Origin of the sequence: Algibacter sp. (genome assembly GCF_029245835.1) — a bacterium.
GTDB lineage: Bacteria > Bacteroidota > Bacteroidia > Flavobacteriales > Flavobacteriaceae > Algibacter_B.
On sequence record NZ_JAQWOO010000015.1, the window covers coordinates 1 to 57,671 of the forward strand.

The window sequence follows — 57,671 nt, forward strand, 5'->3', positions numbered from 1 at the left end:
ACAAAATAAATCTGTAATTTTAGAGTAACAAAACATAGATAGGTTTTTAGATTAATAAATTGAATTTCAGTACTTTAATTTACTAAAAATCTATCTTTTTTACTATTAAAACTTATCTAAATATTAATCGAACTCAGGTTATTTGAATGTGTCTGCAGAAGCTGTAACCAGAAAATTTAAAATAGAAACTTCTACTGCAAAAAAATTAGAAGAAAAAATTATAAATTTACAATTACATGTTGAAAACTTAAATGTTTTTATAGATACTGATGTTGCTATAATTTCTGGTTTAGCTTACGATCAAGCCACAAGAGAAAAAGTCGTTTTAGTAGTTGGAAATTCAAATGGTATTGCAACTGTTCATGACTATTTAACGGTTGAAAATCAAGAACCTGTTGCGCAATTTTATACAGTAAGGAGTGGTGATACTCTAGGGAAAATTGCAGAAGTATATTACGGTAATGCTATGAACTACTCTTTTATATTTGATGCAAATAAGCCCATGCTTAATCACCCAAATAAAATATATCCTGGACAAGTACTAAGAATTCCCGCCTAATATTAAAGTATGAGATACCAATTGATAGCTAATTATGTTATGATTGAAACAAACTGTAGGCGGTTTCTTTTTTTATGTGACTCATTTATTTTAATTGTGTCTAAAAAGTATTAACCCTTAAAATAAATTATACAATGGGATTATTTTCATTTATTAAAAATGCAGGAGCCAAAGTATTTGGTATAGGAAAAACAGATGCTGAAGAAGCTGCCGAGGCTGCTGCTAGAAAATTAAAACAAGAAGAAACTGCCTCAAGAAAACTGGAAGAAACAATTACCGATTTACAACTTCAAGTTGAAGGTCTTAACGTTTTTATAAGTGATGATACCGCTACTATTACAGGTTTAGCTTATAACCAAGCGACTAGAGAAAAAGTAGTTTTAGTGGTTGGAAACTCAAATGGTATAGCAACTGTTGATGATCAAATGACTGTTGAACATGAAGAGCCAGTAGCACAATTTCATACGGTTGTAAGCGGTGATACTTTAGGAAAAATTGCAAAAACATATTATGGAAACGCTATGAAATACCCTGTTATTTTTGAAGCGAACAAACCCATGCTTACTCACCCTGATAAAATATATCCTGGGCAAGTATTAAGAATCCCAACTTTAGATTAGAACATTAGAGACCTAATTAATAGCTGATTTATGTTATGCTAGAAGCCAGCTTGAAAAAGTTGGCTTTTTTTTAAAAATGCAAGTTTCAATTACCTATAAAAATTCATCTCATCCAAGTACTCCCAAACATTTTTTGGTAGCATAGGCTCAACGTTTTTACTTTCTTTTATAGCATTACGAATAAAGGTAGAAGAGAGTTGCATGATAGGTGCATTTACAAGATGTATTTTTTTGTGACTATCAAATTGAGTTTCAACATTGCTATCTGAAATCCGAGGATATACATAAATATGATGATTTTCAAGAATAACCTTATAGTTTTTCCACTTATGGAAACTCTTTAAATTATCCTCACCCATAATTAAAGCAAACTCATGGTTTGGGTGTTTTTCTTGCAAATGCACTAGTGTATTTACCGTGTAATTAGGTTGTGGCAAGTTAAACTCGATATCGCTAGCCTTTAGTTTGGCATACTCTTTTGTAGCGAGATATACCATTTCTAAACGCTGATAATTATCAAGTAAACTACTTTTCTTTTTAAAAGGATTATGAGGTGTTACAACAAACCAAATTTGGTCTAAATCGCTGTATTCTACCATGTGATTTGCAATAATAAGATGACCTATATGTATAGGATTAAAAGAACCAAAGTACAAACCAATTTTCATTTTGAAACACTAGGTATTTATGAAGTTTCTAATTTTTTGCTCTGCTTCAATAAGCGCATTTTCTAAATCATCATTAACAATTATAGTGTCAAATAAAGGCGCTGTTGCTAATTCTGCTGAAGCTTTTGCAACGCGCATATTTATTTTGTCTTCGCTCTCAGTTTTACGCTTTTTTAAACGAATTTTTAATTCGTCAATACTTGGTGGCTTTACAAAAATGGCTAATGTTTCTTCTGGAAACTTTCTTTTTATTCTAAGTCCACCAGAAACATCAATATCAAAAATAACATTTTTTCCTTTTGCCCAAATACGTTCAACTTCAGTTTTTAAAGTACCATAAAAATTATCGCGGTAAACCTCTTCCCATTCTAAAAATTCATCACTTTTAATTTTGTTTTTAAAGGCTTCAGCAGAAAGAAAATAATAGTCTTTTCCATGTATTTCTTCACCTCGTTTAGCTCTTGAGGTAGCAGAAATTGAAAATTCTAAGTTTAAATTATCAACGCCTAATAAATGTCTCACTATAGTTGTTTTTCCAGAACCTGAAGGTGCTGAAAACACAATAAGTTTACCTTGTTTATTCTTGCTTTTTTCTTCTAACACAAATACTAACTTTTTTTTGACTGAATACTGCGACTGCAAACTGAACTAAAGTACATTCAATAATTGTTCCTTAATTTTTTCCAGTTCGTCTTTCATTTGAACAACTAGTTGTTGCATAGGCGCATAGTTGCTTTTAGAACCTATAGTGTTTATTTCTCTACCCATTTCTTGACTAATAAACCCTAGTTTTTTTCCATTAGAATCTTTTGAATTTATGGATTCTGAAAAATAATTTAAGTGGTTTTTTAAGCGTACCTTTTCTTCAGTAATATCAAATTTTTCAATATAATAAACCAGTTCTTGCTCAAATCTGTTTTCGTCGTATTTCTCTCTTAATTCTTGAACCCCCTTTAGTAAACGTTCGCGAACCCCTTCAACACGTTCAGGATCTATGGCAATAACTTGATTAAGCAATTCATTAATAGAAACAATGCGGTTATTAAAATCTATTTCAAGAACTTTACCTTCGTTTAATCTGTAGCTATTCAAGTCTTCAATAGCATGGTGTATTTCAGCTTCTATAGCCTTCCATTCATTTTCATCAATCTCTTCTCTAACTGTATTTAATGCATCTGGAAAACGAACAGCCATTTTAAGCAAATCCATGTCATCACCATCAACCACTTGTTTTAACTGTTCAATGTATTGTTTAACAACAGGTGTATTTATTTGTGTTGATGTGTCTTCTGCAGTAGCTTCAACGTAAATAGAAAAATCAACTTTTCCACGAACTAATTTATCCGCTAAAATTTTTCTTATTGCTAATTCTTTTTCCCTGTATATAGAAGGCATTCTAGCATTTAAATCTAAATTTTTACTGTTTAAAGATTTAAGTTCTATAGTTATTTTTTTTGTTGGCAATTGCAAAACAGATTTTCCGTAACCTGTCATTGAATATATCATAAATGCGAGTATTAAGTTTTGCAAAGGTAATTAAAAGCTAAAGATAGAAAAGTGATAGCTTATGTTAAAAAAAATACTTTAAAATATAATATTTGGTTTATAGAACAATTAATAAATACATTTACAGTCATAAATTTTTCAATATTAAAATGAATAAATTAAAGAAAATAAGTATCGTTATTGGATGTTGTGTTATTATTTTGTCATGTAAGGAAACGAAAGCTGAAGTTGTAATTGAAAGCCAAAATAATGATGAACGTATTAGTAGGAAAGCAACAGATAGTCTTATTTCTAAACCGCCAGAAGGCATGGTTTGGATTCCTGGAGGTTCCTTTTTACAAGGGGCTGTACCACAAGATAAAACAGCAATGGGTCATGAAAAGCCACAGCATCCTGTTTCTGTTGATGGCTTTTTTATGGATATAACAGAGGTAACTAACGCTAAATTTAGAAAATTTGTTGAAGAAACAAATTATGTAACTATTGCTGAACGAGAAATTGATTGGGAAACCATGAAAAGCCAATTACCAGAAGGCACTCCGAAACCACATGATAGTATTTTACAACCAGGATCTTTAATGTTTAAAAAAACAAAATCTTCTGTTCCTAATTTATATGATTTTTCACAGTGGTGGCGTTGGGCAATTGGTGTAAATTGGAGGCATCCTAGCGGACCTGATAGTAATATTGAAGGAAAAGATAATCATCCTGTTGTTCATGTTAGTTTTGAGGATGCTGAAGCCTATTGCAATTGGGCAGGTAGGCGTTTGCCAACAGAAGCAGAATGGGAATATGCTGCTAGAGGAAAGAAGACGAGTACTATTTATTTTTGGGGTGATGATAGATCTGAACTTTCTAAAATGGTAAATAGTTGGGAAGGTGAATTTCCTGTAAATAATACTTTAGAGGATGGTTTTGAAAGAACAGCTCCTGTAAAAGCCTATTCACCGAATGATTTTGGATTGTATGATATGGCAGGTAATGTTTGGGAGTTTGTGTCTGACTGGTATAGCATCAAGTATTATGAGGAATTAGCAGTAAAAAAAGTAGAGGTTATTAATCCTCAAGGACCTGAAAGCCCATACAATCCAAATCAACCGTATTCACAAGAAAAAGTAATTAAAGGCGGGTCGTTTTTATGTAGCGACTCCTATTGTGCGAGTTATAGAGTGTCATCTAGAATGGGAACAAGTATGGATTCATCTTCAGAGCATGTTGGATTTAGAACAGTTGCTACTCGTGGTATGTTAGTAAAATAGTTCCAGTAAATTAGTAACAAAAAAGGCTTTAACAGAATCGTTAAAGCCTTTTGTACACAACGTACTCCAATTATCGAACTTTTTCTTGAAAGACCTTGAAAAGCTTAGAGAGTTTTCAGAAACCTATAAAAAACATAATTTATTGAGCTTGTAGAACCCCTTTATATGAGCTATTTCAAATATTAGAATTTAGATTTATCTTAATTAAATTATATTTGGATTATGATAAAGTTACTTATATTATTTTTTATTCCAATTCTTTGTTTTGGGCAGGTTTGTTTAGAGACAGATATCAATAAAAAATTTAAACATATTAACGAAAATAATTTTTTAGATGTTGCAGCTTCAGGACTAATAATTAATGCTGGATGGGATAAAAACAAAACAATTAATTGGTTAAAAGAATTGTCAAATAACAATTCAAAATTTTATATACCTATCGATAAAAAAGGCTTGTTAAACTGGAACTCTAATTTAATAATAACATCAGGTGATGATATATTTGATGATTTAAATGATAAAGTTGGAAAGGCTGCCTGCAAAATTAATTCCGAAATCACGGATAGTAATATTTTAGTATTAAATTGTAATTTCAAATTGGTTAAGCGGTCTAACTTACAGTATTTGGAAATCACAACCAAAGCAAAAACTCTTTGGAATAATCAACTATCATACTCAAAGCAATTTTTAATTAAATGTAATGGCAGGAAATTTTTTATGACACTAAAAACAGTCGATAGTACTATAAATCTTGATGAAATATTACATATAAACTGATTGCATTTTGCCCTATAAAACTGCTAATCTTAACTATAATTAATTTTCAAATACTTCCACCCACTCCACTTAACTTAAAAAAACATTTATTAAATTCAGAAAATCAATAAGTACATTTAAATTTTATTAATATGAAAAAGCTTTTCATTATAATATTGCCCATTTTAATTTCGTGTAACAGTTTATCAGATGAAGATGAGTCTGCACTTGTATATTCTTACTTATTTGTAGATAAAATAGTAAAAAATAATGAGTGTTTTTCAATCGAATTTTTTAATGAAAGGCAAAAACAATGGGATTATAAAACTAAAACTGCTTATTCAAGCGCTGATAAAAAATCATATCAAATTAAAAATGCAAAAAATATTCGAAAACTAAACGAATTTATGTTTTATAGTTATTACAAGCAGTCAATCTGTCATTTTGAAAAGTGGAAAGACGAATTTGTTAATCAAAATAATACCGAAAAAGCGTATCACTTAAGTCTCGCTAAAGAATTTTTGAATAACGCATCAGAAATATATAACAATGACAGAAAATTTCTTGAATGTGAAAATTGTGAATTATTATTATTTTGGATTAGTCAAATTAAAAATTTTCAAAATGATTTAAAAGACTTTAAAGGAGATATATCAGACTATTCTAAAGCTATTGACCTAAACCCTGATTTTAGTAAGGCACGTCTAATAGCTGACTTTTTAGAGTTAGGGGAACTTTTTGCCAACGATGCCGATGCTTATTACAGCAGAGGTAATTCAAGAGATGATTTAAAAGACTTCAACGGTGCTATTAGTGATTATAATAAAGCAATAGAGCTTAACCCTAATTCGGCCAAAGCTTATTATAGCAGAGGTAATTCAAAATATGATTTAAAAGACTACAACGGTGCTATATCAGACTACACTAAAGTAATAGAGTTAAACCCTAATTCGGCCAATGCTTATTACAACAGAGGTGTTTCAAAAAGTGATTTAAAAGACTTTAACGGAGCCATATCAGACTATACTAAAGTGATAGAGCTTATCCCCAATGATGCTTTGGCATATTACAACAGAAGTGTTTGTAAAGAGTTGTTAGAAGATTTAAATGGTGCTTGTGAAGACGCAAAAAAAGCTATTAGCTTGGGAAGTAAAAATTCACTGAAATGGGTTTCTGAAAATTGCAACTAAACCCTAGGCATATCTTCTTCAGATAGTTTAAGTAAAAACTAAATATGGACAAAAGTATCGAACCCCATAGTTTAAATAAGGATTTGGATTTATATATCAGAAAATCAATTAGTTACAAGTACTAAAAAAAGAAAAAGGAGACAACTTTTCAGATGTCTCCCATTTAGTACTCAAGGTGGGAATCGAACCCACACTCCCGAAAGAACTGGATTTTGAATCCAGCGCGTCTACCAATTCCGCCACTTGAGCCTTAATTGAATAGCAAAAATATAGTTTTTTTTAATATTACCCATAAAAATACCATCCAATATACTTTTCAGGTTAAAATAAATGTCTAAATTTGCACCTCGTTAAAAACTACGTAGTGTTTGCACACTCTAAAACAAGAAGTTAACTATGCCAAATGTTATAACAGAAGCGAAGATTTTTGCATGTACGCAAAGTAAAGTGCTGGGTGAAAAAATTGCTAAAGCTTTTGATTTAGAACTCGGAAATGTTATTACCTCTACATATAGTGATGGTGAGTTTCAGCCTTCATATGAAGAATCAATTCGTGGAAGAAGAATATTTATAATTGGATCAACCCATCCAGAGCCAAGGAATTTAATGGAAATGCTATTGATGATTGATGCTGCTAAACGCGCTTCGGCAAGACATATTACAGCAGTTATGCCATATTTTGGTTGGGCAAGGCAGGATAGAAAAGATAAACCAAGAGTTCCAATTGCTGCAAAATTAGTTGCAAAAATGTTAGAGACTGCTGGTGCTACAAGAATTATCACAATGGATTTGCATGCAGACCAAATTCAAGGATTTTTCGAGAAACCTGTAGACCATTTATATGCTTCAATCATATTTTTACCTTATTTAAAAAGCTTAAACCTACCTAATTTAACAATTGCATCGCCAGATATGGGTGGATCTAAAAGGGCTTATGCGTATTCAAAAGCTTTAGAGAGTGATGTTGTAATTTGCTATAAGCAACGTGCTAAAGCCAATGTTATATCTCATATGGAATTAATTGGAGATGTTAGTGGTAAAAATGTTGTTTTAGTTGATGATATGGTAGATACAGCAGGAACATTAACTAAAGCTGCAGATTTAATGATGGAAAGAGGCGCACTAAGCGTTAGAGCTATTTGTACACATCCTATTTTATCTGGAAATGCCTATGAAAAATTAGAAAAGTCTAAACTTGAAGAACTAATTGTTACAGATTCTATTCCACTAACTAAGAAAAGTGATAAAATTAGAGTTTTAGGTTGTGCAGATTTATTCGCAGAAGTAATGAGTAAAGTACATAACAATCAATCTATTAGTTCAAAATTTGTAATGTAAAATTTTCCGCGAAAGCGAAATAAAATAATAATACAATTAAATAACAATAAATAATAATTATGAAATCAATTACAATCAACGGATCTCAAAGAGAAAGCGTGGGCAAAAAGTCAACAAAAGCCTTACGTAATGCTGGTCAGGTTCCTTGCGTACTATACGGAGGAGACAAGCCAGTGCATTTCTCTGCACCAGAATTAGCTTTCTCTAAACTAGTATACACGCCAAATGCGCATACAGTTGTTATTGAGCTTGAAAATGGAGTAACTTTAAACGCAGTACTTCAAGACATACAATTTCACCCAGTAACAGACAGAATCTTACACGTAGATTTCTATCAGTTATTTGAAGATAAAGAAATTGCCTTAAACATTCCAGTAAGACTTGTAGGAAACTCAAAAGGTGTTAAAAACGGTGGTGTTTTAAGAAGAAATAACAGAAAACTTCGTATTAAAGCACTTCCTGCAAATTTACCAGATTTTATAGAGATAGATATTACACCTCTTAAAATTGGAGATAAAGTTTCTGTTGGAGAATTACCAAGCGAAGATTACACATTTTTACATACAGATAATATAGTTGTTTGTCAAGTTAAAACATCTAGAACAGCTGTTGAAGACGAAGAAGATGAAGACGAAGAAATTGAAGCAGGAGATGTTCCAACAACAGAAACTGAAGACGTCGCTGCAGAAAAAGAATAAATTATTCTTAAAACATAGTATCAAAGCATTCCAACTTTATTGGGATGCTTTTTTTTATTTTCATAAATTAAGGGAACTAATAATTTTTCCGTTACCCGAAGAGTCGGGCTATGAGTTACAAGTCTCCGCAACTCCTGCGTCGGGCTGTGTGTGGGCTCCCCTCTACTAACCTAACCGGGGTCAGTACGCATTTGGCAGTATTCAGTCTGCAGTTTGTAATATTTAAAATAGATTCAATTCAAATTCCGTTTCTCAACAAAAAAACGTTTCATTAAGGCAGATGCCTCATCAGCCAAAATACCCCCAGAAATCGTTGTCTTAGGATGCAACTTTGTTTTCAAATTAATACAACCACGCTCCATATCTCTGGCACCATAAACAATTTTAGAAATCTGACTCCAATACAAAGCTCCAGCGCACATTTGGCAAGGCTCAAGCGTTACATACAAGGTGCATTTTTGAAGATACTTCCCGCCTAAAAAGTTAGCTGCGGCCGTAATAGCTTGCATTTCGGCATGTGCCGTAACATCAGTTAAAGTTTCAGTGAGGTTGTGTCCACGTGCAATTATTCTATTATCAACAGCAATAACAGCACCTACAGGAATTTCACCTTTTTCAAAAGCAGCTTCAGCTTCCTGTAGTGCTTTCTTCATAAAATAAGTATCGTCAAAAGGTTCTATCATGATAGCAAAAATACAAATTCATTCTTGTACTTTTGCTTCGTGCAAAAAAGTCTATTACAAAATATAAACTCACCCGAAGAACTCCGTCTTTTAAAACAAAAAGACCTAGAGCAACTCGCACAAGAACTCCGAGAATTCATCATTAATATTGTTGCTACCAAAGAAGGGCATTTAGGAGCCAGTTTAGGTGTTGTAGAATTAACCATAGCATTACACTATGTATTTAACACACCTGCAGATCAATTAATTTGGGATGTTGGTCATCAAGCATACGGACATAAAATTTTAACAGGGCGACAAAAGAACTTTCATACCAATCGCCAACATGGGGGTTTAAGTGGTTTTCCTAATCGTGAAGAAAGTGAGTACGACACATTTGGTGTTGGGCATTCCTCCACATCCATTTCAGCAGCATTAGGAATGGCCATTGCTTCACATTTAAAAGGCGAAAACAAACAGCATATTGCTGTAATTGGTGATGCATCCATTGCTAGCGGGATGGCTTTTGAAGGTTTAAATCATGCCGGTGTTACTGATGCTAATTTATTGGTTATTTTAAATGACAACGCTATAGGCATTGATCCAAGTGTTGGTGCATTAAAGCAATATTTAACCAATGTAAAAAAGGGCACTCAAAAGCAAGACAATATTTTTGAAGCTTTAAATTTTGATTACTCTGGACCTATAGATGGCCATGATATACATACCGTTATTTCAGAATTAGAACGTTTAAAAACCGTAAAAGGCCCAAAACTTTTACATGTTATAACCACAAAGGGTAAAGGCTTAAAACAAGCTGAAACAAACCAAGTAAAATATCATGCTCCAGGAAAATTTGATGCTAAAACTGGTAATTTACCAGTCAAATCAAAAACAGTCCAACCACCAAAATATCAAGATGTTTTTGGATACACCATTGTTGAATTAGCTAAACAAAATAAAAACATTGTAGGTATTACACCTGCAATGCCAACAGGAAGTTCATTAAAGTATATGATGACTGAAATTCCAAATCGTGCTTTTGATGTGGGGATTGCCGAACAACACGCTGTAACTATGGCGGCAGGTATGGCTACTCAAGGCTTAATTCCGTTTTGTAATATTTATTCTACGTTTTTGCAACGCGCTTACGACCAGATTATTCATGATGTAGCGCTACAAAAACTACCTGTTATTTTTTGTTTAGATCGTTCTGGTTTAGTTGGGGAAGATGGTGCGACACACCATGGTGTTTTCGATTTAAGCTATTTAAGATGTATTCCGAACCTCATCATATTTGCACCCAGAAACGAGATGGAGTTACGCAACATCATGTACACAGCGCAATTAGGTTTAAAGCAACCTATCGCAATTCGTTACCCAAGAGGACGAGGAATTACTATAGAGTGGAAACAGCCCTTTTCTAAAATTGAGATTGGTAAAGGTGTTGCGCTTAAAAAAGGAAAAAAACTTGCTGTTTTAAGTATAGGAACTATTTCTAAAAATATTACTAAAGCTATTAAAAATTTAGACGTTTCGCATTACGATATGCGTTTTGTAAAGCCCCTGGATGAAAACTTACTTCATGCTATTTTTAAAACTCATCACACTATTGTTACTGTTGAAGACCATGCTATTAAAGGTGGATTTGGAAGTGCTATTTTAGAATTTGCTTCTGAAAATAGTTATAAAAACACTATTAAAAATTTGGGGATTCCTGATGCTTTTATTGAGCATGGTAGTGTAAATGAACTTCTAGAAGCTGTTGGTTTGGATGTTGAGAGTTTGATTAAGGTTTTTAGTGATTTTTTATAAGAATACATGAATAAATATGCTTAACCTCACGTCCCGATAGCCTTCAGGAGTGCTATTCTGCCGGCAAGCAGACACCCTAATACTATTCTTTAAACCAACTGGAATATTTAATGTAGGCTTCTGAAATTCTATTTATTTCTCCTGAGAGAAGCTCTTTGCTGATATTTTTAACTTTTTTTGCTGGTACACCAGCATAAATACTTCCTGACTCTACTTTAGTATTTTGAGTTATCACTGCCCCAGCAGCAATAATACTATTGCTTTGCACAACAGCTCCATCCATAATTATACTTCCCATGCCTACCAAAACATTATCGTGAATAGTACAACCATGGACCAGTGCATTATGCCCAATGGAAACATTATTACCAATCGTTGTACCTGCCTTTTGATATGTACCATGAATAACAGCACCATCTTGTATATTTACCTTATTACCTATTTTAATGAAGTTTACATCACCACGAACTACGGCGCTAAACCAAACACTACATTGATTTCCCATAGTAACTTCTCCAACTATGGTTGCGTTTTCGGCAATGAAACAATCATCTGGTATATTCGGTAATTTTCCTCTTACTTGTTTTATTACTGGCATAATTATGACTGTTTTTTGTGTTTTCATTACACTAAAGATTTAGTGTATCGCCATTTCAGGGCGCGACAAATATTTAAACAATGAGAATCCCACTATAAAGTGGGGTTTATATTTAAATATTTTAAAATAATAGTCTTAAAATTAATTAACAGCAGGACAATTACAAGCGTATTTCTCTCGGCTACAATTAAAGTTATATCCTAATGTTATTTGATGAAAACCACCACTTGTAAATACAACATCATTCATTTGATATGTGTAAGTATAGGCAAACATAAAGTCGTTATAATTAACTCCTAAAACAGGTGTAATTTGTTGTAGTTTTTGGCTACTAATAGCATTTGAAGTTGTTAAAAATTCAGCGCCATCTAAACTCTGCCTATAAGACAAGCCTCCCCAGAGTTTACCAAAATCCATTTGCTTATAAACTTTCCCGTTAATATCTATTGCAGATTCTTTTGTTAAATCTCTATATTGAAACATCAAAGAAGGCTCATAACTCCAATCACTACCAAATTTACTAAACACATTTCCAACGGAAACTAAAAAACGTCTTAAATTACTTGTTATCTGGGTATCTCTATTAACACCAGCATTTTCTAAAACATTTTTAACTGTTGCGTGAGCATAAAAATCAAGAAAATGGTATGAAAACCCTAAGTCCACATTAAAATTGGTTTCATTTTGAACTATACCATTAATAATTGGATCTGGGATAGGTGCCCCATTTAAAAAAGTGGTTTCATCTAATTGGTACTGAACAAAACCAGCACTTAAGCCAAAAGATAGCATATTTAAATCAGCCTCACTTCTTGAAAACATTAAATGATGTGCATACGTAAAATAGGCCCCTTTTTGTGAATGATACCCATTTTTATCGGCATAAAGTATTCCTCCAATACCTGATTGAGAATCACCAATCCTACCATTTAAACTCATTGTTAAAAGTTTTGGTGCATCATCTTGCCCAAACCATTGTTGTCGACCAGTGATTCTAATTTTCGCACAATTAGCAACACCCGCCATAGATGGATGGATTAAATAATAATTATCTGTTAGATAATCTGTATATATAGGCAAACCCTCTTGCGAAGTAACTATGTTAGCAAACATAACAGTAATTGCTACTATAATAATATTTTTTAATTTCATAAACTTTATAACCAAGTAGATTTAGTTTAATACAAACGTCTTGATTCTTAAAAAATTACACATAAAAAAGATAAAGTTAAACTTTATCTCTAAAGCCCTTTTAAAGGCCAACAATACTCAAATATATGGATATCTATAGTTTTCTTTTAGTATTTTTGTCAAAAATTAGTTAAAATGAACACTTTCAAGGTTTCTGTGCAAGAAACATCCAATAATTCAATAGTAAAATTTGAGGTAAACCAATTTATTACTAATCATCAAAGTTTTGAATTCAATAATATTGATGACGCTAAATTTTCTCCCTTAGCGCAGCAGTTATTCTATTTACCATTTGTAAAAAAAGTATATATCTCCGGAAATTTTATTGCAGTAGAACGTTATGACATTGTAGAATGGAATGATGTACAAGATGAAGTTGCAGAACAAATAGAAACGTATTTAAATGATGGTGGTATTGTGGTTGAAGAAACTGCTGTATCAAAAAAAGTTCCAGTAACCGTTTATGCTGAAAGCACACCTAACCCTTCTGTAATGAAGTTTGTAGCTAATAAGAAAATTGTTGCTGCGCTTTTTGAATTTACATCAATTGATGAAGCTAAATTATCGCCTTTAGCTACTGAATTATTTCATTTCCCGTTTATAAAAAGCGTATTTCTTGATGAAAATTATGTATCTATCACAAAATACGATATCACAGAATGGCAAGATATTACTATCGAGCTTCGTGAATTCATTAAAAATTATATTGAAAACGGGAAAGAAGTTGTTTTACCAGAAGCTATAGAAACATTACAAAAATCTTCTAAACAAGTGGATAGTAATTTTGAAGCTTTAGATGATATTTCAAAAGAAATTGTAAATATCTTAGAAGAATATGTTAAACCCGCTGTAGCTAGTGATGGTGGAAACATTCAATTTATTTCTTATGATTCCCAAGAAAAAAATGTAAGCGTCATGCTTCAAGGTGCTTGTAGTGGCTGTCCATCCTCAACGTACACTTTAAAAAGTGGTATTGAAAATATGCTGAAAGAAATGCTGCCAGGGAAAGTTGAAACTGTTGAAGCTATAAACGGTTAAATCCTTGTACTTTTTTTACATTTTGTGTCTAAAATTAGTTGTCTTTAAAGAGGTCATCTAATTATAATTCCAGAATTATGGCCGTTTTAAAATTAATCGAAATTTTAGCAAACTCAGAAAAAAGTTGGGAAGATGCAACCAGAAAAACAGTAAAACAAGCATCAAAAAGTTAAAAAAATATTCGCTCTGTTTATGTTCAAGATCAAAGCGTAAAAAGTGATGAAGTAACAGACTTTAGAGTGAACTTAAAATCACTTTTAAAATAGAATAAATTCCGCTTCAATACAACATGTAAAGCGTTCATTATATGGACGCTTTTTTTGTGCTTAAAAATTATTAACTTTGATGCATGAAGCACCTATTCCCACTCGCATTTATTATTTTTATTATAGGCTGTAAAGATCAAAAATCAGAGCCCATGGAACACACATACACTAACGCTCTCGTAAATGAAACTAGCCCATATCTATTACAACATGCTCATAACCCTGTGGATTGGAATCCTTGGAATGAAACTACTTTAGAAAAGGCTAAAACCGAAAACAAATTAATGCTTATTAGTGTTGGTTATGCTGCTTGCCATTGGTGTCATGTTATGGAACATGAAAGTTTTGAAGATAGCCTTGTAGCTCAGGTGATGAATAAAAACTTCATCAATATAAAAGTGGATAGAGAGGAGCGTCCTGATGTAGATCAAGTTTATATGAATGCCGTTCAACTCATGACGGGTAGTGGCGGATGGCCTTTAAATGTAATTGCTTTACCAGATGGAAGACCAGTTTGGGGAGGCACATATTTTAAGAAAGCACAGTGGATGGATGCTTTAAATCAAATTTCAAAATTATATATTGAAAACCCCAAAAAGCTTCATGACTATGCTGATAAATTAGAAGCGGGAATTAAAACATTAGATGTTGTTGAATTAAATACTGACGACCCTGTTTTTGAAAAACCTTTCATTCAAAACGCGGTTAAAAATTGGTCAAAACAATTTGATAATAATCAAGGTGGTATGGATAGCGCACCAAAATTTATGATGCCAAATAATTATCATTTTCTATTACGCTATGCGTATCAAAATAATGATAGTGAATTGTTAGACTTTGTTAATTTAACACTCACAAAAATGGCCTACGGTGGTGTTTTTGACCAAATTGGTGGTGGGTTTTCTAGATATTCTGTTGATGCGAAATGGCATGTGCCTCACTTCGAAAAAATGCTTTATGATAATGGGCAATTGGTGGGTTTGTATACAGATGCCTACCTCATTACTAAAAATGAGTTATATAAAGATGTTGTTACTGAAACATTAGCATACATAAAACGTGACATGACAACTGAAAACGGCGCATTCTATTCATCACTTGATGCTGATAGTAATACCGCAAAAGGCGAATTAGAGGAAGGTGCGTTTTATGTTTGGACAAAAGATGAACTTAAGCCCCTTCTTAAAGAAGATTTTGAATTATTTTCAGACTATTATAATGTAAACAATTATGGCTTTTGGGAGCATGATAATTATGTGTTTATTAGAAAAGATGATGATGACGCTATCATAAAAAAACATAAATTAACCCTTACTAATTTAAGTGAAAAGAAATCTAATTGGAAAGCACTTCTTTTAAAAGAACGAAATAAAAGAGCCAAACCAAGATTAGATGATAAAACCTTAACCTCTTGGAATGCCATTATGCTAAAAGGCTATGTTGATGCATATCGTGTTTTTGGGTATGATGATTATCTCGCTTCCGCGGAAAAAAACGCTAACTTCATAATAAACAATCAATTAAGAGAAGATGGCGGTTTAAACCATAATTATAAAAACGGAACAAGTAGTATTAATGGTTATTTAGAAGATTATGCGACTACTATAGATGCTTTTATAACGCTTTATGAAAACACTTTAAATGAAAAATGGTTAACTACAGCGAGAGATTTAGCAAATTATACTTTTGACCATTTCTTTGATGACACAAGTAATATGTTCTTTTTTACTTCAAATGAAGATGCTGCGTTAGTTTCTAGAAGTATTGAATATAGAGATAATGTGATTCCTGCAAGTAATTCAATTATGGCAAAAAACCTATTTAAATTATCGCATTATTTTGACAATAATCACTTTAGCAAAACTGCTATGACTATGCTAAACAATGTGAAGCCAGAAATGCAAGACTACCCATCGGGATACTCCAATTGGTTTGATTTGATGTTGAATTATTCAAACTCATACTATGAAATAGCCATTGTTGGAGACCGAGCAAAAGAAAAAATAAATGCGTTAAATAAAAAATATATACCCAACAAACTAATAGTTGGAAGCACTTCAGAAAATAATATGCCTTTATTGGCAAATAGATACAATCCAAACAACACACTTATTTATGTTTGTGTAAATAAGGCTTGTAAGCTTCCTGTTTCTGAAGTAAAAGACGCGATAAAATTTATTAAAAAATGACACTTGTAACAACTATATTAATAGCTTTTGTAGCTTTAGAGCATTTCTATTTTTTGTTTTTAGAAATGTTTATGTGGACTAAGCCAAAAGGTATTAAAGCTTTTGGTTTAAAATCTAAACAATTTGCTGAAGAAACTAAAGTACTAGCCGCAAATCAAGGGCTTTACAATGGCTTTTTAGCAGCTGGACTTATTTTATCAATTATTCAAAAGGATTTAAAAATTTCTATTTTCTTTCTTGTTTGTGTGACTATAGCAGGTATTTATGGGTCTTATTCTACAAAGCAAATAAAGTTATTCTATGTACAAGCCATTCCAGCAATCATTGCTCTAATTTTTTGCTTTATTTCAAATTAATTAACCTTTTTTTATCATTTAAACACTTAAAAATTTATGAATTTAGAAAACATTAATACAGAAAAGTGGCTACAGTTAGCTTTAGATTACGGATTAAAAATTCTTGGAGCTATTCTTATTTGGATTATTGGCTCATGGGTCATTAAAAAAATCCTTAAGACCACAAAAAAAATAATGTCTAAAAGAGACTATGATGAAAGTCTTCAAAAGTTTTTATTAAACTTATTAGGCTGGATCTTAAAAATTATTTTAATAGTTGTTTTATTAGGAACTATTGGCGTTGAAACTACCTCATTTGCAGCTATTTTAGCAGCAGCTGGTTTAGCTATAGGTTTAGCGCTACAAGGCTCTTTAGGTAATTTTGCCGGAGGTGTTTTATTAATGATATTTAAACCTATTAAAATAGGAGATTTAATTGAAGCCCAAGGAGAAATAGGAGTTGTTAAAGAAATTGAAATTTTCACAACTAAATTAACAGGTTTATCAAATAGAGAAATTATCATTCCTAATGGCTCTTTATCAAACGGAAATATTATCAATTATACCACTGAAGGTACACGTCGTGTAGATTTAACTTTTGGGGTTGGTTATGATTCTGACATTAAGAAAACCAAAGAAGTACTAATGAATGTTTTAACATCGCATCCAAAGGTTCTAAAATCACCAGCACCTACTGTTAATGTTTCTGAGTTGGCAGATAGTTCAATTAACTTTGCTGTAAGACCTTGGAGTACATCAGACGATTATTGGGATGTTTACTTCGGAATTACTGAAGACGTTAAAGAAGCACTTGATAAAGCTGGTATAGAAATTCCTTACCCACATCAAGTTGAAATACGTAAAAATGCTTAAGATTTAGTTTTAGGTTTTAAAGCCACAAAATCTTTCAAATAATAAGGTTCAAAATAAGCGACATCTTCGGTGTCGCTTATTTTATATTTTTTTAAAGCTAACCTACTCATTTCATTTGCTGAAGGTAATTTATCTTCAACAAAAACAGCATTTGGATGGTCTATTAAGCTTTTTGTTTTCTCAACACCATTACCAATAAAATAAACTTTTCCTTTTTCTAGATAATTACTAAAAGACGTATTATCTAAAATTTGTGCTTCAGTGTCTCTTATTTGAGTATAATTCGAATCATAAATGGCTGAATATACTTCCATGCGCCTTGCATCTAACATGGAAACAATAACACCACTATCCATTTTAATTTGATACGCTAAAGCTTCTAAAGTTGAGACAGAAATTAATGGCTTACCAAGTGCAAAGCACAAGCCTTTAGCTGCTGAAACCCCAATACGTAAGCCAGTATAAGACCCAGGACCTTTACTAACAGCAATGGCGTCTATATCACTAGAGCTCATTTTAGCTTCGTTTAAAACGTCGTCTATATAAACATGAAGTCGTTCTGCATGCGAATAGCTTTTGTCATTATCCTCTTTTAAAACCATAGTTTCACCATCTTTTGAAAGTGAAACAGAACAATTGGTTGTTGCCGTTTCTATGTTTAGTATTAAAGCCAATTTTCTAATTTAGATTTGTGATAGGAATTCCAAAATAAAAATCTAAAACTTTTAATTGAAAAATATAATCATATTTAGTTCTGATAACATCTGATTGCGCATTATCAAGTTGAACTCTAGATTGACTTAAATCAAATGCATTAGATAAACCAACCTCGTAACGTTCTTGAGCATAATTAAAAGCCAACTGTCGAGCTTCTTCCACTTTTAAAGCTGCTTCATAAGATTTTCTTGAATTTTTAGCATCATTATAGGCTTGATAAACTGTTGACTCCAAATCTAGTTCTGATTGTTTTGCTTGAAATTCTAATCTGCTTATATTTATTTTCCTCCTTTTTATATTATTGCTAACATTAAAATTATTAAATATTGGAATATTTAGTCTAAGGCCTATAGCCGTTCCATCAAATAAATATAATTGATCTGCAAAGTTAATTTCTTCTCCTGTAAAAGGATTAGATTGCGAGCTAGACCATCGGGCATTATAACTTAAAAATCCTGAGAGTGTTGGAAAAAAATCTGTTCTGGCTATTTCTAAATCCTTCTTAGCTAGTTCTAAATTAGAACTTGCTATTTTTAAATCATTAACAACTTCTTTTGCTTTTACTATTATTTCTTCTGGATTTTTTTCTAATATATCACTAGAGACTAATCCATAATCTGTTTCAACTATGTCAAAATTAGCGTAATCTTCTAGTTGTAAGGTTTGAGCCAAACTTAATTTTGATATGAATAGCGTATTTTCTGCTTGTATAATTTGCTGTATTTGGGTGGCATCTGTTGCTTTACTTTCTAATAAATCTCCTTGCGGTAGTACTCCTGAATCAACTAACTCTTGTGTGTTTTTTATATTCTCTTTTGTTATTCTATTTTGGTCCTGTAAGACTTTAAGTCTTTCTTTATTCGCTAAAATTTGCAAAAAAGAATTTGCAACAAACAACGAAATATCATCTTTCATTTTTTCTAATTGATAGGTTGTTGCCAACTTATTTATTTTAGCACGTTGTAGATTTTTCCAATTTTGTAAGCCAGAAAATATATTAATTCCAGAAGTTGCACCTCCAGAGGCAGAACGGAACGTTGCATTTTCAAACTGGTTGGTAGCTGGGTTAATATTCGCACCAGTGTTTATATTATATGAAGAATTTGCATTTAAATTAGGTAAAAAATTAGCAATAGCTTGATATTTTTCTATATCTGCCAAGTTTAAATCTAATTCAGATTGCTGAATAGACATGTTATTTTCTAAAGCATAATTAACACATTCAATGAGTGTCCACTTTTTTTGTTGTGCAAACGATGAAACTGATAAAAACAGCCCTATTAGTAATAGGTTATATTTCATCTGTTTAATATTTAAACTAATCATATACGAGAGTATTAATTTTCTTTAGATACTTTATTCCATACTTTAATTTTATCACCTTCTTGAATACCATCAACAATTTCAATATTAATGCCATCAGATAAACCAAGCTTAATGTCTTGTTTTTTAAACGTATCATCTTCTTGTTGTATTTCAACAAAAGGCTTCTCAGTAATTCTATCAAAACGAACTAATGATTCTTTAATGCTAAAAATACTGTCTTTACTTTCTATATCTATCTCCGCATTAGCACTATAACCTGCTCTAATATTAGCTTTCACCTCTACTTCAACATCAGCCTTTATAGTAAACTGAACCGCCCCAGCATTATCAGAAACCCCCTTTGGAGCTATAAAAGTTAATTTAGCAGGAAGCTTTTTCTCATCAAGCGCCCCAATAACTACAGCTATTGGTTCTCCTTCTTTGAGTTTCCCAACTTCAGATTCATCAACAGTCCCCTCAAAAATCATATTACTCATATTTGCAATGGTAGCTATACTTGTTCCTGCATTAAAGTTATTACTTTGAATCACTTGGTCTCCAACTCGAACGGGGATTTCTAATACTGTTCCTGCTATTTGAGCAATAATATTGGTGTTTGCTGAACTACCACCTGAAATAGAACCCTTTTTAATGATTTGATAATCATTTTGAGCTTGTTGCAAAGTTTCTTTAGCTTGATTGAAAGACAATTCGCTATTTTCGAAATCTTGTTTTGAAATAACTCCTTTATCAAATAATACTTTATTTCTCCTATACAAAATATTGGCATTATCATATGAAAATTTAGAACTATTAAGTCTGCTGTTGGCACTTACTAAAGATTGCTCGTTTGGTACGACTCTAATTTTAGCAATTAGCCCCCCTTTACTAACCATATCGCCTTCTTCTACCATAATAGCATCTACAATCCCTGTAATTTGAGGTTTTAATTCAATTTCTTCCTCTGGGTTAAGACTACCCGTAGCTACTATTTTAGTACTAATAGAGGTGTAAAAAGGGGTTTCAGTGCTGAATGTTTCTGGAGCTTTATTGTTAGCATCGTAAAAATATTTTAATACCCAAGCAAATAACAATATTGCTACTACAATAAAAACGATTTTTAAAAATTTTTTCATTTTATATTAATTAATTTATTCTTCTCTTAATGCGTCAATTGGTTTAACACTCGTGGCTTTAAAAGCAGGAATTAGGCCAATTAAGGTGCCTAGTAAAATTACTATTAGTAATGCAAAAAACACCATACCTATGGATACCGATGGATTTCGCATAAAAGCATCTTCGCCTTGTCCTACAAATTTATTTACCAATATTAATATTAAACCGCCACTTATAATCCCTAAAAGACCAGAAATTAATGAGATGGCTACAGCTTCTACAATGATTTGTCGCTTAACTAAATATGGTGTTGCTCCCAAAGCGCGTCTTATCCCAATTTCTTTAGTTCGTTCTTTCACCGATATTAACAAAATACCTCCAATAGCAAACACGCCTGCTATTAAGGTTGCGATACCCACAAACCAAGTTAGGAATTGCATACCTACTATAAACCCTGTTAACTGTTCAAAACGGTCTCCTAGATTAAAACCATTAAGCGCTCTATTATCATCTGGGTGAATATCGTGTATGTTTTTAAGTAATAACTTAACATCGGCATCTAGTTGATTAATATCAAAATCTGCATCACCAGTAATCGTTAGTACATCAATATCATTCCCACGATTATAAACTTGTTGAAACGTTGTAAAAGGCATATCAGCTTCAATTGGTGGCCCTCCTACATTTACCACCTCAAATACACCAATAACTATAAAATTTAAATTATCTACTTTTATTAATTTGCCTATTGGGTATTCTCCTTTTTCAAATAATTGTTTATACACATCTTCTGATATAACAATCACTTTTTTTCGATCATTTATGTCATTTTGATTTATATATCTACCCCATAAAAGATTCTTTTTTGCTAATGCATCCCGAAATGGAAATTCTCCATTAAGACCAAAACCTCCGGATAAAGTCTTTCTACTTGCTGTAATTTGTCCTCTTAAACTGGGCAAAACGTACTCAACCCCTATTACATTCTTCTTAATTTTTTCTACATCATCAAGTTTTAACTTTATTCGTCGCCCTTCTTGATAGCCTTTAAAAGGAATCGTTGTTGTGCCACTAAAAATAAACAAACTATTGGTAGCATAATTTTGAAACCTCGTGTTAAAATTATTCTCAACACCTTTAGCAGAACCTAGTAAGCCTATTAATAAAAGTATACCCCACCAAACGCCAACCATAGTTAAAATAGACCTAAGTTTATTTTTACTAAGGCTGTCAAACACTTCTTGCCAGGTATCTTTTTCTAATAAAAATTTTATCATTTAACCATCTCTTAAAGCTATAATAGGTTTTATTTTTGAGGCCCTTTTTGCTGGTAAAAATCCTGCGATAGCTCCAGCTATTATTAAAACAATGGTTGCAGTCAATAAAATAGATGAATTCACACTTGGGTTAGTAATAAAATACCGCTCTAAACTAGAACCAACAGCTTTTAGAATACCAACACCAATCAATAAACCAATATATCCCGTAATAGCTGTTATTAATATGGACTCCAATAATATAATAGACACAATAGATTTAGGCGAGGCTCCCAATGCCTTACGAATACCTATCTCTTTAGTACGTTCTTTTACAATAAAAATCATGATATTACTGATTCCTAAAATACCAGCGATTAACGTACCAAATCCTATAATAGGAATAAGGGCTCCGAGACCAGATGAAATATTATCAAGTCGTTTTTTTGCATTAAGTACACCATCTCCAATTCTTATTCCGCGTTGATCATTAGGTGCTATATCGAATTTATTTTTTAATTTAACAGTCATGTCTTTAACTAAAGCTAAAGCTTGATCTACACTTAAATTCGGGTTATATGTTAGCGATATATTTCCAATATCATCATTACCAAGATACAGTCTTTGAATTGTTGTGTATGGCGCATAAATGACGCGTTCTTGACTGTCACCTCCTCCATCTGAATACACTCCAACCACCTTATACTGAACCCCTTCTAAATCGATATACTTACCCATTGCAGATTCTTTTAAAAACAAATCTTCCTCAACAAGACGCCCTATAACACAAACTTTATCCTTAGTATATATATCCTTTAAGCTAATAAAACGTCCGTCTTCAATTTCGGCTTTTTCTATATATTGATAATCAGGAGATACACCAGATATGGTATAACCTCCTTTTTGCTTTTTGTATTTAACTTGATAACCTCTAGATATTTTTGATGATATGTATTCAATATTATCACCAAATTCCTTTTTCAAATAGATTAAATCTGCACTTGTAGGCTGAATTTGTCTTCCAATTTGAAGCCCTTTATAAGGTTTTGAAGTTGTTCCAAACCGAATATTAATGGCATTTTCAGCTCTTCTGATAAAGAATTTTTCAAAAGTGTTTTCTAAACCGTTAGCAATACCAAAGAGGATAGTAAATAACATAATAGCAAAAGCCACCGTAAAACCAGAGAGTAATGCCCTTGTTTTATTTTTGTTTATACTTTGAAATATTTCACGCCAAAGGTCTAAATCAAACATATTGTTCAGCTCTTACTTGAGTTACTTTTGTGTCTTCCATAATAATGCCATCTCTCAACCTGACGATACGTTTGCACATATTTGCAATATCTTCTTCATGAGTTACCATTAATATGGTTTTACCTTCGTCGTTTAATTGTTGGATAAAGGCCATGATTTCGTAAGATGTTTTGGTATCTAAGGCCCCCGTTGGTTCATCAGCCAATAATAATTTAGGATTGGCTGCAAGCGCTCTGGCTATGGCGACACGTTGATTTTGCCCTCCAGAAAGTTCTTTAGGTAAATGTTTTGCCCAATCTGTTAAACCTACTTTTTCCAAATGAAACATCGCTAACTCTTGCCGTTCTGCACGCTTCATGCCCTGATAATACAGTGGAAGCGCCACATTTTCTAGTGCCGTTTTGTAATTGATAAGATTAAATGACTGAAAAATAAAGCCTAAAAACTTATTTCTATAAACAGCTGCTTTTTTTTCGGTTAGGTCTTTTATAGGAAGCCCATCTAAAATATATTCGCCTTCATCAGCCTCATCTAACATACCAATAATATTCAGTAATGTAGATTTTCCAGAACCCGAAGAGCCCATAATTGCGACCATCTCTCCTTCTTTTACAGAAAGATCTATGCCTTTTAAAACATGTAAGCTTGAATCTCCTATAGGATAGGATTTATGAAGTTGATGAATCTTTAACATGGCAGGATTATTTTAAGCATTATAGCTTTTAAACTTAGACTAACAATGTAAAGAAATGTTACAAAATCAACACTAACAATTTTTTATTACTTTTTTAACTTACTATATTTTCTATAAATAAAGTAACCAATACCGGCAACAAGTATATATGGTATAGCCATAAGGTAAACTATACCGTCATTAATACCTTCCGCTGCTGTTTGTCCTTCTTCACTTTCTAAAACGGCGCGACACATGGCGCATTGTGCATTACTTTTTAAAAAAAACAGAAAAGAAAATAGAAAAAAAGCTATCCTGTTTTTCATATTAATTATAGTAAGGCGATATCATTAAAAAAACTATAACCCCAGTTACAGCAACATAAAGCCATAATGGAAATGTGATTTTTGCAATTTTTTTATGCTTCTCAATATTGTTGGTTATAGCTCTTACATAAGTGATTAAAACAAATGGAATCACTATAATTGACAATAAAATATGAGTTATTAGTATAAAATAGTATAAATGCTTTTCAAAACCCTCTCCACCAAATCTAGTAGAATCACTAGTCATGTGATACGCAATATACAAGAGTAAAAATAGCACTGATAACACTATAGCAAACTTCATTAGCCTTTCGTGAAGCTTTATTTTTTTCTTTTTAATTGCCATGAACGCTAATACTAAAATAAATGCCGTTACTGCGTTAACTACGGCGTAAATAGGCGGTAAGAATACGGGCAGTTCTACATCAATTTTAATTCCAAAAAGTGCGGCTACTGCAATTGGTATCACTATCGATAGTACAACTATTAGTTTGTTGTATTTTTTATCGTTTAAAATTTTTTTTTCTTCAGTCATAATTCTTTTTATAAGAGTCTTCGCTTTACTAAGAATGATATTCTTACTCGTTAAGTAACTTTTTAATATCTTCTTTTAATGCACTAATTTCTTCAACTTTACCGTCTTCATCTGTTTTCTCAGACTCAGAAGTTATGCCATTATAATAAATTATGGGATTTCCATTTACTACTCTACATCTTATATAACCCTTTTTATCAATAAGCGCAAAATTCCCTGAATGTTCAAAACCGCCTTCTACACTATCATTTGCAGCAGCATAAATATAAAATCCTTCGTTAGATAGTTTGTATATAGCTTCTTTATCTCCCGTCATTAAATGCCAATTTGGATTTGTAACCTTGTATTTTTCAGCGTAAGCTTTGAGTACTTCTGGCGTATCATAATCCGGATTAATAGTAAAAGATGCTACACCAAAATCTTCAAAATCTTTAAATTCATTTTGAATTTGAATTAGGTTTCTATTCATTCTTGGGCAAATGGTTGGGCAGGTTGTAAAAAAGAATTCTATAACATACACCTTACCCTCATAATCTTTATTTGTGATGGTCTTTCCATCTTGATTTATAAAAGAAAAATCTGGAACTTTTCTGTTTTCACCATTATTAGAAATAAAAACTAAATCAGACTTTCTAGAAGCTTCTGATTTTTTTAGATTGCTTCTGCTCTCTTGTCTTGAAATGTCATTGTTTGATATTCTATCTACAATTTTTGGTATAAAAATAATTCCAAAAACTAGAATAATAAAAGCTATTCCTATATATGAATAATTTGATTTTTTACTCATCATTTTCAGATTTTAAATCGCTTGCACGCCTTGTGTCAGAGTTAAATTCGCCTTTTCGCTTTTGCCTATATTCTGTAAAGAGAATTCGTAAATCATCACTCATTTTATTTTTTACTTCTGCTACCTCAATACAATCGTATGCATATAAACCATAAACAGGTTTATTTTTTTCTAGCTCATTATCAGTTCTATCATCTAATCTACCACGTTGGTTTAAATCTTTATCTATAACATAAACTTGATTGGTTGCTAAGTTAGCTGATAAGTTTCCTTTAGTTTTTAAACTAAAAAACACACGTTTTATATCACTTGGTTCTCCAAAAACAAATTGCCAGAATCTTAAATCTTGATAAGAACTAATTTCTGCCTTTAGAGTTTTTACAACTTCTTCTGTGCCTTTTGGCATTAAAATAACGACTTGAAATTTTTTAAATCCTTTAAATTTATCATAAATCAACTCCTTTAAATTTAATGCTGTTGTACTACTTTTTTCAACATCATTTCCAAAAAAACCAAGAACTGTTATGTGGTTTTTCAAAATAACTTTTTCTTTTGAGTTTGATGTGAAGTTGTCTAAATCTAAAACCGATTCATTAACAATATCTAAGGGTGTATAATTATGTGTTGCTGGGTATAGAAACAATAAAAAAACAACCGGAAGGAAGAATAAAATCCCTAAAACTACATATCGCTTTACTTTTTTATAATCCATTAAATACCGGTATTTCTATTGTATTAAATTGTTTTGCAAAAATAAAAAAAGCGGATTTAAAAACCGCTTTAATTCTGTTATTTAACGTCTTGTTATAATAACACTAGCGTTTCTTTCTGACGACTTGCATATTGGCTTTTTATTTGCCTTGACAGATGTATGTTAGGGATTGAAGCATTTGTTACTGCTCTAACAGTTTTCAATATAAATCGACTGCTAAAATATTAATATTCATGCATTCTATTAATTTAAAATAGAAATCAGCGAGTAAAGCCTAAGCGTAAGCGCCATCTCTGATTGTGGTTGAAGGGTATGACAAGTCCTAAAACAACTTTTTATTTCAAAAAAAATCCCACCAAATAACTAGCGGGACTCATTTTATATTTTGAAATTTATTTGGTAATACTTAAAAATCTCCTTTTATGTATCCATTGTCATATACCTCAAAAACGTAACCGCCTTCTTGTAATAAGATGAATATTAAGTAAAGGATAAGAAAAATTGCTACCCATACTACCGTGCGCCTTAACCCTTTTGTTTCATCACGCATGTGCATAAAATCCCAAGTAATGTAATATGCTTTTACTATTGTTAAAATAATGAATATCCAGTTTAAGGCTTTCATTCCTAAAACTTTTCCCATTAAAGCTTCTGGTTTAAAAATACCTAAAGCAACTTCAACTACAGTTACAATGGTTAAGAAAATTAAAACTCCCCAAATTTTTTGAGTATTAGATTTGAATTTTAATAATCCTCTAAATATTTCTAATTTATGTTCGTGTGCCATTTTAAATTTGCTTTTGGCCTTTAGCTTTTGGCTATTGGCGCATATTATTTATTAAACAAGGTAAAAGAATGTAAATACAAATACCCAAACTAAATCTACAAAGTGCCAATAGAGACCTACTTTTTCAACCATCTCGTAACTTCCGCGTCTTTCATAAGTTCCTAAAACAACATTGAAGAAAATAATGATGTTAATAACAACTCCAGAGAATACGTGAAATCCGTGAAATCCTGTTATAAAGAAAAAGAAATCAGCAAAAAGTGGTGAACCATATTCGTTTACATGCAGGTTAGCTCCTTCAACATACAACTTACCATTTTTAGTTAATTGGTTTATAGACTCTTCTCTTGATAATACTGTTTTTTCGCCTTCCTCATTTATAATTTGAGTACGTACTAAAACATCTTTATTAGCTTGTAAACCATGAATTACTTCATCTACAGTGTAATTTGGGAGTGCTCCCTCATCAACATACCAAATTCCGTTTTTACTCTGGTGTTGCGCTCTATCCTGATGTTCTGCAGCAATAGCAAAATCTCTTACGGCTACACGTTTAAATACTTGTTCCCCATCTTTTTGAACATAATGCCCAAACTGTAAAATATTTCCACCTTTAGTTTGTACTGCGCCATAATCTCCTTTAATGAATGTATTCCATTCCCAAGCTTGAGACCCTACAAATATTAAACCACCTATTATGGTTAAAAACATATAGATGGTTACTTTGGCTTTATTTAAATGGTGACCAGCATCAACGGCTAATACCATAGTTACTGAAGACATGATTAAAACAAACGTCATAAATGCCACATAATACATTGGCGCATCTACACCGTGTAAAAACGGAAAGTGAGTAAACACCTCATCTGCAATTGGCCACGCATCAATAAATTTAAATCTTGAAAATCCGTAGGCTGCTAAAAACCCTGAGAACGTTAAAGCATCTGATACGATAAAAAACCACATCATCATTTTACCATAACTTACTTTAAGCGGTTGGTTGCCACCTCCCCAAGTTTTGCCTTCTGCTACTACTGTACTCATATATAATGGTTGTTATTTAAAAGTTGCACAAAAATAATGATTTTATTTATCTAATAAAACATGAATTACTATATTTTAAAAAGTATAAAAAAAACGACAATACCACACTAAATAAGGGTTTTTAAAAATTGTTGTGTTTTAACGCACAAAATATAAAAATAAAAAGAGATACACCCACAGTATATCTATAAAATGCCAAAACGTAGCAGCGAGCTCAAACCCTAACATACTAGTGACATTATACTTTTGTTTAAAATGATTATAAATTACGACCAATAGACAAATTAACCCAACAACAACGTGTAAAATATGCACAATAGCTATTAAATAAATATAAGACATCGTTACATTACTTGTTGGTCCTGTAAAATTATAACCTAAATCAATAATTTGTTGAAAACCTGAAAACTGATAAAAAATAAAAATAATTCCCAAAATTAATGTAGCGAACAACCAAAGCGAAGTTGCTTTTTGATTACCCCTTTTTAAAGCACGTTTGGCTAAAATAAAAGTTAAGCTACTTATAATTATTACAACAGTGCTTACTATAAAGGCATTTGGTAAAACAAAATCTTTTAACCAATCCGGTCTAGAACTGCTTACTACAAAAGCACTTGTCCATCCAGCAAAAGACATAATCAAGGAAATAATCCCGAACCAAAGCATCATTTTTTTTGCTCTGCTATTTTTTTCTTCTTTAGTACCTTGTGTTAAATCCATAATTTATCTGATAAATTTATCAACAACATAAATAATTTGTATTAAAGTGATATAAAAAACACTTACAAGCATTAATTGTTTTGCTGCTTTTTCAGTCATTTTTTTAAATAATCCTATGGCGTAATACAACATCCATAAACCTGCAAGAAAAACTAGTATTGCTGCCACTATAGATAGATGCAACTCTCCAGTAAAACCAAAAACAGGAATAATGGATACTAAAATCGTCCAAATGGTATACATTATAACTTGCACTGCAGTGCCTCTATCCTGCTTTCCTGTAGGCAACATAAAAAACCCACCTTTTTTATAATCTTCATATAAAAACCAACCAATAGCCCAGAAATGTGGGAATTGCCAAAAGAACTGAAGCGCAAATAAGGTTCCTGGCTCAATACCAAAATCGTCTGTAGCGGCAACCCAGCCTAACATAAACGGGATAGCTCCGGGAATAGCTCCAACAAATACAGCAATAGGTGTTTTGGTTTTTAAAGGGGTATACACACAAGTGTAAATAAAAATGGATATCGCACCAAACATAGCTGTTTGCTTATTGATGGTATATAATATAATTATACCAGCAAGCGTAAAAACAGATGCTATAATAAATGCCGTGTTAACAGACATGCGTCCTACAGGAATAGGTCTGTTTTTAGTCCGATCCATTAAGGCATCCAAATCTTTTTCAATAATTTGATTAAACGCATTTGATGCGCCAACCATAAAATAACCGCCTAAAGCTAATAATATTAATGTTTTAAAATCAAAAGTTTCAACACCTAGCAAATACCCGGCAAGCGAGGAAAACACGACACTTAATGCCAATCGCATTTTTGTGATTTCCTTAAAATCTGTGATTAAAGAGGGCGTTGTTGATAAAGATTTCGAATTACTCAATGTTGTATGTTCTTGACGGCTTTTGCATTGCGAGTGCAAAGATACGCCTTAAAAGCAATTTGAGCAATGGTTTTAACTGGTAAATTTTTTAATGTTTGACAGCCTGTATTTAGAAAACAGTCTTCAGTTTGTTATCCATTTAATTTCCGATAAATACATCGTTTAGACTAAAAATACTTAGATATTAGAAGTCATTGTATTTTGGAGGCTAGGGGTTATTATTTAAAACTTCAGTTGAAGAGATTCCCACCTTCTAGGGAATGACAAAACAGTCATTTAATTATCAAAATACCTATTAAACAAATCGGTTCTCAGTCCAAAATTAAACCAAACGGTATTATTTTTAAAAGTTGACGCTGTTGTAGCCTCTGGATTAAAATTCCGAACCGTAATATCTGTAAATACTTTTAAATTAGTAGCAGGATTTATTAAGAAGCCCGCCTGTAAATTTCCATTAAACGTTTTTGTTTTTAAGCCTTGTCCAACTTCAACACCAGTATCAAAAGGTCTGTCGACTTCACTTCTATAAATATCTCCACCATAATTAAAATCGTTAGTACCATTATTAAAATCTAATCCGCGCGTTCCAAAAATTAATTTAGCATCGCCAAACCAGCGTTTGTATCTGTAACGACCAATAATAATAGCTTCACTAAAGTTGGCTCCCCATAAATGCGCCATAGATTGATTGTTATGCGCGTAGTTCAACACAATCGTATTGTGCGAATAGGTGTAAGGGCGCACACGGTTATATTCAAACTGCACTAGTAAATTATCAACTTTAAACGCATTAAAATATTTCACTCCTAATTGAAAGCCAAATTTGTTTTTCCAGCTTTTTTCTCCAGCTTTCACATCACCTAATGAAAATTCATCTAAAATAAACTGACTATACATGTTTATGTTATCATTCCATTTATATTTAGCTGAAGCCCCTAATAAAGCATTACCTGCACCTTGACCCGTTTCAAACTCAATGGCTCTGTAAAAAATAATTGGATTTAAATAGTTTACATCAAAACCTCTATCGTTAGAATTTGTCCATAAAACAGATTCAAATAAACCAATGTTTAAACGTTTTGAAGCATTCCAACTTAAATAATGATTCGCAATATACTTGGTCAAAAAGGCTTTATCCTGCTCCACTTCAGGGCGCACATCCTTTAACCACATCCAAGTATTGGTATATTTAATTTTCCAAAATTTAGTATTCAATTTTAAAAATGGGTGTGGACTCGCCACATCACTCAATAATAACGAGCGGTAACCATCACCAATAAAGTTTTTACCATGCCCAAATTGAATGTTTATAAATTTAGCTGGGGTAAAAGACAAATAAGCTTCGGCAACTGGATAATCATAAGAATTTGTTTTAAAACGTTTTGCAATACCACGCCCAGGAATTATTGCTGGGTCTGGACCAAAGGCTTTTAAACTTTCCGCATACCTGTTAACATAATCTGCAAATCGCCCTTGACTTTCAAAAACAGAAGAATAGAAATTTAATTTTTTGCCTAATCCACCCTGTATGACAAACCCTCTGGTGTTATTAAATGTTGAATTAAATTCCGCATCGGTGTCCTTACCTACTTGTAAATCTAAAATAGGATCGACAGTAAACCAATAATCTTCGCCTTGTAACTCCACCAAATGCTCGTTCCACAACTTTTTCCCTCCCCAAGTTTCGGTTTGTTTTTTCAATCGTTCTTGTTCCGCTTCAAAATCATAATAGTTTGAAACGGCTTCATAAACAAATGGTTTAGATGCGGTATGACTATTTGTTCCAATAAGATTCATCTGTCTATCAAACCTAGCATAATCACTATGTGTAAACTGAATATTTAATTGACTTTTAAAAGCTTTGTTTTCAGAGGCTTTTAAAGCTTTATCAATCTTATCAAATTCTTTTTTAGCGGCGACCTCTAACTTAGATATTTCGTTTGCTTTAATTTCCTTATTTGCAGTTACTGATTGATCAGTTAAAGGAATTCTAATAGAAATTGAATATTGTTTATATGTTTTTTTACCATTATACGTTGCAGGTTTAATCTTCGGAAATTCTAAAAACAAACGTTTAACCTCTTTTTTTAATTCATCATAAAATGCATCAGTATAAACAACTTGAAACTGTCCTGTTGTATCTACTTCAAAAATAACAACAACTTCACCTTTATAATTCTCTTTAGAAACTTGTTCTGGAACTTTAAATTTTTCATATAGGGTATTATATATATTTTTATCGAAGCAGGCTTGAAGAGAATCAATAGCTACGGCTTCGCAATTTGGAAAAACAGGTGGTTTTTCAGATAAAAAAGTATTTTGCGAATAGGAATTATATTGAACTAAAACCAGGAGTAGTACAATGAATTGCTTCATGTTTTCTTGTTAAGAGTTGATTGAGGCTAGAAAGATACTATAATTTTAGATTTTAGTCCTATTTATAATTTGATAAACACTTCTAAAATTGAGTGGTTAGGTATTTGAGAACTCGATATAAATTAAGTTCATAAAAAAACCGCTAATATAAAATGATAACGGTTTTAAAAGCATGAAATTATAAATGCGTTTTTATTTACTGAACTTCAAAGATTATTGGCAGTGTATAAATTACACCTACATCTTTGTTGTTCTGTTTTCCTGGTGTCATTTCTGGGATGAAATTGATAACGCGAACAGCTTCATCTTGTAACTTAGGGTGTGGCGCTTTGGTTTTAATATCTGTTACATGTCCAGTTTTATCTATTGTGAACTGCACGTTAATTCTTTGTTTACCTGTCAAACCATAATATGAAGCAATCTCATTTCCGTCAAACTTCCTTTGAATAAGCTTTCCGATTTTCTCAGACATACATTTTTTTCTTTCTGGATTGTTTTTTGCTCTTTCGCATCCAGGATAAATTGGAACTTTTTGAACAGAACCGATAAACATAGGTTCATCAGGTTTATCTAAGACTAGCACCTTTCCAGGGTCTATTGTAGGTTCTGAAGACGTATTCTGTTCACTTGTAACGATTTCAAGAGCTTTTTCCAATTTGAAATCATTATCTACTTCTTTTACTTTATCTGTTAATATTACTTTTTTCTTAACCTCAACTTCAGGCTGAACCTCTGTTTTAGGTTCTTCATAAACTTTAAAGTTTTCAATTGAGATTTCAATTGGTTCGTCTGGAGGTAAAACTTCTGCTACTTTTGGAATTGTTGTTTCAAAATTCATTTCAAGCAGTCCAAATGCTGCCAATAAACATACAATCAACCCTATTTGAAAATAAAGGCTTGAGTTTTTTTGTAAATTTGCTTCATGCTTTTGTGATTTTTTCACGATTTGCTCATTTTGCCGAATGAGTTCGTGAGAATTCTTTTGATTTTTCATTTGTTAAAGTTTTATTTCAAACTAAAGTCAAATGTAATTCGCAAAACAAAATTATTGTTTGACCAAAATAAACACCATTTTGTTTATGCTCATTTCATAATAATTATAGTTTAAATGTTAATATTATGACAAAGTCTCAATAAGCATACCAAAAGGAAATCCCATTACAAAACTGTAACCGGATTTTATATAACTTAATAAAAACTACAAAATTATAGTTTCACCTCTCAAAAAGAATGAAAAATAAAAAACCTCGAAAATCAACTTCGAGGTTTCAATATTTATAAGTAAAGTTGTTTATCCTTAATCTTGAACTTGGAAAATAATTGGTAACGAATAGGGAACGTTTACTGGCTTTCCACGTTGTTTTCCTGGTTTCATTTTTGGCAATAAGCCTATAACTCTTTTTGCTTCTTTTTCTAATCCTGGATGAGGCGCTCTAGCACGAATACCAACTACACTACCCGTTTTATCAATCTTAAAAATCACGTTAATACGTTGTCTTCCAGACAAACCTAAATCGCTAGCTAACTCTGTATTAAACTTTTTATTTACAAATTGAGATATTTTTTTAGACATACAGTCTCTTTTCTGATTATTGTTTCCCTTTTCGCATCCTGGAAAAACTGGAACATTTTCAATAACTGAAAAAGGTACATCAATATCTTCTTCTACTTCTTCTACTTCTACTTCTTCTACTTCTACAATTTCTGTTTCTTGATCTACTTCAGTAGATTCTATAACTGTTTCCTCAATTTCAACTTCATCTTCAACAATCTCTATAACTTCTGGCGCTGCAGGAGGTGGAGGAGGTGGTGGGGGTGTTTTAATTTGTTCAGTTAATGGGATTTCTTCTTCCAATTCTTCATCCATATCTACCATACCAATATCAATATCAGCTTTATCATATGTCTTATAGTTGATTGCGTAATTTGTTATGAATAACATTACTGCTAATCCAATGGCGAAGTAAAGTGAACTGTTGCGTCCAACATTTGCTTTAGGATTTTTTTTAGGTTCCATAGTTTAAATCGTTTATCAAGAATGCTAAAATAACTATTTATTTATCAAAAAAGCAAGCGTTTAAGATTTTTTAACGTGCAAACTTTTTTTAATCCATAACACTACCGAAGCAATTAACGCTCCTAAAGTGTTTGCTATAGCATCATAAACATCTAGAGCTCTTGATGCTGTAATAGTATCTTGTAAAATTTCAATAATTAAACCAAACAATATAGCCCAAATAAAAGCATAACCTATCGCTTTTATTTTCTTGAAATTAAAAAAGTAGAACAACGCAAAATACCATAGAAAAACAAAAAAGGAATACGCTAAAAAATGAAATATTTTGTCAGCAAAGGAAATTTGCACCTCTGGAAGGCCTTTTAAGGATATTAAAGAAACCGTCGCTAATGTAATCGTATATCCTAAAGCTCCTAATAAAGCAACTTTTTTAAGCACCTATAAGTGATTTATAATCTTCGGCAGACAGTAATCCATCAACCTGAGACAAGTCAGAACATTTTATTTTTATCATCCAACCCGCATTATATGGGTCTGAGTTTACAACTTCTGGTTCATCTTCAAGAGACTCGTTGAATTCAATAATTTCACCAGATAATGGTAAAAATAAATCAGATACTGTTTTAACTGCTTCTACAGAGCCAAAAACTTCATCAGCTTCTAAAGTTTCATCTAAAGTTTCCACTTCAACATAAACAATATCACCTAATTCACTTTGTGCAAAATCAGTAATTCCAATAGTTGCTATATCGTCATCTAATTTAACCCACTCGTGGTCTTTAGTATATTTTAATTCTGATGGAATGTTCATTTTATGATTTTAATTATATTAATTCAGCAAATGTATTTATTCAAATCTTAAATTCAAATAGATAACTAATTAATTACCAAAATTATATCTGACGGTAAATCCAGAACGAATTGTTGTTTGCGGAAAAGCTGTTGAAATAGCATAGTCTGAGAACGTATAGTCAAAATAAAAGATTCCAGTTAAATTTTTACTAAACGCATAATCTGCTGAATATTTCAATCCCCAAATAGTTTGTCCGGAGGTAATCTGATTATTTTCTAAATCTAAGTAACGAATAATCGTTTTGTTATCTCTAATAGAGATATCAGCTTTCATATTCAAATCGCTAACAATACGTTTTTTAGGGCCTGCTAGTTTAGAGCGAATACGTAAATCTTTAATTCTATACCCTAATCCTAAAATATATTCATTCCCTTGAACTTCGGTAACCAAGTTATTATCAAAACTTAAAGACAAAAGTCTATCTTTTTTGATTTCCGCTAGAATTCTAACAGAGTTCTTCATTTCCATATCAATTCTAACTAACGGACTGAATAATTCAGTTAAGTTAATATTGCTAAATAAACGTTCGTTTTTTAAATTTCCAGATTGATCTAATGCCGCTTGAGGCTGACTTGAATAAGGCACACCAGAAATAGGGGCCTCGTTATCATTAGGATCTAAATTCAAATTCAAATTAGTATTAAACTGGTTGATGGTGTATGCTGAACGATAGCCATGTGTTACAGAAAAGCGTTTAAAGCGTTTTTTGAACCATCCAAACTTCATGAAACCTGTATATTTTAAATCCCAATTGGGTATAGGAATATCTCTAAAAGCATTGGTTGTTATTTTATTCGCATCTTGACCTGAATAAGCTGCCAAAAATGAAGGTAACAATACTTTTTGACTGTTTTTACCAAAGCCTTCAGGATATCCTTCTATATCTCTGGAATAGGTGGTAGTTCCGTAGAATTTCTCAGCTAGACGGTCTGCAATTTTTAATCGGTTTGTTCTAAACTCATCAAAAGCTGGAGAATTTATCTCGTCACTTTTACCAAATGCTGTTTTAATTAAAACCGTTGAAATATTGAAGTTTCCAAATGTGTTTGGCGTTAAAGCAATATACTCATCACTAAATCCATCGCCATCAGTATCTGGTGCTTGATAGTTTTCAGTGAAATTTTCGTAGTAGGCTCTGTTTCCAACAATATCGATTTTTAAATCTTTAAAAGGTTGTAAGCTTGCAGAAATATCAAGCTGTTTTGTACTTGTTGATGTATACTGCTGATTAAACTCATCAAAAGTTGTTAACCATCCACGTCTTGCCGCTAAATCTCGTATATCCCTTTGACTACCAAATGTAAAACCTACACTTGGTTTTAAAGTTCCTATAAACCCGGGAGTTTGTCTGTACCCTGGCAAGAATATACCGTTATTTTCAGAATAATTTACTTGAATTCTTTTAATACTGGTTAATACATCAACACCGGCATTTAAAAGCTTAGTAACACTTTGACTTTTTGGTCTAGACACCTTCTTTTTATCATCTTCATTTGGTCTTGCTCCCGGAGGCGCACCACCTGGATTCGTTCTTTTTCTAACTCTTCTAATCGGTTTTTTAACCAAGCCAATATATTTATAAAAACGATTCATATCCAAAGAGGTGTTGATATTATGAACGTTTGAATTCTGAACGGTGTTTCCTAAATCATAAGTTTCCCCATTAACCTCTAAATTACCAAATAAATCAGATCCTTTTTGCCATTGAAAACTTCCTGTATACTGATATGTTGCATCAATAAAACTAAAGGTTGGGATTTTATTAAGAGGCAATTGATAGGTTATACCAAGGTTTTGAGTTTGCCTATTTGGATCTCCAACATCCATTAAACCATCCCAAACATCTAAATCTGCATCTTGCTCACCAGCAATTAAATCATTATCTACAAAATAGTTCCGAACAATATTATTATTTGCTGCTTGAAAATTAAGCTGTAACGCATTGGTTAAATTATAATTAATTGCATATTGAAAATCGAAGGTGTAATTTCTTCTAAATAATTCTTCAATACCTATATTAGACCCCGTTAAATCAACTTCTCTGAATTTTTGTTTATTAAACTGTCTATTTATATCCGTATTAACTGTAAAACTTGTTGGTAATAGATTAAAATTAAAATCTTTCAAAATTTTCCAATACTTACCAGTAAAAAGAGAATCGTTTTTCTTGAACGGCTCAATAGTTATTGGATTAAAGTTGTGCGCATAATTTGCGCCGATACGCAGGGTTTTATTAACAGCGTTTTCTATTTCAAAATCCCTATGTTCTACTTTGTTGTAAGAATAATTTAAAGTAACGTTTTCAACATCATAAAAACGTGGTGTCGCATCTGTAGTTCTATTTTTTCTAACACCTATAAAGTTGATGCTTTGTCGTTTTGTATAATCTTCAGATTGTTGTTTTATAGCCTCACGTTCAGCATTACTATCTGCGGCGTCCAACCTGGAATCTAAGGTTAAATCTTTGTAAAACTGATCGTACTTTGGTGTTATCAATTCTTCGCTTTGCGCATAATTAAATGGCACTTGAATGCCCCATTTTTTTGGAAGTAACTGACCAACATTAATATTGGTAACCACATCATATTGCTTAACATCTTCCAAACTACGCTGGCTTGGACCCTGCTCTAAAGAGCCAAATCCAGAAGTGCTTTGTCTTCCTGTTGCACTAATATTTGCAAAATCTGCAATATTAGTATCCATACTTACAACAGCTGCCCAACCCCCTTCGTTATCTAAATCTGATAAACGCAGTTCATTAAACCATACCTCAGCACAAAGCGCATTATCTTGTGTTGCATTTTTAACACCAACCATAAGTGTTCTTATATCACCAAAATTAGGATTCCCTTTGATTCCAACACGATGTTGACCAGCAAGATATCCTGCAAATTGATTAGTAACCAATTGGATATCCCCATTTATAACATCGTAAAATGTAGGGTCTTCATTACTTAAAGACATATCTGATATGCCTTGAGCTTTAATTTTTCCTAAAATTTCAATAGGTAAATTAATTTCGTTAGCCTCTGGCCATAAACCCTCTCGTGTTACAGATGTAGATACTTGTAACGGTATTTCTATTTGATAGTAGTTTTCGGTAAGGTCATTACCCATTCTAATAAATCCAACTAATTCGTCACTCGCTAAATTTCCAGTTCCAGATTCCCCATCTTCAGCATGCATAAACATTCTAATACGTTTATATTGACGCATATCCAGATTTATATTTTTAAATACAGCTCTTGAATCTTCAGTTTCTAGATTACATGTTTTAACAACCAAAGATTGTTCGTTTTGACGCACAACCGTATTATTATTAAATAACTGCTCTGGTTCAATCCCTGGAGGTCTTTTATAACTCCCTTCATTTTCAAGCGTACCAATGACTCCTACTGAAAAATCGGTTTGTGCATCTTCGGGCGTAGGATCATTTTTATCTAAAGCTTGCGTATATCGTCTCCAATCGCTTCTAACTAAATCTAGAGTTCCAAAACGGAATATAGTTGTTTCTTGAAAATCTTTTAGATAGATTCTTGTAAACCTTACAGAACGTAAATCATTTATACCTCCAACCGCTTTAACATGACTACCTTGAACAGGAACCCTAAATTGGTACCATCTTACATTTTCAGACTCTCCGTTAGGAAATGCACGAGGTCTATCTTTAAAGTCTCTTAAAAATTCTTTTAATGGATTTGAATCTGGAAGGTTATCAAAATCAGCCTGTGTTTGTGGTAAATTTTGTCTTGTTAAATCTAATTCATATTCAAAGTAACTATCAATCGTATTCATGGTATTATCACGATTTATATCTTCTACATCGGGTTGTGTATTAGATGCTCTTTGAGTATTTGTAAACGTATCAGGGGTATTCCCTTCTACGCCATTAAACTTTTTATAGCGTTGAAAAATATCACCATCTACATTTAAAAAGTATGAATAGTTGTCATTGGAAGGATCTTCTAGATTTTCAAAATTAGAATAAATTGAATTTAGTTCAGTTATTCTTGGGTCATTATCTGGATTATCTAAAGGTGAAGCTTCTATAGCATCTATATAACCATCATAACCAACATCTTGCCTAACGCGGTCTTCACCTGTAGTATCAAACGTGTAAATTAATGATTGATTTTGTGGCACAATAGTTCCCCAACTTGTTGGTTGTTGTCTTAATATGGTAACATCTCCATCCTCTGGCAATCCGTTTTCATATAGCTTTTTACCATCCTTTATAATATCTTCTGAAATGTTTCCTAAGTTAAACACCAACTTACCTCCTGGGTTTGTTGGATTATCTTGAAATGGATCTTGTAACCAGAAATCAATATACTCTACATTTTGCTGTTCAAAATCGGTTGAAGTAATTTGTCTTGTTATACCTGCCCAACTATCAATTGGATTGTCTAACACATTATCTTCAGCACCAGGCTCAAAATTATATGGCCCCCTCTCTTCAGGATAATAGGCTAAATCTAGAGTAAATAATACCGAGTTTTGACCTTGCACTAAATCTCTATCAGGAAACAATTCGTTAATAAACACACGACTCGTGTATAGGTTTGAAACATCATCATCAGATATTTCGCCAGGTCGTTGATTACTGTAAAAAATAGGATCGATAGTATACCAGTTTAAAAGCCCTCTGCCATAACCGTTTTCTATCCCAGCTCTATCTTCTTGTTCATCTACAATATCATTACCATTAATATCTAAAGGTCTACTTGATAAAAACCAAGATTGCTGCGATTTTAAATCAATACCGTTTTGCGAGCCTTCAAAATCGTCAATATAAGAGGTCGCTTCTCCATTAAAATCAGTTCCTTTTGGAGCACCGGGTGCTAAATAAGCAAATTCACCACGAAGTGATAAATTAGATTCTACATCCGTATCAATATTTGGCAATTTATTGGCTAATCGTGTTAAAAAAGGCACTTTGGTAGAGTAATTTCCATTTAATCCGAAAATGGTATTATTTATAGATTCTGAACCAAAATTTGCTTTTTGCGTTACAGGGCGCTCATTTAAATTTAATAAGGTGGCACCTAAAACAAAATTTTCATTGAATTTGTGTTCTACATTTAACCCTGTAAAACGTCTTGTTTGCTGACCGAAAACAGCATTATTTTCAGTTGAAACCTGAATGGGTGTATTGGATGCTTTTAAAGATTCATCTAGAATTTGAACACGTCCTAGTTGATAATTTACAGTATAATCAATACCTTCTACCAAAACACGCCCACCAGCTGTAACCCGAACTGATCCACGAGGGACATTAAATGCACCAATAGGAATTCCATCGCCACCACCAGTAGATTTATAACGCCCTTTTAATTTGAATTTATTTTTTTCAACCTCATCTAAAGCTGCAGTTTTAGTGCTTTTATAAAGTATATCATAAACATACTTTTCTTGATTTTCGTTATATGAAGCATCATTATCATAATCACCACCTCCAAGGACATCAAATAGATATTCACCAAAAGGTTCTGCACTAGTAAACACAATTTTTCCGTTTTGTGGAATTACCGTTATTCCAGGAACGTAATCAAAAAAACCATCTCCTCTAGATTGTGGGTCATTATTAAAATTTAATTTATCAAGATTAAAAACACGCAACAATGGGGAGTTTTCTATTAAATCGTCACTAGGAGTACTTGGTGCAACAGGGTTTCCATTAATATCGAGAGCAAAACTGGTACCTGGGCCTCCTGCTGGTGTTATGTAATTTAAAGGTGATGCTTCATTATAAAAAATATTTAATGTAAAATCGTCTTGACTTAAATTGAAAGCCCCAGTATCATAAACGTTTTTCATCATCAAACCCCAAATAGGTTGATTAACATTAGTAATACTACTTTTTAGCATTTTTAAGACTAAAGCTGTATTGACTACAGAAGTTACTTGCCCTTGGTTATTAGTCTCTACATCCGTAGCATCAACACCATCATTAGCAAATTCACCAACTTGATACACTTTTCCTCCTACTGTATATTGGTAGGCTACGGCTAATACCTCATCATTATTTAAACGTTGACTTAATGATATATAACCTAACTCAGTATTTAATGTATACTCTTGACCATTAATTAATTTTCTAGCATTTTCAAGTTTTGCATAATCTCCACCTTCATTAACTTGAGCATTTAAAGTACCAAAACCTTGGTCTGCAGTAGAGATATCTCTAATTTGTTGTGTTAAAATGGAGCCTGTACCTATAGTAGTTGGGTCAAAATCATTATTACCATTATCTGGAAAAGGAATAGGTGTATTAATGAAACCTACAGGAATAGGATCTAATAATAAGTTGTCATTTTCAGGCTGTGCAGAACTGTAAAATGACTCTCCTAAATCTTGAAGCGCCACTATATTTCTAACATTCTCTGTTCTATTACTTCTATTGGTAACCCAAACTTCTAATCGGGTTATTTGTAGTCCTTTGTTATTTATAAATGGATAATTTGCTAAAGCATTATCGTATTCATCTTTAAAATATTGAGATAAGTAAAAATGTCTGTTTTCATCATATTCTCTGATAAAAAATTCAAATTCTTCAAGGGTCCCTCCACCTTGAGCAATGACAGTATTAGCTTGAGATTTTTGCTCAGAAAACACACCTGTAACAGTGGTTTTTCCGAACTGAAGTTGTGCCTTTACACCAAATAAACTTTGCGCTCCTGTGATTAAAGAGCTATTTAAAGGCATATTCACATTACCAACTTCAATTTTTTGAATAATATCGTCCTCAGTTGGTGTATATTCTAATTTAATAAGTTGTTGAAAATCAAAAGTAGATTGGGTATCGTAATTAGCATTTATTTGAAGTCTTGTACCTACTTTACCTACCAAACTCAAACTGATTCTTTGATCAAAATCAAACGTAAAATTACTTCTGTTTCTTGGTGAAAAGGATGGATTATCTTGTCTTGAAAAAAGGACACCTAAATCCATTTCAACAGATCCTTGAGGAATAACTTCAATAGTATCGCTTCCAAAAATACTTTCAAAAAAACCTGAGTTTACATAAAATTCTGGGAGTAAATTTTTTTGTTCGTCTGCTGTACCATCTTTTTTTCCATCAAAAGCGTCAATTTTTTCTTTGTAATAACTTCGTAAATTTTCTTTTGCAACTAATGCGTAGTATTCCTTAGGCGTTAGGATTAATGGGTAGTTAATATTAAACGCTCCTATTTTTTCTGTGTAGATATATCTATCTGTTAATGAATCATAAGTATATTTAGATTCAACACTATTTGGGTTAGGTATTCTAATTTTACCTAAACTAAATCCCGTTTTTACTGAGTCTTGAGCTGGTTGTTGTGACCAAGCTACTAAAGAGCAACATAGTAATAATACTATTGAGAGAGATTGTTTCGTTAATCTGTATAGTCTTTGATTAGTTTGGTTCAAAATATATTATAAATTTTTTAAGGCTTGTTTTATAATGGTTTCAACATCTGCATCAGGTTGACCAGCCATAATTTTATCCACAACACGTTCAGCCTGTTTTTTCACAAAACCAAGCACCTCCAGAGCAGATAACGCTTCATCTCTATTGGTATTGCCTTTAGAAACAGAAACTTCATCAATATCGTAAATCTTTAAAATTTTATCTTTTAAGTCTAAAATAACACGTTGTGCCGTTTTAGCTCCAATCCCTTTTATGGACTGTATTAAAACCACATCACCACTAGCAATCCCTTCTCTGATTTGTTTTGGAGTTAATGATGATAACATGGTTCTGGCTATACTAGAACCAATGCCACTTACAGAAATAAGTAATCTAAATATTTCGCGCTCTGCTAGAGAAGAAAACCCGTATAGTGTATGGGCGTCTTCTTTAACTTGAAGATGTGTAAATAATTTTAAGTTTTCTCCATCTGGAATTTGCGAATAGGTATGCAATGAGATGTTCAACATATAGCCTACACCGTTACAATCAATAACAACATGTGTTGGATTTTTTTCAGTAAGTTTCCCTTGAATATGTGTTATCATGAATTGTTATCCTTAACCTTCAAATGTAATAAAATTATTTACATTAGATTTACTTACTTTTCGCATTTTCTAAATGCCTTTTTTCTTTCTGTTGAGCATCTATAACAGCAATAGCAGTCATATTTACTATTTCATCAACACTTGCACCTAATTGTAAAATATGTACAGGCTTTTTCATACCCATCATAATTGGTCCAATAGAATCGGCTTCATTCAATTCTTTCAACAACTTATATGTAATATTTGCGGCATCTAGATTAGGAAAAATTAAAGCATTTACTTTCTTACCAACCAATTTTGAAAACGGAAATCGTTCACGAAGCATCTCATCATTCAAGGCAAAATCGGTTTGTAATTCACCATCTACATCTAGGTCTGGGTAATGACGATGAAGATAAGATACCGCTTCTCTAACTTTAGATGCTTTTTCGTTTATTGATGACCCAAAATTAGAATATGAAACCATAGCCATAACAGGGTTTAAACCAAAAAGTTTAATAACACTAGACGTCATTTGGGTAATTTTAGCTAGAGTCTTAGCGTCTGGATCAATGTTTATAGAGGTATCACTTAAAAATATAGGTCCTCTTTTAGTCATCATAATGTTTGTGGTAGCCACTTTACTTACGCCATCTGCCATACCTATGAGCTCTAACATAGGTTTAACTACAGTAGGATAATTACGAGAATACCCTGAAATTAAAGCGTCGGCATCACCCTCATTAACCATCATTGCTGCAAAATAATTACGTTCCCGCATTAAACGTTGTGCTGAGTAAAAGGTTACACCCCTACGTTTACGTTGCTCCCAATATACTTTGGCGTACTTGTTTTTTCTGTCATTTTCTTCGTCAGTTTTGGGGTCTATTATCAAAACATCACCTTCAAACTCAATCTCTTTCATTAAAGTTTCAATAGTGTCTTTTCTGCCTAATAAAATTGGTACTGCAATACCTTCTTCATAAACTATTTGTGCTGCTTTTAAAACATCTAATTGGTCCGCTTCAGCAAAAACAACACGTTTAGGATTTATTCTTGCTCTGTTTAGCAACAATCTTACTAATTTGTTATCAGACCCTAAACGTTCTAATAATGAATCTGTATAGCGATTCCAGTCTTTAATTGGTTTTTTAGCAACACCACTTTCTATGGCAGCTTTTGCAACTGCTGGAGGTACTTCAGCAATTAAACGCGGATCGAATGGTTTTGGGATTATATAGTCTTTACCAAATGTTAATCTGGTTTCACCATAAGCAACATTCACTTGTTCTGGCACGGGCTCTTTAGCTAATTTAGCTAATGCGTATACTGCAGCCATTTTCATAGCCTCGTTAATTTTGGTTGCACGAACATCTAAAGCGCCTCTAAAGATAAAAGGAAATCCTAAAACATTATTGACTTGGTTTGGATGGTCGCTGCGTCCAGTTGCCATTATTATATCTTTTCTTGTTGCTACGGCAATATCATACTTAATTTCAGGATTTGGATTAGCCATTGCAAAAACTATAGGATTTTTAGCCATAGCCAAAAGCATCTCTGGAGTAACTATATCTGCCATAGAAAGTCCAATAAACACATCAGCATCTTCCATAGCTTCATCCAGCGTATCTATTTTTCTATGTGTAGCGAACTCAGCTTTTTCAGGAGTTAAATTGTCTCTATCATCTCTAATAACACCTTTACTATCACACATCACCATATTTTCACGTTTTGCACCACAGGCTTGATATAAACGAGAACATGAAATGGCTGCTGCTCCAGCACCACTGATAACAATTTTTACGTCACTAAGTTTCTTTTCTGCTAATTCTACTGCATTTAATAATGCTGCCGCAGAAATAATAGCCGTACCATGTTGATCATCATGCATTACTGGAATATCCAGCTCTTCTTTTAGACGTCTTTCAATTTCAAAAGCTTCAGGTGCTTTTATATCTTCAAGATTGATGCCTCCAAAAGTAGGTGCAATCATTTTTACGGTTTGAATAAACTCTTCAACATTCTCCGTGTCTACCTCAATGTCAAATACATCTATATCTGCAAAAATTTTGAATAACAGCCCTTTACCTTCCATAACAGGCTTTGAAGCTTCAGGACCAATATTCCCTAAACCTAAAACTGCTGTTCCGTTAGATATTACAGCAACTAAGTTTCCTTTTGCAGTATATTTATAAACATGTTCTTTGTTTTTCTCAATCTCCAAACAAGGCGCAGCAACACCGGGCGAATAGGCCAAAGACAAATCGCGTTGGCTTGCATATTTTTTGGTTGGAACAACTTTAATTTTACCAGGAGTTGGTTTTGCGTGGTATATAAGGGCTTCTCTACGTTTGCTTTCTTCGCTCATATGGATAATTAATTAACTTAACGAACAAAGATAATAATCCTATCAAACGATACACCTAATCTTTTAAAAAATTGATGTTTCTTTTTAATCCTGAAAACTTAGTGCGTTTTACGGCTGAATTTTTAAATACTTTTTTAAAAGTGTCTTCAGTAATCTCTTCCCAATCTTTTTTAGTCATGGATAATAATTCTGGATGCGGATTAAACAAAGGTTCGTTATGCGCTTTTGAAAACCGATTCCATGGGCACACATCTTGACACACATCACAACCAAACATCCAATCGTCCAGTTGCCCTTTAAATTCGAAAGGAATATTTTCTTTTAATTCTATGGTGAAATATGAAATACATTTGCTACCATCAACCACATAGGGTTCTGTTATCGCTTCAGTAGGGCAAGCATCAATACAAGCTGTACATGAACCACAATGATCTGTTGTTGCTGAATCGTATTCTAAGTCTAAATCAATAATTAGTTCAGCAATAAAATAAAAAGAGCCTACTTGCTGGGTTATTAGGTTACTATGCTTCCCTATCCAACCCAAACCAGATTTTGCTGCCCAAGCTTTATCTAAAACGGGAGCAGAATCAACAAAAGCACGACCATGAACATCCCCTATTTCATCCTGAATAAAATGGAGTAATGTTTTGAGTTTATCTTTTATGACTAAATGATAATCGGTTCCAAACGCGTACTTCGAAATCTTGAAACTATCTTGATTTTGCGTTTCCGAAGGAAAATAATTTAACAATAGTGAAATAACACTTTTTGAACCTTCAACCAATTTTGTTGGATCTAAACGCTTGTCAAAATGGTTTTCCATGTATTGCATTTGCCCATGCATATTCTTATTTAACCATTTCTCTAAACGAGGGGCTTCTTCTTCTAAAAAATTTGCTTTACTTATGCCACAAGATAAAAATCCGAGGCGTTTGGCTTCGGTTTTAATGAGAGAAGTCCTCTCTCTAGCTCTCTCCAAAAGGGAAAGAGAACCCAAACTCAAGTTTTTTTTAGTATTCATAATATCTCCTCCCTTTTGGGGAGGTTGGGTGGGACTTTAAAACAACCCACCTTGTATTGGTCCTTTAACCTTCCCTAAATGCTTATATGCTTGCTCTGTAACTTCACGTCCACGGGGAGTTCGCATAATAAAACCTTGTTGTATTAAAAACGGTTCGTAAACCTCTTCTATAGTTTCGGTGCTTTCACTAACTGCTGTTGCAATGGTAGAAATTCCAACCGGACCCCCTTTAAACTTATCAATGATTGTGGTTAAAATTTTATTATCCATTTCATCCAATCCGTGGGCGTCAACATTTAAGGCTTCTAAAGCATATTTCGCAATTTTAATATCGATATTTCCGTTCCCTTTTATTTGAGCAAAATCTCGAACACGGCGTAATAAAGCGTTTGCGATTCTTGGTGTGCCTCTGCTTCGGCCTGCAATTTCTATAGCCGCTTCCATGGAAATGGGAACATCTAAAATTTCGGCACTTCTCTGTACAATTGTGGTTAGTAAATCGGTTTTGTAATATTGCAACCTACTTTGAATACCAAAACGGGCTCGCATAGGTGCCGTTAATAAACCTGAACGCGTTGTTGCGCCAACTAAAGTAAACGGATTTAAATTGATTTGTACCGAACGTGCATTTGGACCAGATTCAATCATGATATCGATTTTATAATCTTCCATAGCCGAATATAAGTACTCCTCAACTATAGGGCTTAATCGATGAATCTCATCAATAAATAGCACATCACGTTCTTCTAAATTTGTAAGTAACCCTGCCAAATCACCTGGTTTGTCTAAAACAGGGCCTGATGTGACTTTGATACCAACCGTTAATTCGTTAGCCAAAATATGGGCTAAGGTTGTTTTACCCAATCCTGGAGGGCCATGGAATAAGGTATGATCTAAAGCTTCGGTTCTTAAATTTGCAGCTTGAACAAATATTTGAAGATTTTCAAGCACTTGATCCTGACCCGTAAAATCATCAAATGACAAGGGTCTTAATTTTCTTTCTACATCTAATTCTTCAGGTGAAAAATTATCGTCTGTTGGATCTAGGTTTTCGTTCATACACACTCCTGTGAAAACAGGAATCTTTTTTTAGATTATTACTTAGTCTGAATATTGATTCAAACCTACAAGGTTATTAAAACCTTGCAGGTTGATGTAACAAATATAAAGAAAAAGCCTTTCCAAACTGGAAAGGCTTTATCAAATAATTTGGTTGATTTTAGGTTGGTTAAAGGTTTTTATTTATGAGATTCCTGCCTGCACAGGAATTTTATTTTAAAATTGTAAACTCACAACGCCTGTTAATATCATATGCTCTGTCATCGCAAATGCCTTCTTTTACACAATCGTTAAGGGGTTGCATTTCGCCATATCCAATACTTTTTAATCGGTTTCTTTGAATGCCTTGACTGACTAAATATTCTAGTGTTGATGCAGCACGTTTTTTAGATAGGTTTAAGTTGTACTCATCTGGTCCGCGAGCATCTGTATGCGCAGACACTTCAACTTCCATAGATGGATATTTCTTCATTAAATCTACTAATACATTTAATGTTGTAGCAGCATCTTCACGAATAACAGCTTCATCAAAATCAAAGAAAATCTTATCTAATTCAACCTGTACAACTTGTTCAGTGCCTACCTGTTTTTCTTTTACACGCTCTTCAGCATCCGCGAACGACTCCAAATTCAAGTAAATATTATGTTGAACTAACCCTTTGCTATCTGTTGAGAATTCAACATCTTGAGGAATATATGCTTTTCGTGTTCCTCGTACTTTATACTTTTTATTTGGTTCAATTTTGAAAATGTAATACGCATCATCGCCAACAATAGCATCTTGAATTACAGTGTCTGACTCATCAAACAAGGTTACTAAAGACCCTCCAAGTAATGCTTTACTATTTAAGTCTTGTACAATACCTTCAACTTGATACATGGTTAACGGGTTTTGTTCTCTTGCAAACCCAAATAATCTGTCATAACCCGTTCGGTTTGAAGACACATACCCTTTATTATTCTTCTCTCTAATCACATAAGCAAAATCGTCTAAATTACTATTTATAGAGCTACCTAGGTTTACAGGTTTATCAAATGTATCATTCACCATATTGCTTCTAAATACATCTAATCCGCCGTAACCTTGATGACCTATTGAAGAGAAATACAACACATTAAACTCACTAATAAAAGGAAACTGTTCTCTGTGTTTCGTGTTTATGGTGTTGCCTAAATTTTCTGGTTCGCCATAGGTTCCATCATCATTAATTGAAACTCTATAAATATCAAAACTCCCGAAATTTCCTGGCATATCACTAGCAAAGTAAAGCGTTTTTTCATCTTTACTTAATGCTGGGTGCTCTGTACTATAAGTGTTTGATGTAAATGGTAATGCGGTAACATTGGTCCATACGTTATCTATTAATTCAGCTTTATAAATTTTAATGTGAGCAATTCTTTCAACATCTGTTTTTTTACGCGTTGTATTTGTTCTATTGAAATAGATCGTTTTGCCATCTTTAGTAAACACAGCGCTGCTTTCATGCGAACTGGTATTAATAGCTTCGGAAAACGGTTGAATATTTTCTAAAACATTTTGACTCGTTATTGTGGCACTATACAAATCTAAATACGGTAAATTATTCCATGTATAAGCTGGGTTTTCAGAATTTCTTGCGGAAGCAAAAGCCACTTTGTCATCACCATAAAAAGACAAGCCAAAATCGCTACTAGAATTTTTATTTTCAATTTGTTTTAATTTGAAGGTATGCGGGGTTGTTTTATCGGTTTCCTCTATAAAAGCAGGTGTATTAAACGGTTTATTGTAATATCTTTTTAAATGTTTATCGGCTTCTTTATAGTCTTTAACTCCTTTTAAAGCTTGAGCAAATCTAAAATGATAATCAATATCAATAGAATCTCCATACTCTACAAACAACTCTCGGTATGTTTTAATGGCTTTTTGAAGACTCGAATTATAATAGTAACTGTCTGCTAAATTTTGAAGCACTTCTTGGTTGCGCTCTTTTGTTTCGTATATTTCAGCAGCATCTTTATAAGCTCTCATTTCAAAAAGCTTATTAACACGCTTTAAATTTTTCTTTTGTGCAGATGCCATTCCACTAACTAATAAAAGGCCTGCAAGTATGTATGTGTATTTTTTCATGTTTTCCAATTATTAATATGTTAGAAGAATCTAGGTGAACGATCGTATCCGCTTTTAAAGCCGAATAAATCAACATCGAATAAAATGAATATTTCATGCGACCCTGAATTGAAATCTCCTAAGTTAGTTGTTGTATAATCGTAAGCATAACCAACTCTAAGCTCTGGTGTAATCCTGAAATTCACTAAAGCACTTATCGCATCTCCTAAGCGATACCCTAAACCGGCTTCTAGTTTTTCGTTAATTAACACATTTGCTGTAATATCTACAGCTAATGGCGCTCCTTTAACACCTCTAGCCATAAAGGCTGGTTTCAGTTTTAAATTTTTATCAATATCAAAAACGTATCCACCTGTTAAAAAGTAGTGTACGTTCTGAACACCAGTTGCCTTGATGCCGTTTTCATTTTCAAGATGTTTTGTTGAAAGCATATTTGGTGCTGATAATCCTAAATAGTAATTATCTGTAAAAAAGAAAGCACCAATTCCTAAATTTGGAAAGGCTTTACTAATGTTTTCATCAAAAGCTTCATCTGAGCTTGCTCCTCCTGATTGTAATTGAAATCCGTTAAAATTAGTATCAAAAAGAGTTACACCAGCTTTTACACCAAATGATATTTTACTTTCTATACCTACAGGCAACACATAAGCGAAATCTGCAAATATATTATTTTCGTTTACTACGTCTCCAATATTATCATTGGTGAAAGAGATTCCCACCTCTATTCTATCGTTAATAGGTGTGTGGGCAAAAAAGCTTCCTGTTTTTGGTGCGCCTTCTAGACCTACCCATTGTGTTCTGTATAATCCTCCTAGGTTTAATATGCCCTCTTCCGCGGTAGCGTAAGCTGGATTAATGACACTCATATTGTACATGTATTGTGTAAATTGAGCATCTTGTTGCGCGTTACTTTGAAAAGACAGTATGATTATACTTAACAAAGCAGCTATTTTATGATATATATTTAAATGTTTCATAGTTTCTAAATTTGCTTTATCTATAAATTATCTGCTCAAGTATAAGCGTCCTTGTTCTGGTGTATTTTCACCATCGTTAAAGTTGAAAATGTAGAAGTACACGCCAACTGGTAAATCGCCTTTTGAAACGATTCTTCCTTGGTTAGAAGTTCCATCAAATCTTGGTGAATTAGCATTGCCTTTATAAACCATGTTTCCATTTCTATTATAAATCTCCATAACAAAATTTGGAAATAAAATGGATAAATTATCAACATCAAATGTGTCGTTTTTTCCATCTCCATTTGGTGAGAAACCGTCTGGGATTGTTAATTTTCCACAAGCTGTTAAATCCGGTATGACCTCAAGACGAACACTACTTTCGCATCCAGTTAATGGATCTACCAATGCTACATAATAGGTAATGTTAGTTAACAAGGTATCATCTGAAAAAGCTATACCTCCAGTTAAGGAATCATACCATCTTAAATTATCTTGATTATCATCATATTCAATAATATTATCTGATAGCATTTGAATAGTAGGATTATCATTAACACAATATTCTATTGTTGGATCTTCCAGTGTTGGTGTTGATGAATCGTTAATGGTTACATTAATTTGAACTGGTATTGATGATTCACAGCCTGTACTATTAGTTTGAGTTGCATAATAATCCTCTCCATCTACTAAAGCATCAGTAGTTAATAGTGGTATTGTTAATGCCAAGTCCTCATACCAATTAAGAGCTCCTGAAGGCCTTACACTAATTGATAAATTTGCAACAGTTGGGTTATTTGCTAAACAAAATTCAGGATCTGAATCTAAAACAATTACTGGCGGGCTATCATTAACTGTTACAACAATTTCTGCAGTTGAATCTGGAGGGCAAGGTGCTAGAGCTGTTACGGTATAAATATACGTTCCTGATGGATCAACCTCGGGATTAAAAACACCTGTTGTACTTATTAATTCTGGTGCCCAAGAACCACCACTTTGAGCGCCTGATCCTAATAAAGCAAATAAATCTATAGGGTCGTCGCCTACACATATAGCTAGTATATTATCTACACCTGCATTTGGAGCTAACGTTACAGTGACTACAACTTGATTTGTGAATGTTCCACAACTATTAGTTAAGGTGTAAGTATAAGTCCCGTCTAGATCTACTAACGGATCAAAAACTCCCGTTGTACTCGCCATTTCTGGTGACCATACACCGCCTGTATCAGCGCCTCCTAATAATGTGAATAGGTCGATTGTTCCTTCGTTACTACATATATCTAAAGTTGGATCAATATTTGACCCCGCATTTAAAGGAGCTTCTATGGTAATTGTTATAGTTTCGCTATCATCAACGCAAGGTGCTGAGGCAGTAACTAAATATGTAAAATTATAAGTTCCGGCAGAAACCCCAGAAGCATCAAATATATTTCCTACTAATGTTCCAACGGCATTATCATTTTGCCATGTCCCTCCGGCATCTTCAGTTCCATCTAATCCTGCAAATAAATCAATATTATTGTTATCATTACAAGCTACAATAGGAGTTGCATTTGGATCACCTGCAATTGGTGATTGGTAAATTGTTGGGGTTACCGCTGTTCGTACCGAAGACTCACAACCTGTTGTTGCATCGGTTTGAGAGGCATAGTAAATTTGACCGTCTGTTAAAGCTGTTGTATCCGTTAAAGGATTACCTCCAGTTATAGCATCATACCATTGAATGGTTGTTCCTGTTGCAACTAAATTAGCCACAGTTGCTATATCGCAAAATTCTTGAGGTGTTACCGCATTAGGCGCAGGAGTATCATTAATAATTATGCTTACTGTTACATTTACATCATCACAAGATCCAATAGCATCTACATCAAATGTAAAATTATAGCTTGCTGGCAATAAGCCATCTAAAGTAAGTACGTTTGCAGTTAAAGCTCCTGTAGTATCATCATCTATCCAAGTTCCAGTTTGATCTTCATCTGTTAATAAATCAAATAAATTATAAGTTTGACCAGCAGTTATGTCTGCTAAACAAAATTCAATTGGTGTATTTGCCGTACCCGATTCTGGTGCTTCTCGAACTGTAATAGTTACAGATGAACTGTTTGTGCAATCATTTGAATCTGTAAGGGTATAAGTAAAATTAAAAGTGCCAATTGTTAAAGCAGTTAAATTCAAATCACTTCCAGACAAAGCACCTGTAGCGTCATCATCTGTCCATGTCCCTCCTGAATCCTCACCGGTTAATTGACCAAATAAATCTAAAGGCGAATTTGCCGCTAAATCATTTTCACAGTAGGTTTCAGATGTTGGAGTTCCTGTTAGAGGTAAAGGATTAATTGTAATTTGAACCGTTACCAGTTCATCATCACAACTTCCAATGTCGTCAACATCAAATGTAAAATCATATGTGCCTGGTGTTAATCCTGATAAATCTGTTGGGTTTGAAGCTATTGCTCCTGTATTATCAGTTCCAGAATACCATGTTCCTGTTTGATCTTCTCCTTCTATTAAATCGAATAAATTATAACTAGCTGGTGCCGAATCTTCACAAAAATCAGGAAAAGTTGCGACTGGCGTTCCTGATTCTGGAGCATCTTCAAGTATTATTGTAATAGCTTCAGTATCTGAACAGGTGCCATTATCAATAGTATAATTATATGTATAAGGACTTCCATCTACTGTAAGGGTTGTAATATCTAAAGTGTTTGAAATTTTGTTATTACTTGAATCTGTCCAAGTACCACTATTATTATCTTGAGTACTATCTAAAGCATCAAATAAATCATATGGTGAATTTGAAACCAAGTCATTCTCACAAAACACGTCGTTTAAAGCATTTCCTGCATGAGGGTCTTGAAGTATAATTATTTCTACCGTAGTAGTTTCCTCAGGACATGGGTTAGGTAAGGCATTTTGCGTATAAGTAAAATTATATGTTCCAGCTGAAAATCCTATTAAATCAATTGTTGAGTTCCCTCCAGTCCATTGTCCTCCGGGGTCTTGATTTTCAATTAGAGAAAATAAATCGAATGCTGACGGCAAACTAGCTTCACAAAATGAGGCTGGATTTGCTACTGATTGGTTTCCTGATGTAAGTGTTTCATAAACGGTTATAGAAACTGTTGAAGAACTATCAGGACAAGTATTATTACTTAATACGGTATATGTAAACGTAGAAATTCCAATTGGTAATAATGTTAAATCAATATTACCACCTGTTAAAGCTCCGGTTGCATTATCATCTGCCCATGTTCCACCTGCATCTTCACCTGTTAATTGTCCAAATAAATCTAAAGGTGTACTTGATGCTAAATCATCTTCACAATATTCTTCTGGAGCTGGTGTTCCTGCTTCAACGGGGTCATCTATATTTACTAAAACTTCAATAGCATTACTTTCGCAAAAAACGTCGTTAATTCGTATATAATAGCTATTTCCATCAACCAGTGGCGTAAGCATAGATAATGCTGGTAAAATTGGTTCTCCAGAACCATCAACATTTGCATACCAACTAAAGTTAGTAGCAGTAGTTCCTGGGTCTAAATCGCCTATTGTTGGATTATTATCTAAACAAAAAACTTGTGGTGTTGCAGGTATAGGATCAGCTGGCGCATTAAACACAGCCGTACTCCCTATTTCTACTTGACTTTTACATCCTCCTGAATCTACAAATACTATATAGAAATTTGGGACATTAGTAATAGGATTAGCTGAATTAGCTAAAGTAGTTAAGTTAATATCTGTATAAACTTCAACTGAACCACTAACCGGTGCATTTGGCTGAAGAACTTCATCAATATATGTTTGTATTGTTGCATTTTCATTACTACAGTAAATACCATCTAATGTTCTACCAGTTGGATTTACTAAAAAATCTATAGTTACTGATGCTCTAGTTACGCAAGTTCCCGTATTATTATCTGCATAATAAACACCCTCACTAACCAATTGATCAGGATTAAAGAAACTCCCTCCTGATGATGCATCATACCAGACAATACCACTTGCACCATAAGTAGCAAAAGTATTCATATCACTAAAAGTAAAGCCTGAAGCAATACAAATAGGAGGTGGAGTTGGGTTAGTCACTGTTGGACATTGAGAAAATCCTGAATACGATAGTCCAAATAGCAACAAGTAAAAAAATGCATCTAATAAAGCATTCTTTCGAGTAGGTTTGGTTTTCATAATTGAAAAATTTAAAATCTTGTAATTAATAGCTAAGAAAATAAACAAAATCCTACGTTAATATTTTTTTTAATGAATTTAATATTTATTTCCGTACGCAATTTAACTGTTTTTTTTGTATTTCGTCGATTTTTTTTAATAAAAAATGTATTTCGTCGTAAAAATTTGTTTTTAAACAGAAAAAAGCTCACCTGTTATAGGTGAGCTTTTTTTATAAAAATAATTAATTCTACTTATTTAATTAATGTTGAAGTTCTTCTTCTCCGTCTTTTAAAGGAATGTTTTGAGGAACAAAATCTACGTCGTGTCCAGGTTTACTATAATCGTATGGCCAACGGTAAACATGAGGTATTTCTCCAGGCCAGTTACCATGTATATGTTTAACTGGTGTTGTCCATTCTAACGTGTTAGATTTCCAAGGGTTCTGTTCTGCCTTATTACCATAAAACATACTTCTAAAGAAATTCCATAAAAAAACCAACTGGAATGCCCCTCCAATAATAGCAAAAATAGTAATCACTACATTAACATTTGCCAAATCATCAAATAACGGAAAATTACTATTTGTATAGTAACGACGAGGTAGACCTGCCATACCTATAAAATGCATTGGAAAAAACACACCATAAGCAGTAATAGCAGTAACCCAAAAATGAACATACCCTAAATTTTTGTTTAACATTCTACCAAACATCTTTGGATACCAATGGTAAATACCAGCAAACATACCATACAGAGCAGAAATACCCATTACTAAGTGGAAGTGAGCAACCACAAAGTAGGTATCATGTACATTTATATCTAACGCACTATCTCCCAAAATAATTCCAGTTAAACCACCTGTTATAAAAGTTGAAACTAATCCTATTGAGAACAACATTGCTGGATTCATCTGCAAATTACCTTTCCATAAGGTTGTGATATAGTTAAATGCTTTTACAGCTGAAGGAATAGCAATCAGCAAAGTCGTAAATGTAAATACAGAACCTAAGAATGGATTCATTCCAGAAATAAACATATGATGACCCCATACAATAGTAGATAAAAATGCTATAGCTAAAATTGATGCTATCATGGCACGATATCCAAAAATAGGTTTACGTGAATTTGTTGCGATTACTTCTGAGGTAATACCTAATGCTGGCAACAACACAATATAAACTTCTGGGTGACCTAAAAACCAAAACAAATGCTCAAATAATACAGGAGAACCACCTTGATAGTGCAACACTTCTCCTTGGATAAATATATCTGATAAGAAGAATGATGTTCCAAAACTTCTATCCATAATCAACAACAAAGCCGCTGATAGCAATACTGGAAATGATATAACACCGATAATAGCGGTAACAAAGAACGCCCAAATTGTTAATGGTAATCTGGTCATAGACATACCCTTTGTACGCAAGTTGATTACAGTAACTATATAGTTTAATGATCCTAGTAATGATGAAGCAATAAATATGGCCATAGACACCAACCAGAGAGTCATACCCATACCTGAACCTCCTTGCGCCATTGGCAATGCACTTAATGGGGGATAAATTGTCCACCCTGCAGCCGCTGGTCCTGCCTCAACAAACAAAGATATTATCATTATAACACTTGAAGTAAAAAACAACCAATAAGAAATCATATTAAGGAAACCAGACGCCATATCGCGAGCACCAATCTGTAACGGAATTAAAAGATTACTAAAAGTTCCACTTAAACCACCCGTCAAAACAAAGAACACCATAAGAGTTCCATGTATAGTTACTAAGGCTAAATATATATCGGCATCCATAACACCATCTGGTGCCCATTTACCAAGCAAGGCCTCAAATATTACATTTGGTTCCTCTGGCCATGCCAGTTGCATACGCATCATCATAGAAATAATAACTGCAACAACCCCAAGAATTGTAGCAGTAATAAGATACTGCTTAGCAATCATTTTATGGTCTTGACTAAATATATATTTAGTTACAAAAGTTTCTTTATGATGATGTCCGTGATCGTCGTGAGCGTTTGTATCTGCGTGTGCTGACATAATCTTATATCGTATTTATCTTTTTAATTAATTAACTAGAGAATTCTTGAATTCTTTCTGTTCTGCAATCCAAGCATCATATTCTTCTTGGGTTTCTACAACAATCTTCATTTGCATATTGTAGTGAGATTTACCACAAATTTTATTACAAAGTAACAAGTAATCGAACTCATAACGTTCTAAAGCATCTTCACCTTCAGCCATAAGTTTTTTACTTTTCTCTACTCTAATATTATTAATATTTTGAATTTTTTCTTGCATTTGAGGTGTTTGACGCATATCAGCAGTAGTAACGGTTGGTGTAAAACCAAATTGTGTTATCATACCTGGAACACAATTCATTTGCGCTCTAAAATGAGGCATATATGCTGAATGTAAAACGTCTTGAGAGCGCATTTTAAATAATACTGGCCTACCTACTGGTAAATGCAATTCTGTAGTGATTATATCATCTTGAGCGTTAGGGTCAGACTCATCTAAACCTAATATATTAGCACGATCAATATCAATTAAACGCACGTTAGCTTTTCCTAAAGTATTATCTGTACCACCATATCTAGCTTTCCAGTTAAACTGCTGTGCATATAACTCTACGATTAAAGGGTCATCACTCTCATCTACGCCCATAATATTAATCCATGTATTTAACCCGTAGATAATTAAACCAGCTAAAACAATTACTGGTATGATAGTCCAAATAGCCTCTAGCTTATTATTATCAGCAAAGAACAACGCTTTTTTACCCTTTTCTCCTTTATATTTATAAGCGAAATAGTGCAATAAAAACTGTGTTACAGTTTGTACAAAAAAGATGATTATCATGGAGATAATCATCAAATTATCAATCGTTGGTCCGTGTTCTGAGGCAGAATTTGAGACTAGAGGTAAGTCTCCCCATTTCACAAAACTTACAATGGTAATGATATAAATGAAAGCTAAAAAACCCATCATTAAATATCCATTCATTGCATTATCCTTATCAGTAGCAACCTGAGAGTTTTCGTTTTTAGCTTGAGCTAAATCA

The 57,671-nt window shown here is 33.0% G+C and carries 47 protein-coding genes, 1 tRNA gene and 1 pseudogene (1 of these 49 running past the window's edge); 13 read left to right on the forward strand and 36 right to left on the reverse strand.

Annotated features, from left to right (window positions below):
• Nucleotides 1–148: 148 nt before the first annotated feature.
• Both lysM (P8K68_RS01925) and lysM (P8K68_RS01930) read left to right on the forward strand, forming a co-directional pair.
• Nucleotides 149–559: a peptidoglycan-binding protein LysM gene (lysM, locus tag P8K68_RS01925; protein ID WP_300247764.1), complete on the forward strand. Its 411-nt coding sequence runs from the start codon at nt 149–151 to the stop codon at nt 557–559.
• Between the two features lie 134 nt (nt 560–693).
• A complete protein-coding gene (gene lysM / locus P8K68_RS01930) occupies nt 694–1,179 on the forward strand; it encodes a peptidoglycan-binding protein LysM (protein ID WP_300247647.1) in 486 nt (161 codons plus the stop codon).
• A gap of 89 nt (nt 1,180–1,268) precedes the next feature.
• Here lysM (P8K68_RS01930) and nadD read toward each other — a convergent pair whose 3' ends face one another.
• Genes nadD through P8K68_RS01945 form a run of 3 tightly spaced genes read right to left on the reverse strand, consistent with a single transcriptional unit; the run spans nt 1,269 to nt 3,353 of the window.
• The gene (gene nadD, locus P8K68_RS01935) at nt 1,269–1,847 is read right to left on the reverse strand and encodes a nicotinate (nicotinamide) nucleotide adenylyltransferase (RefSeq protein WP_300247649.1); all 579 of its coding nucleotides are present in this window, start codon (nt 1,845–1,847) and stop codon (nt 1,269–1,271) included.
• A 9-nt stretch (nt 1,848–1,856) separates the two neighbouring features.
• Nucleotides 1,857–2,450 (reverse strand): guanylate kinase, encoded by a 594-nt coding sequence (gmk, locus tag P8K68_RS01940; protein WP_300247651.1) that lies wholly within the window; start codon nt 2,448–2,450, stop codon nt 1,857–1,859.
• A 45-nt stretch (nt 2,451–2,495) separates the two neighbouring features.
• Nucleotides 2,496–3,353 carry a YicC/YloC family endoribonuclease gene (locus P8K68_RS01945; protein WP_300247653.1) on the reverse strand — a complete coding sequence of 286 codons (858 nt, stop codon included), beginning with the start codon at nt 3,351–3,353 and terminating at the stop codon, nt 2,496–2,498.
• 149 nt (nt 3,354–3,502) lie between these two features.
• Here P8K68_RS01945 and P8K68_RS01950 point away from each other — a divergent pair, with 149 nt between their 5' ends.
• The 3 genes from P8K68_RS01950 to P8K68_RS01960 all read left to right on the forward strand — a co-directional run bounded on the left by P8K68_RS01950 (nt 3,503) and on the right by P8K68_RS01960 (nt 6,558).
• Nucleotides 3,503–4,612: a formylglycine-generating enzyme family protein gene (locus P8K68_RS01950; protein WP_300247655.1), complete on the forward strand. Its 1,110-nt coding sequence runs from the start codon at nt 3,503–3,505 to the stop codon at nt 4,610–4,612.
• Nucleotides 4,613–4,834: 222 nt separating this feature from the next.
• A complete protein-coding gene (locus P8K68_RS01955; protein WP_300247657.1) occupies nt 4,835–5,389 on the forward strand; it encodes a hypothetical protein in 555 nt (184 codons plus the stop codon).
• 131 nt (nt 5,390–5,520) lie between these two features.
• Nucleotides 5,521–6,558 carry a tetratricopeptide repeat protein gene (locus P8K68_RS01960; protein ID WP_300247659.1) on the forward strand — a complete coding sequence of 346 codons (1,038 nt, stop codon included), beginning with the start codon at nt 5,521–5,523 and terminating at the stop codon, nt 6,556–6,558.
• Between the two features lie 167 nt (nt 6,559–6,725).
• Here P8K68_RS01960 and P8K68_RS01965 read toward each other — a convergent pair.
• Nucleotides 6,726–6,807: transfer RNA gene (locus tag P8K68_RS01965), tRNA-Leu, on the reverse strand.
• Between the two features lie 147 nt (nt 6,808–6,954).
• Between P8K68_RS01965 and P8K68_RS01970 the strand changes: the two genes are divergently transcribed.
• Nucleotides 6,955–7,896, forward strand: a complete 942-nt coding sequence (locus P8K68_RS01970) for a ribose-phosphate pyrophosphokinase (RefSeq protein WP_300247661.1) — start codon at nt 6,955–6,957, stop codon at nt 7,894–7,896.
• A 59-nt stretch (nt 7,897–7,955) separates the two neighbouring features.
• Nucleotides 7,956–8,594, forward strand: a complete 639-nt coding sequence (locus P8K68_RS01975; protein ID WP_300247663.1) for a 50S ribosomal protein L25/general stress protein Ctc — start codon at nt 7,956–7,958, stop codon at nt 8,592–8,594.
• Between the two features lie 233 nt (nt 8,595–8,827).
• Here P8K68_RS01975 and P8K68_RS01980 read toward each other — a convergent pair whose 3' ends face one another.
• Entirely contained in the window at nt 8,828–9,277 is a 450-nt protein-coding gene (locus P8K68_RS01980) for a nucleoside deaminase (protein ID WP_300247665.1), read from the reverse strand.
• Between the two features lie 39 nt (nt 9,278–9,316).
• On the opposite strand from P8K68_RS01980, the gene dxs reads away from it, so the two are divergent.
• Nucleotides 9,317–11,071, forward strand: coding sequence for a 1-deoxy-D-xylulose-5-phosphate synthase (dxs, locus tag P8K68_RS01985; protein ID WP_300247667.1), 1,755 nt, complete (start codon nt 9,317–9,319; stop codon nt 11,069–11,071).
• A gap of 82 nt (nt 11,072–11,153) precedes the next feature.
• Here the strand turns inward: dxs and P8K68_RS01990 are convergent, their stop codons facing one another.
• Both P8K68_RS01990 and P8K68_RS01995 read right to left on the reverse strand, forming a co-directional pair.
• On the reverse strand, nt 11,154–11,669 hold the full coding sequence (locus P8K68_RS01990; protein ID WP_300247766.1) for a gamma carbonic anhydrase family protein: 516 nt from the start codon (nt 11,667–11,669) through the stop codon (nt 11,154–11,156).
• A gap of 141 nt (nt 11,670–11,810) precedes the next feature.
• A complete protein-coding gene (locus P8K68_RS01995) occupies nt 11,811–12,821 on the reverse strand; it encodes a type IX secretion system membrane protein PorP/SprF (RefSeq protein WP_300247669.1) in 1,011 nt (336 codons plus the stop codon).
• A gap of 174 nt (nt 12,822–12,995) precedes the next feature.
• On the opposite strand from P8K68_RS01995, the gene P8K68_RS02000 reads away from it, so the two are divergent.
• From P8K68_RS02000 to P8K68_RS02020, 5 genes and pseudogenes are all read left to right on the forward strand, one after another.
• The gene (locus tag P8K68_RS02000; RefSeq protein WP_300247671.1) at nt 12,996–13,898 is read left to right on the forward strand and encodes a NifU family protein; all 903 of its coding nucleotides are present in this window, start codon (nt 12,996–12,998) and stop codon (nt 13,896–13,898) included.
• Nucleotides 13,899–13,975: 77 nt separating this feature from the next.
• A pseudogene (locus P8K68_RS02005) lies at nt 13,976–14,164 on the forward strand (dodecin family protein).
• Between the two features lie 152 nt (nt 14,165–14,316).
• Complete coding sequence (locus P8K68_RS02010; RefSeq protein ID WP_300247673.1) at nt 14,317–16,353, forward strand: thioredoxin domain-containing protein; 2,037 nt, start codon at nt 14,317–14,319, stop codon at nt 16,351–16,353.
• Complete coding sequence (locus P8K68_RS02015; RefSeq protein WP_300247675.1) at nt 16,350–16,709, forward strand: DUF1304 domain-containing protein; 360 nt, start codon at nt 16,350–16,352, stop codon at nt 16,707–16,709. Before P8K68_RS02010 ends, P8K68_RS02015 begins: the two co-directional genes overlap by 4 nt.
• A gap of 36 nt (nt 16,710–16,745) precedes the next feature.
• On the forward strand, nt 16,746–17,561 hold the full coding sequence (locus P8K68_RS02020; RefSeq protein WP_300247677.1) for a mechanosensitive ion channel domain-containing protein: 816 nt from the start codon (nt 16,746–16,748) through the stop codon (nt 17,559–17,561).
• Here P8K68_RS02020 and tsaB read toward each other — a convergent pair.
• The 29 genes from tsaB to P8K68_RS02165 all read right to left on the reverse strand — a co-directional run.
• On the reverse strand, nt 17,558–18,235 hold the full coding sequence (tsaB, locus tag P8K68_RS02025) for a tRNA (adenosine(37)-N6)-threonylcarbamoyltransferase complex dimerization subunit type 1 TsaB (protein WP_300247680.1): 678 nt from the start codon (nt 18,233–18,235) through the stop codon (nt 17,558–17,560). The two genes, P8K68_RS02020 and tsaB, sit on opposite strands and share 4 nt — an antisense overlap.
• Nucleotides 18,236–18,239: 4 nt before the next feature.
• Nucleotides 18,240–19,580, reverse strand: a complete 1,341-nt coding sequence (locus P8K68_RS02030; RefSeq protein ID WP_300247682.1) for a TolC family protein — start codon at nt 19,578–19,580, stop codon at nt 18,240–18,242.
• Between the two features lie 35 nt (nt 19,581–19,615).
• Complete coding sequence (locus tag P8K68_RS02035) at nt 19,616–20,719, reverse strand: efflux RND transporter periplasmic adaptor subunit (RefSeq protein WP_300247684.1); 1,104 nt, start codon at nt 20,717–20,719, stop codon at nt 19,616–19,618.
• Nucleotides 20,720–20,734: 15 nt separating this feature from the next.
• Complete coding sequence (locus P8K68_RS02040) at nt 20,735–21,976, reverse strand: ABC transporter permease (RefSeq protein ID WP_300247686.1); 1,242 nt, start codon at nt 21,974–21,976, stop codon at nt 20,735–20,737.
• On the reverse strand, nt 21,977–23,209 hold the full coding sequence (locus P8K68_RS02045; protein WP_300247688.1) for an ABC transporter permease: 1,233 nt from the start codon (nt 23,207–23,209) through the stop codon (nt 21,977–21,979).
• Nucleotides 23,202–23,903 (reverse strand): ABC transporter ATP-binding protein, encoded by a 702-nt coding sequence (locus tag P8K68_RS02050; protein WP_300247690.1) that lies wholly within the window; start codon nt 23,901–23,903, stop codon nt 23,202–23,204. Before P8K68_RS02050 ends, P8K68_RS02045 begins: the two co-directional genes overlap by 8 nt.
• Before the next feature lie 86 nt (nt 23,904–23,989).
• Nucleotides 23,990–24,208: a hypothetical protein gene (locus tag P8K68_RS02055; protein WP_300247692.1), complete on the reverse strand. Its 219-nt coding sequence runs from the start codon at nt 24,206–24,208 to the stop codon at nt 23,990–23,992.
• Nucleotide 24,209: 1 nt separating this feature from the next.
• A complete protein-coding gene (locus tag P8K68_RS02060; RefSeq protein ID WP_300247694.1) occupies nt 24,210–24,743 on the reverse strand; it encodes a DUF420 domain-containing protein in 534 nt (177 codons plus the stop codon).
• A gap of 43 nt (nt 24,744–24,786) precedes the next feature.
• Nucleotides 24,787–25,530: an SCO family protein gene (locus P8K68_RS02065; RefSeq protein ID WP_300247696.1), complete on the reverse strand. Its 744-nt coding sequence runs from the start codon at nt 25,528–25,530 to the stop codon at nt 24,787–24,789.
• Nucleotides 25,523–26,242 carry a hypothetical protein gene (locus P8K68_RS02070; RefSeq protein WP_300247698.1) on the reverse strand — a complete coding sequence of 240 codons (720 nt, stop codon included), beginning with the start codon at nt 26,240–26,242 and terminating at the stop codon, nt 25,523–25,525. The genes P8K68_RS02065 and P8K68_RS02070 overlap by 8 nt, the downstream gene beginning before the upstream one ends.
• A gap of 406 nt (nt 26,243–26,648) precedes the next feature.
• Nucleotides 26,649–27,029, reverse strand: coding sequence for a cytochrome C oxidase subunit IV family protein (locus P8K68_RS02075; RefSeq protein WP_300247700.1), 381 nt, complete (start codon nt 27,027–27,029; stop codon nt 26,649–26,651).
• 51 nt (nt 27,030–27,080) lie between these two features.
• A complete protein-coding gene (locus tag P8K68_RS02080; protein WP_300247702.1) occupies nt 27,081–28,073 on the reverse strand; it encodes a cytochrome c oxidase subunit 3 in 993 nt (330 codons plus the stop codon).
• A gap of 138 nt (nt 28,074–28,211) precedes the next feature.
• The gene (locus P8K68_RS02085) at nt 28,212–28,793 is read right to left on the reverse strand and encodes a heme-copper oxidase subunit III (protein WP_300247705.1); all 582 of its coding nucleotides are present in this window, start codon (nt 28,791–28,793) and stop codon (nt 28,212–28,214) included.
• A gap of 3 nt (nt 28,794–28,796) precedes the next feature.
• The gene (gene cyoE, locus P8K68_RS02090; RefSeq protein WP_300247707.1) at nt 28,797–29,690 is read right to left on the reverse strand and encodes a heme o synthase; all 894 of its coding nucleotides are present in this window, start codon (nt 29,688–29,690) and stop codon (nt 28,797–28,799) included.
• A 276-nt stretch (nt 29,691–29,966) separates the two neighbouring features.
• The gene (locus tag P8K68_RS02095) at nt 29,967–32,066 is read right to left on the reverse strand and encodes a gliding motility protein RemB (protein WP_300247709.1); all 2,100 of its coding nucleotides are present in this window, start codon (nt 32,064–32,066) and stop codon (nt 29,967–29,969) included.
• Between the two features lie 196 nt (nt 32,067–32,262).
• Nucleotides 32,263–33,060, reverse strand: a complete 798-nt coding sequence (locus tag P8K68_RS02100; protein WP_300247714.1) for an energy transducer TonB — start codon at nt 33,058–33,060, stop codon at nt 32,263–32,265.
• A 303-nt stretch (nt 33,061–33,363) separates the two neighbouring features.
• Entirely contained in the window at nt 33,364–34,083 is a 720-nt protein-coding gene (locus tag P8K68_RS02105) for an energy transducer TonB (protein ID WP_300247716.1), read from the reverse strand.
• Nucleotides 34,084–34,143: 60 nt separating this feature from the next.
• A complete protein-coding gene (locus P8K68_RS02110) occupies nt 34,144–34,521 on the reverse strand; it encodes a VanZ family protein (protein ID WP_300247718.1) in 378 nt (125 codons plus the stop codon).
• A complete protein-coding gene (gene gcvH / locus P8K68_RS02115) occupies nt 34,514–34,894 on the reverse strand; it encodes a glycine cleavage system protein GcvH (protein WP_300247719.1) in 381 nt (126 codons plus the stop codon). Before gcvH ends, P8K68_RS02110 begins: the two co-directional genes overlap by 8 nt.
• Nucleotides 34,895–34,963: 69 nt before the next feature.
• Nucleotides 34,964–42,346, reverse strand: a complete 7,383-nt coding sequence (gene sprA, locus P8K68_RS02120; protein ID WP_300247721.1) for a cell surface protein SprA — start codon at nt 42,344–42,346, stop codon at nt 34,964–34,966.
• A 6-nt stretch (nt 42,347–42,352) separates the two neighbouring features.
• On the reverse strand, nt 42,353–42,934 hold the full coding sequence (gene ruvA, locus P8K68_RS02125; RefSeq protein WP_300247723.1) for a Holliday junction branch migration protein RuvA: 582 nt from the start codon (nt 42,932–42,934) through the stop codon (nt 42,353–42,355).
• Nucleotides 42,935–42,983: 49 nt separating this feature from the next.
• The gene (locus P8K68_RS02130; protein WP_300247725.1) at nt 42,984–45,281 is read right to left on the reverse strand and encodes an NADP-dependent malic enzyme; all 2,298 of its coding nucleotides are present in this window, start codon (nt 45,279–45,281) and stop codon (nt 42,984–42,986) included.
• A 55-nt stretch (nt 45,282–45,336) separates the two neighbouring features.
• Nucleotides 45,337–46,302 carry a tRNA epoxyqueuosine(34) reductase QueG gene (gene queG, locus P8K68_RS02135; RefSeq protein ID WP_300247727.1) on the reverse strand — a complete coding sequence of 322 codons (966 nt, stop codon included), beginning with the start codon at nt 46,300–46,302 and terminating at the stop codon, nt 45,337–45,339.
• A gap of 36 nt (nt 46,303–46,338) precedes the next feature.
• Nucleotides 46,339–47,361, reverse strand: a complete 1,023-nt coding sequence (gene ruvB, locus P8K68_RS02140) for a Holliday junction branch migration DNA helicase RuvB (protein WP_300247728.1) — start codon at nt 47,359–47,361, stop codon at nt 46,339–46,341.
• 211 nt (nt 47,362–47,572) lie between these two features.
• A complete protein-coding gene (locus tag P8K68_RS02145) occupies nt 47,573–49,468 on the reverse strand; it encodes an OmpA family protein (RefSeq protein ID WP_300247730.1) in 1,896 nt (631 codons plus the stop codon).
• A gap of 20 nt (nt 49,469–49,488) precedes the next feature.
• Nucleotides 49,489–50,445, reverse strand: a complete 957-nt coding sequence (locus tag P8K68_RS02150) for a type IX secretion system membrane protein PorP/SprF (RefSeq protein ID WP_300247732.1) — start codon at nt 50,443–50,445, stop codon at nt 49,489–49,491.
• 27 nt (nt 50,446–50,472) lie between these two features.
• The gene (locus P8K68_RS02155) at nt 50,473–54,615 is read right to left on the reverse strand and encodes a gliding motility-associated C-terminal domain-containing protein (RefSeq protein WP_300247734.1); all 4,143 of its coding nucleotides are present in this window, start codon (nt 54,613–54,615) and stop codon (nt 50,473–50,475) included.
• Between the two features lie 241 nt (nt 54,616–54,856).
• Nucleotides 54,857–56,647, reverse strand: a complete 1,791-nt coding sequence (locus tag P8K68_RS02160; protein ID WP_300247736.1) for a cbb3-type cytochrome c oxidase subunit I — start codon at nt 56,645–56,647, stop codon at nt 54,857–54,859.
• A 27-nt stretch (nt 56,648–56,674) separates the two neighbouring features.
• Nucleotides 56,675–57,671 carry the 3' portion of a cytochrome c oxidase subunit II gene (locus P8K68_RS02165; protein WP_300247738.1) on the reverse strand. The gene runs 71 nt beyond the window's last position, so 997 of the gene's 1,068 nt are visible here — the last part of the coding sequence; its start codon lies beyond the right edge, outside the window; it ends in the stop codon at nt 56,675–56,677.

Coding starts and splice junctions, on each gene's coding strand:
- P8K68_RS02060 (WP_300247694.1), bottom strand. CDS start 24,743: ATGACTGAAGAAAAAAAAATTTTAAACGATAAAAAATACAACAAACTA.
- P8K68_RS01980 (WP_300247665.1), bottom strand. CDS start 9,277: ATGATAGAACCTTTTGACGATACTTATTTTATGAAGAAAGCACTACAG.
- P8K68_RS02055 (WP_300247692.1), bottom strand. CDS start 24,208: ATGAAAAACAGGATAGCTTTTTTTCTATTTTCTTTTCTGTTTTTTTTA.
- P8K68_RS01970 (WP_300247661.1), top strand. CDS start 6,955: ATGCCAAATGTTATAACAGAAGCGAAGATTTTTGCATGTACGCAAAGT.
- P8K68_RS02100 (WP_300247714.1), bottom strand. CDS start 33,060: ATGAAAAATCAAAAGAATTCTCACGAACTCATTCGGCAAAATGAGCAA.
- P8K68_RS02035 (WP_300247684.1), bottom strand. CDS start 20,719: ATGAAAAAATTTTTAAAAATCGTTTTTATTGTAGTAGCAATATTGTTA.
- gcvH (WP_300247719.1), bottom strand. CDS start 34,894: ATGAACATTCCATCAGAATTAAAATATACTAAAGACCACGAGTGGGTT.
- P8K68_RS02040 (WP_300247686.1), bottom strand. CDS start 21,976: ATGATAAAATTTTTATTAGAAAAAGATACCTGGCAAGAAGTGTTTGAC.
- P8K68_RS02145 (WP_300247730.1), bottom strand. CDS start 49,468: ATGAAAAAATACACATACATACTTGCAGGCCTTTTATTAGTTAGTGGA.
- P8K68_RS01975 (WP_300247663.1), top strand. CDS start 7,956: ATGAAATCAATTACAATCAACGGATCTCAAAGAGAAAGCGTGGGCAAA.
- P8K68_RS02000 (WP_300247671.1), top strand. CDS start 12,996: ATGAACACTTTCAAGGTTTCTGTGCAAGAAACATCCAATAATTCAATA.
- ruvB (WP_300247728.1), bottom strand. CDS start 47,361: ATGAACGAAAACCTAGATCCAACAGACGATAATTTTTCACCTGAAGAA.
- P8K68_RS01955 (WP_300247657.1), top strand. CDS start 4,835: ATGATAAAGTTACTTATATTATTTTTTATTCCAATTCTTTGTTTTGGG.
- P8K68_RS01990 (WP_300247766.1), bottom strand. CDS start 11,669: ATGCCAGTAATAAAACAAGTAAGAGGAAAATTACCGAATATACCAGAT.
- P8K68_RS02045 (WP_300247688.1), bottom strand. CDS start 23,209: ATGTTTGATTTAGACCTTTGGCGTGAAATATTTCAAAGTATAAACAAA.
- P8K68_RS02065 (WP_300247696.1), bottom strand. CDS start 25,530: ATGAGTAAAAAATCAAATTATTCATATATAGGAATAGCTTTTATTATT.
- P8K68_RS02150 (WP_300247732.1), bottom strand. CDS start 50,445: ATGAAACATTTAAATATATATCATAAAATAGCTGCTTTGTTAAGTATA.
- P8K68_RS02075 (WP_300247700.1), bottom strand. CDS start 27,029: ATGGCACACGAACATAAATTAGAAATATTTAGAGGATTATTAAAATTC.
- P8K68_RS02020 (WP_300247677.1), top strand. CDS start 16,746: ATGAATTTAGAAAACATTAATACAGAAAAGTGGCTACAGTTAGCTTTA.
- nadD (WP_300247649.1), bottom strand. CDS start 1,847: ATGAAAATTGGTTTGTACTTTGGTTCTTTTAATCCTATACATATAGGT.
- ruvA (WP_300247723.1), bottom strand. CDS start 42,934: ATGATAACACATATTCAAGGGAAACTTACTGAAAAAAATCCAACACAT.
- P8K68_RS02105 (WP_300247716.1), bottom strand. CDS start 34,083: ATGGAACCTAAAAAAAATCCTAAAGCAAATGTTGGACGCAACAGTTCA.
- P8K68_RS02095 (WP_300247709.1), bottom strand. CDS start 32,066: ATGAAGCAATTCATTGTACTACTCCTGGTTTTAGTTCAATATAATTCC.
- lysM (WP_300247647.1), top strand. CDS start 694: ATGGGATTATTTTCATTTATTAAAAATGCAGGAGCCAAAGTATTTGGT.
- P8K68_RS01950 (WP_300247655.1), top strand. CDS start 3,503: ATGAATAAATTAAAGAAAATAAGTATCGTTATTGGATGTTGTGTTATT.
- P8K68_RS02160 (WP_300247736.1), bottom strand. CDS start 56,647: ATGTCAGCACACGCAGATACAAACGCTCACGACGATCACGGACATCAT.
- P8K68_RS02080 (WP_300247702.1), bottom strand. CDS start 28,073: ATGAGTACAGTAGTAGCAGAAGGCAAAACTTGGGGAGGTGGCAACCAA.
- P8K68_RS02010 (WP_300247673.1), top strand. CDS start 14,317: ATGGAACACACATACACTAACGCTCTCGTAAATGAAACTAGCCCATAT.
- P8K68_RS01960 (WP_300247659.1), top strand. CDS start 5,521: ATGAAAAAGCTTTTCATTATAATATTGCCCATTTTAATTTCGTGTAAC.
- P8K68_RS02030 (WP_300247682.1), bottom strand. CDS start 19,580: ATGAAATATAACCTATTACTAATAGGGCTGTTTTTATCAGTTTCATCG.
- P8K68_RS02155 (WP_300247734.1), bottom strand. CDS start 54,615: ATGAAAACCAAACCTACTCGAAAGAATGCTTTATTAGATGCATTTTTT.
- P8K68_RS02085 (WP_300247705.1), bottom strand. CDS start 28,793: ATGGATTTAACACAAGGTACTAAAGAAGAAAAAAATAGCAGAGCAAAA.
- P8K68_RS01945 (WP_300247653.1), bottom strand. CDS start 3,353: ATGATATATTCAATGACAGGTTACGGAAAATCTGTTTTGCAATTGCCA.
- P8K68_RS02130 (WP_300247725.1), bottom strand. CDS start 45,281: ATGAGCGAAGAAAGCAAACGTAGAGAAGCCCTTATATACCACGCAAAA.
- P8K68_RS02070 (WP_300247698.1), bottom strand. CDS start 26,242: ATGGATTATAAAAAAGTAAAGCGATATGTAGTTTTAGGGATTTTATTC.
- P8K68_RS02050 (WP_300247690.1), bottom strand. CDS start 23,903: ATGTTAAAGATTCATCAACTTCATAAATCCTATCCTATAGGAGATTCA.
- P8K68_RS02015 (WP_300247675.1), top strand. CDS start 16,350: ATGACACTTGTAACAACTATATTAATAGCTTTTGTAGCTTTAGAGCAT.
- queG (WP_300247727.1), bottom strand. CDS start 46,302: ATGAATACTAAAAAAAACTTGAGTTTGGGTTCTCTTTCCCTTTTGGAG.
- P8K68_RS01995 (WP_300247669.1), bottom strand. CDS start 12,821: ATGAAATTAAAAAATATTATTATAGTAGCAATTACTGTTATGTTTGCT.